At 35.4% G+C, this 57,671-nt stretch carries 45 protein-coding genes, 1 tRNA gene and 1 pseudogene (1 of these 47 running past the window's edge); 25 read left to right on the top strand and 22 right to left on the bottom strand.

The window, feature by feature from the left end:
* Both AC3HD6_RS00235 and AC3HD6_RS00230 read right to left on the bottom strand, forming a co-directional pair.
* Positions 1-61: the 5' portion of a hypothetical protein gene (locus AC3HD6_RS00235; RefSeq protein ID WP_488894537.1), read on the bottom strand. 710 nt of this gene lie to the left of the window's left edge; the window shows 61 of its 771 coding nt (coding positions 1-61); its start codon is at positions 59-61; its stop codon lies off the left edge, out of view.
* Between the two features lie 63 nt (positions 62-124).
* On the bottom strand, positions 125-745 hold the full coding sequence (locus AC3HD6_RS00230) for a DUF5715 family protein (RefSeq protein ID WP_488894536.1): 621 nt from the start codon (positions 743-745) through the stop codon (positions 125-127).
* Positions 746-965: 220 nt separating this feature from the next.
* Between AC3HD6_RS00230 and aqpZ the strand changes: the two genes are divergently transcribed.
* The gene (gene aqpZ / locus AC3HD6_RS00225) at positions 966-1,682 is read left to right on the top strand and encodes an aquaporin Z (protein WP_488895332.1); all 717 of its coding nucleotides are present in this window, start codon (positions 966-968) and stop codon (positions 1,680-1,682) included.
* A gap of 85 nt (positions 1,683-1,767) precedes the next feature.
* Here aqpZ and AC3HD6_RS00220 read toward each other — a convergent pair whose 3' ends face one another.
* From AC3HD6_RS00220 to aceB, 11 genes are all read right to left on the bottom strand, one after another.
* Positions 1,768-2,313, bottom strand: a complete 546-nt coding sequence (locus AC3HD6_RS00220) for a hypothetical protein (RefSeq protein ID WP_488894535.1) — start codon at positions 2,311-2,313, stop codon at positions 1,768-1,770.
* An 86-nt stretch (positions 2,314-2,399) separates the two neighbouring features.
* Positions 2,400-3,392, bottom strand: coding sequence for a LuxE/PaaK family acyltransferase (locus AC3HD6_RS00215; RefSeq protein WP_488894534.1), 993 nt, complete (start codon positions 3,390-3,392; stop codon positions 2,400-2,402).
* 193 nt (positions 3,393-3,585) lie between these two features.
* Positions 3,586-4,356, bottom strand: a complete 771-nt coding sequence (locus AC3HD6_RS00210; protein WP_488894533.1) for a UDP-2,3-diacylglucosamine diphosphatase — start codon at positions 4,354-4,356, stop codon at positions 3,586-3,588.
* A gap of 24 nt (positions 4,357-4,380) precedes the next feature.
* The gene (locus AC3HD6_RS00205) at positions 4,381-4,827 is read right to left on the bottom strand and encodes a 6-pyruvoyl trahydropterin synthase family protein (RefSeq protein WP_068944501.1); all 447 of its coding nucleotides are present in this window, start codon (positions 4,825-4,827) and stop codon (positions 4,381-4,383) included.
* Between the two features lie 92 nt (positions 4,828-4,919).
* Entirely contained in the window at positions 4,920-6,179 is a 1,260-nt protein-coding gene (locus tag AC3HD6_RS00200; RefSeq protein WP_488894532.1) for an erythromycin esterase family protein, read from the bottom strand.
* 33 nt (positions 6,180-6,212) lie between these two features.
* Positions 6,213-6,599 (bottom strand): serine hydrolase domain-containing protein, encoded by a 387-nt coding sequence (locus tag AC3HD6_RS00195; RefSeq protein ID WP_488894531.1) that lies wholly within the window; start codon positions 6,597-6,599, stop codon positions 6,213-6,215.
* Between the two features lie 89 nt (positions 6,600-6,688).
* Positions 6,689-7,072, bottom strand: a complete 384-nt coding sequence (locus AC3HD6_RS00190; RefSeq protein ID WP_488894530.1) for a hypothetical protein — start codon at positions 7,070-7,072, stop codon at positions 6,689-6,691.
* 23 nt (positions 7,073-7,095) lie between these two features.
* Positions 7,096-7,482: an acyl-CoA thioesterase gene (locus AC3HD6_RS00185; RefSeq protein ID WP_488894529.1), complete on the bottom strand. Its 387-nt coding sequence runs from the start codon at positions 7,480-7,482 to the stop codon at positions 7,096-7,098.
* A gap of 138 nt (positions 7,483-7,620) precedes the next feature.
* Complete coding sequence (locus AC3HD6_RS00180) at positions 7,621-8,196, bottom strand: OmpH/Skp family outer membrane protein (RefSeq protein ID WP_488894528.1); 576 nt, start codon at positions 8,194-8,196, stop codon at positions 7,621-7,623.
* Positions 8,197-8,425: 229 nt separating this feature from the next.
* Complete coding sequence (aceA, locus tag AC3HD6_RS00175; protein ID WP_488894527.1) at positions 8,426-9,706, bottom strand: isocitrate lyase; 1,281 nt, start codon at positions 9,704-9,706, stop codon at positions 8,426-8,428.
* A gap of 76 nt (positions 9,707-9,782) precedes the next feature.
* The gene (aceB, locus tag AC3HD6_RS00170) at positions 9,783-11,357 is read right to left on the bottom strand and encodes a malate synthase A (RefSeq protein WP_488894526.1); all 1,575 of its coding nucleotides are present in this window, start codon (positions 11,355-11,357) and stop codon (positions 9,783-9,785) included.
* Positions 11,358-11,483: 126 nt separating this feature from the next.
* Here aceB and AC3HD6_RS00165 point away from each other — a divergent pair, with 126 nt between their 5' ends.
* The 3 genes from AC3HD6_RS00165 to AC3HD6_RS00155 all read left to right on the top strand — a co-directional run bounded on the left by AC3HD6_RS00165 (position 11,484) and on the right by AC3HD6_RS00155 (position 14,497).
* Complete coding sequence (locus AC3HD6_RS00165) at positions 11,484-12,956, top strand: helix-turn-helix domain-containing protein (protein ID WP_488894525.1); 1,473 nt, start codon at positions 11,484-11,486, stop codon at positions 12,954-12,956.
* A gap of 73 nt (positions 12,957-13,029) precedes the next feature.
* Positions 13,030-13,686 carry a ComF family protein gene (locus AC3HD6_RS00160; RefSeq protein ID WP_488894524.1) on the top strand — a complete coding sequence of 219 codons (657 nt, stop codon included), beginning with the start codon at positions 13,030-13,032 and terminating at the stop codon, positions 13,684-13,686.
* Between the two features lie 124 nt (positions 13,687-13,810).
* Positions 13,811-14,497, top strand: a complete 687-nt coding sequence (locus AC3HD6_RS00155) for an alpha/beta fold hydrolase (protein WP_488894523.1) — start codon at positions 13,811-13,813, stop codon at positions 14,495-14,497.
* A gap of 4 nt (positions 14,498-14,501) precedes the next feature.
* Here AC3HD6_RS00155 and upp read toward each other — a convergent pair whose 3' ends face one another.
* A complete protein-coding gene (gene upp / locus AC3HD6_RS00150) occupies positions 14,502-15,152 on the bottom strand; it encodes a uracil phosphoribosyltransferase (protein ID WP_488894522.1) in 651 nt (216 codons plus the stop codon).
* 139 nt (positions 15,153-15,291) lie between these two features.
* On the opposite strand from upp, the gene AC3HD6_RS00145 reads away from it, so the two are divergent.
* Positions 15,292-19,209, top strand: a complete 3,918-nt coding sequence (locus tag AC3HD6_RS00145; RefSeq protein ID WP_488894521.1) for a Pls/PosA family non-ribosomal peptide synthetase — start codon at positions 15,292-15,294, stop codon at positions 19,207-19,209.
* 136 nt (positions 19,210-19,345) lie between these two features.
* Positions 19,346-19,828, top strand: coding sequence for a GNAT family N-acetyltransferase (locus AC3HD6_RS00140; protein ID WP_488894520.1), 483 nt, complete (start codon positions 19,346-19,348; stop codon positions 19,826-19,828).
* A 136-nt stretch (positions 19,829-19,964) separates the two neighbouring features.
* Here the strand turns inward: AC3HD6_RS00140 and der are convergent, their stop codons facing one another.
* Positions 19,965-21,275: a ribosome biogenesis GTPase Der gene (gene der / locus AC3HD6_RS00135; RefSeq protein ID WP_488894519.1), complete on the bottom strand. Its 1,311-nt coding sequence runs from the start codon at positions 21,273-21,275 to the stop codon at positions 19,965-19,967.
* A 258-nt stretch (positions 21,276-21,533) separates the two neighbouring features.
* Between der and AC3HD6_RS00130 the strand changes: the two genes are divergently transcribed.
* The 9 genes and pseudogenes from AC3HD6_RS00130 (at position 21,534) to AC3HD6_RS00090 (ending at position 33,290) form a co-directional block, all read left to right on the top strand.
* A tRNA-Gln gene (locus tag AC3HD6_RS00130) sits at positions 21,534-21,604 on the top strand.
* Positions 21,605-21,931: 327 nt separating this feature from the next.
* Entirely contained in the window at positions 21,932-23,575 is a 1,644-nt protein-coding gene (locus AC3HD6_RS00125; RefSeq protein WP_488894518.1) for a T9SS type A sorting domain-containing protein, read from the top strand.
* Complete coding sequence (locus tag AC3HD6_RS00120) at positions 23,575-26,673, top strand: hypothetical protein (RefSeq protein ID WP_488894517.1); 3,099 nt, start codon at positions 23,575-23,577, stop codon at positions 26,671-26,673. Before AC3HD6_RS00125 ends, AC3HD6_RS00120 begins: the two co-directional genes overlap by 1 nt.
* An 11-nt stretch (positions 26,674-26,684) precedes the next feature.
* Positions 26,685-26,813, top strand: coding sequence for a hypothetical protein (locus AC3HD6_RS00115; RefSeq protein ID WP_488894516.1), 129 nt, complete (start codon positions 26,685-26,687; stop codon positions 26,811-26,813).
* Between the two features lie 18 nt (positions 26,814-26,831).
* A complete protein-coding gene (locus AC3HD6_RS00110; RefSeq protein WP_488894515.1) occupies positions 26,832-30,248 on the top strand; it encodes a DUF6443 domain-containing protein in 3,417 nt (1,138 codons plus the stop codon).
* A gap of 5 nt (positions 30,249-30,253) precedes the next feature.
* Positions 30,254-30,814, top strand: coding sequence for a hypothetical protein (locus AC3HD6_RS00105; RefSeq protein ID WP_488894514.1), 561 nt, complete (start codon positions 30,254-30,256; stop codon positions 30,812-30,814).
* A 117-nt stretch (positions 30,815-30,931) separates the two neighbouring features.
* Positions 30,932-31,471 (top strand): annotated as a pseudogene (locus AC3HD6_RS00100) (RHS repeat-associated core domain-containing protein); the annotation flags it as partial.
* 757 nt (positions 31,472-32,228) lie between these two features.
* Entirely contained in the window at positions 32,229-32,783 is a 555-nt protein-coding gene (locus tag AC3HD6_RS00095; RefSeq protein ID WP_488894513.1) for a hypothetical protein, read from the top strand.
* Positions 32,784-33,038: 255 nt separating this feature from the next.
* Positions 33,039-33,290 carry a hypothetical protein gene (locus AC3HD6_RS00090; RefSeq protein WP_488894512.1) on the top strand — a complete coding sequence of 84 codons (252 nt, stop codon included), beginning with the start codon at positions 33,039-33,041 and terminating at the stop codon, positions 33,288-33,290.
* A 101-nt stretch (positions 33,291-33,391) separates the two neighbouring features.
* Here the strand turns inward: AC3HD6_RS00090 and AC3HD6_RS00085 are convergent, their stop codons facing one another.
* The 3 genes from AC3HD6_RS00085 to katG form a co-directional block, all read right to left on the bottom strand.
* Positions 33,392-36,163, bottom strand: a complete 2,772-nt coding sequence (locus AC3HD6_RS00085; RefSeq protein WP_488894511.1) for a T9SS type A sorting domain-containing protein — start codon at positions 36,161-36,163, stop codon at positions 33,392-33,394.
* 294 nt (positions 36,164-36,457) lie between these two features.
* Positions 36,458-37,450 carry a hypothetical protein gene (locus AC3HD6_RS00080; RefSeq protein WP_488894510.1) on the bottom strand — a complete coding sequence of 331 codons (993 nt, stop codon included), beginning with the start codon at positions 37,448-37,450 and terminating at the stop codon, positions 36,458-36,460.
* 222 nt (positions 37,451-37,672) lie between these two features.
* Positions 37,673-39,949 carry a catalase/peroxidase HPI gene (katG, locus tag AC3HD6_RS00075; RefSeq protein ID WP_488894509.1) on the bottom strand — a complete coding sequence of 759 codons (2,277 nt, stop codon included), beginning with the start codon at positions 39,947-39,949 and terminating at the stop codon, positions 37,673-37,675.
* Between the two features lie 552 nt (positions 39,950-40,501).
* Between katG and AC3HD6_RS00070 the strand changes: the two genes are divergently transcribed.
* Positions 40,502-40,969 carry a heme-binding domain-containing protein gene (locus AC3HD6_RS00070; protein ID WP_488894508.1) on the top strand — a complete coding sequence of 156 codons (468 nt, stop codon included), beginning with the start codon at positions 40,502-40,504 and terminating at the stop codon, positions 40,967-40,969.
* A gap of 4 nt (positions 40,970-40,973) precedes the next feature.
* A complete protein-coding gene (locus tag AC3HD6_RS00065; protein WP_488894507.1) occupies positions 40,974-41,384 on the top strand; it encodes a thiol-disulfide oxidoreductase DCC family protein in 411 nt (136 codons plus the stop codon).
* Between the two features lie 119 nt (positions 41,385-41,503).
* Here the strand turns inward: AC3HD6_RS00065 and AC3HD6_RS00060 are convergent, their stop codons facing one another.
* Positions 41,504-42,943 (bottom strand): alpha-amylase, encoded by a 1,440-nt coding sequence (locus AC3HD6_RS00060; protein ID WP_488894506.1) that lies wholly within the window; start codon positions 42,941-42,943, stop codon positions 41,504-41,506.
* Positions 42,944-43,130: 187 nt separating this feature from the next.
* Here AC3HD6_RS00060 and AC3HD6_RS00055 point away from each other — a divergent pair, with 187 nt between their 5' ends.
* Positions 43,131-43,805, top strand: a complete 675-nt coding sequence (locus tag AC3HD6_RS00055) for a DUF4290 domain-containing protein (RefSeq protein ID WP_068944530.1) — start codon at positions 43,131-43,133, stop codon at positions 43,803-43,805.
* Positions 43,805-45,112 carry a UDP-N-acetylglucosamine 1-carboxyvinyltransferase gene (murA, locus tag AC3HD6_RS00050; RefSeq protein ID WP_488894505.1) on the top strand — a complete coding sequence of 436 codons (1,308 nt, stop codon included), beginning with the start codon at positions 43,805-43,807 and terminating at the stop codon, positions 45,110-45,112. Before AC3HD6_RS00055 ends, murA begins: the two co-directional genes overlap by 1 nt.
* 334 nt (positions 45,113-45,446) lie before the next feature.
* On the opposite strand, the gene AC3HD6_RS00045 is transcribed toward murA, so the two are convergent.
* Positions 45,447-45,758, bottom strand: a complete 312-nt coding sequence (locus AC3HD6_RS00045) for a cysteine methyltransferase (RefSeq protein WP_488894504.1) — start codon at positions 45,756-45,758, stop codon at positions 45,447-45,449.
* 347 nt (positions 45,759-46,105) lie between these two features.
* Positions 46,106-46,768 carry a YiiX/YebB-like N1pC/P60 family cysteine hydrolase gene (locus tag AC3HD6_RS00040; protein WP_488894503.1) on the bottom strand — a complete coding sequence of 221 codons (663 nt, stop codon included), beginning with the start codon at positions 46,766-46,768 and terminating at the stop codon, positions 46,106-46,108.
* Between the two features lie 100 nt (positions 46,769-46,868).
* Here AC3HD6_RS00040 and AC3HD6_RS00035 point away from each other — a divergent pair, with 100 nt between their 5' ends.
* Together AC3HD6_RS00035 and AC3HD6_RS00030 are read left to right on the top strand one after the other, a co-directional pair.
* Positions 46,869-47,570: a response regulator transcription factor gene (locus AC3HD6_RS00035; RefSeq protein ID WP_488894502.1), complete on the top strand. Its 702-nt coding sequence runs from the start codon at positions 46,869-46,871 to the stop codon at positions 47,568-47,570.
* 27 nt (positions 47,571-47,597) lie between these two features.
* Positions 47,598-48,965 (top strand): HAMP domain-containing sensor histidine kinase, encoded by a 1,368-nt coding sequence (locus tag AC3HD6_RS00030; protein WP_488894501.1) that lies wholly within the window; start codon positions 47,598-47,600, stop codon positions 48,963-48,965.
* A 127-nt stretch (positions 48,966-49,092) separates the two neighbouring features.
* On the opposite strand, the gene AC3HD6_RS00025 is transcribed toward AC3HD6_RS00030, so the two are convergent.
* The gene (locus tag AC3HD6_RS00025; RefSeq protein ID WP_488894500.1) at positions 49,093-49,944 is read right to left on the bottom strand and encodes an EamA family transporter; all 852 of its coding nucleotides are present in this window, start codon (positions 49,942-49,944) and stop codon (positions 49,093-49,095) included.
* Positions 49,945-50,459: 515 nt separating this feature from the next.
* Between AC3HD6_RS00025 and AC3HD6_RS00020 the strand changes: the two genes are divergently transcribed.
* The 4 genes from AC3HD6_RS00020 (at position 50,460) to AC3HD6_RS00005 (ending at position 56,478) form a co-directional block, all read left to right on the top strand.
* The gene (locus tag AC3HD6_RS00020) at positions 50,460-50,942 is read left to right on the top strand and encodes an MgtC/SapB family protein (protein WP_488894499.1); all 483 of its coding nucleotides are present in this window, start codon (positions 50,460-50,462) and stop codon (positions 50,940-50,942) included.
* A 4-nt stretch (positions 50,943-50,946) separates the two neighbouring features.
* A complete protein-coding gene (locus tag AC3HD6_RS00015; RefSeq protein WP_488894498.1) occupies positions 50,947-52,044 on the top strand; it encodes an efflux RND transporter periplasmic adaptor subunit in 1,098 nt (365 codons plus the stop codon).
* A gap of 65 nt (positions 52,045-52,109) precedes the next feature.
* Positions 52,110-55,220 carry an efflux RND transporter permease subunit gene (locus AC3HD6_RS00010; protein ID WP_488894497.1) on the top strand — a complete coding sequence of 1,037 codons (3,111 nt, stop codon included), beginning with the start codon at positions 52,110-52,112 and terminating at the stop codon, positions 55,218-55,220.
* On the top strand, positions 55,210-56,478 hold the full coding sequence (locus AC3HD6_RS00005; protein ID WP_488894496.1) for a TolC family protein: 1,269 nt from the start codon (positions 55,210-55,212) through the stop codon (positions 56,476-56,478). Before AC3HD6_RS00010 ends, AC3HD6_RS00005 begins: the two co-directional genes overlap by 11 nt.
* The last annotated feature ends 1,193 nt before the right edge of the window (positions 56,479-57,671 follow it).

Here is a 57,671-nt window from a genome sequence, read left to right as displayed (position 1 = left end):
CAGCAGCAGCTTTACATTTTTCTACAGAGAGCAAATAATTTACGGAGTTTAATGTTGTCATAAGCATGGTTTTTAGCTGTATAAAATTATACAAACTAAACATGCTGTGCAAGTAGGAATTTAATTAATAATTTCTCACTGTAATATGATAACAGCTTTGTTGCTTTTCTTTTATGTAATAAATTCTACCTGCATCCGCATAATGCTTTAAAACTTTCTCTAGAGCCGCTTCCATTTTTGGATTATATTTCAGGACATTATTAAATCTTATATAGGAAATATCAAAAGAATTACCATAGTTATGAGAGCTTATTCCCAATGACGCATTAGAATTCACTCTTCTCAATCGGCATTGGTCTTCCAATGTTCTGGTAATGGATGAAACCGTAAAAGTGCCGCCTTTTGTTGCTTTGCTGAATTTGGACCCCATATTTTCCAGTGTAGTCTTTCCTTTAGAAACCATATAAGCCCTGCTGTAATCTAGTCTCTGAACCTGATATCCTTTTCCTGACTTCTTTATTTTATGAAACTTCCCTTTGCTGATATATTTCTGTACAGTTTTGGAATCTTTCAGTAAATGTACTCCAAAACTTTTAGAGGCATCCAGATGTGGTTTGTAAAGCGCTGTAGGTTCTACCTTTAAAACAGTTGTAAGATCATAACAGGGAAGCGCTTTTTTTGCTGCCTGCGAATAATGTAAACTATACATAAAAGGTACAAAGACCACACAAAAAAACTTTCTCATTAACCACCACTTTAAATTAGTACCGAACAATAAAACGATTATGTTAGCTCTTCTAATAGCAACTATAATCGTATCCCGACAAATCCCAAACAAACATCAAACCAATTTGTTTAATTTATAATTTTTATTCCTTCAATTTTGAAATATTTTTTCAGTTTTAACTTTTTACTTTAAGATATAAATTCTACATTTGAGTTACATTTTAAAAATAAACAACATGATAAAAAAACTTTTTGCTGAATTTTTCGGCACATTTTGGCTTGTTTTCGGAGGTTGCGGGAGCGCTGTTTTTGCAGCGGGTGTTCCTGATATCGGGATTGGACTTTTAGGAGTTGCGTTAGCCTTCGGTCTTACTGTTCTTACAATGGCGTATGCCGTAGGTCATATTTCTGGCGGCCACTTCAACCCTGCTGTTTCTTTCGGACTTCTAGCTGGGGGAAGATTCTCTGCTAAAGACCTTATCCCTTATATTGCAGCTCAATGTCTTGGCGCTATTGTAGCAGCCGGATGTTTATACACCATCCTTAACGGAGCCGGGGTTGTCGATTTCTCAGCACCGGGAGCTTTTGCTACCAATTTCTACGGGGAAGCAGTCTACAACGGAAAAGCATTCAGTATGGGTGCTGCATTTCTGGCAGAGTTTTTATTAACAGCTTTTTTCCTTATCGTGATTATGGGTGCTACGGATAAATGGGCTAATGGTAAGTTTGCCGGTATCGCCATTGGACTTGCCCTTACTTTGATCCACTTAATCTCCATCCCTATTACAAATACTTCTGTAAACCCTGCAAGATCCCTATCGCAGGCAGTTTTCACAGGCGGATTGGCTATGTCACAACTTTGGTTGTTCTGGGTAGCTCCTATTCTTGGTGGAATTGTAGGTGGACTGATCTACAAATTCTTACTTCAGAGAGATTCTGATGAAGTAGTAGATTAATTAATTTAGAACTAGAAATAATTACAAATTCCTGTCATCAGACAGGATTTTTTTATGCAATGTTTTTATAATATTTATTTCTCAGTTACTTTTTATTTTTAAGATCAAAAGGATTTTTGAAGATAAGTTCTTCATGCTTACCTTTGATTTCCATTTTTCGCTGAAGTAAATTCAAGGCTATTTTTCTGATGAAAAGATCTTTATCATTCAGTTTCCAATAAGAATCTTCGTGAAGTCTTTTGGGTGGCCGGATAAGATAGAATTCTGTATTCCAGGTATCCTCATTATGATAAAACTCAATGATTCCGCAATGTTCCGGGATACTATCTGCATCTACCATTCCCATTGGCAATAAGAAGCTAAATGCGTTACAAATATAATCTCCACAAGAAATTTTATCATGTTTCAGAAACTGCTCTCCGGTATCCTTATTAATGTATGATTTTTTGAAATCATTTTTAAAATCACTTTTTGAAAGCTTGATTTCAATTTCATGGCTTATTCCGCCAGCGTCAATAATAAGTAGATCAGCTTCCCAATCAGCCTGGAAATAGTTGGTCAGGACGAGTTCTTTTTCAAAATCGCAATGGGTATGAATATATGCATGAACAAGTTCCTCTATTTTAAGCATACTTTAGCATTTAAAGATGAGATGTTTAGGATGAGATAAGAAACATTCTTCAAAATTTCAAAATCTCATATTATTATTCTAAGCCATTAACTCACTAGCAAACTACAGCCCCTGATATCAGAATGATCTATTCTTCCCAGCACCTGAAATTTACCACCTGCTATTTTACCCAAATCCTGAGTTGCAATAAAGGAGCAGGAATGTGTGTTGGCTAGATCGATGATATTAATTGCTCCGGTTCTTCCTTCTTTTTCATAGGAAAAAGGATCTTCTGCATTTCTGATCTTGATTCGCATCCAATTAGGGCACTGATACTCATTGTTTCCTAGGGAATAAGCCTGAGAAAGCAACTCTGTCATTGAATATTCTGAATAAATTTTATCTGTTTTAAAGCCTTCCTGCAGAATTTTCAAAAGTTCATCTTTGGTCATTTCTTCTTTTCTTCCCTTCATTCCTCCTGTTTCGATAACAATTAGGTTTTCAAGAATACCCAAAGATTCCCCATCCCGTTCGGAATGACAGTAATCTAAGAAATCTAGCAAAGCAAAAGAAACTCCGAAAAGAATAACTTTTTTATCTTGTAACTGGTTTAAAAGATTGAAAAGATCGGCATGATTGTAAAGAAAATATCCGTTTTCAGCTTTTGAGGATTTTTTCATCAGATAATCTACCATATAGATCAGCGATGAATTCTGCTTTTCAAGATAACTTGGAAGCAGCCCAAGAAAAATGAAATCTTCAGGTTTGCCGATAAATTGTTCAAAACTTTTATAAATACTTTCTTCATACAATTCCGTATCAGCAATGAAGTGTTTTGAAAGGTTCATCTGTGTAGTTCCGGAGCTCTGAAAAAATAGATCTGTAGTTACATTTTTATCCAGAATCTGATGGTTTTTAAACATTTCAATCGGAAGAAAAGGGATTTTTGACAGGTCGTCAACCGCATCCGGATTAATGTTTAAGAAATCGACAAATTTCCTATATATCTCAACATTTTCATACTGATAACGAAATGTTTTCAATGATGCATTCAGGAAATCCTGTTCAGTTTGTATGTTGAATATATTTTTCGGTTCCATAATTTTTCAATCTTCTTATTGCTTTTATGTAAAGCAATTATCTGGATAAAATATTTTTATTTAACTTTTTTTTAATATCTGAAATTGACTTTGGTAAACTTCTTGCAAGTATTTAACCGGAATATGGATTAAAAACAGAATGAGTCCCCCACTCATTCTCAAATTACCTCTTTTTAGGGGTAATTTTTTTGTTTTATTTTTCGAAAGTCTTTAGTTCAAAGTCTTGATCAAAAACGCCATAGGTAAAGTAAGAAATCCAGTCTCCCAGATTGATATATTTTGAATTTTGTCCTAAATCCAATACCATAGGAAGGTGGCGGTGCCCATATATGAAATAATCAATCTTCTGGGTCTTCAGTTTCTCCTTGGAATAGATAATCAGAAACTCTTTATCTTCCCCTAAGAATGCTTTGTCTTCTTCTCCTGAGATCATTTTATTTTTCTGGGAAAGATATAAGGCTACTTTCATGGCAATATCAGGGTGAAGCCATTTGAAAAACCATTGTGCTACAGGATTGGTAAAGAGTTTTTTCATTCTTTTGTACCCTTTATCACCAGGACCTAATCCGTCTCCATGAGCCAGCAAAAACTGTTTTCCACCCATCTCAAAATATTGTTTCTGGTAAAAAACCGTACACCCAATTTCTTCTTCAAGATAATCTTTCATCCACAGGTCGTGGTTTCCCACAAAAAAATAAATATGGATTCCTCTGTCTTTCAGTTCTGCAATTTTCCCTAAAACACGAATATATCCTTTGGGAACTACATGTTTCCATTCATGCCAGAAGTCAAAAAGATCACCCATTAAAAATAAAACCTGTGCATCTTCTTTGATCTGATCCATCCATCGTATAAATCTTTCTTCACGTACCTTACTTTCTTTAGGAGTAGGTGCACCGAAATGCTGATCAGAAGCAAAGTATACTTTTTTTCCAGGTTCTAAATTAATTGTTGTTTTTAACACCGTCTGAGCTTTATGGGATAATAATTATTGATTGTCTTCTGCAAACCATTCTCCATAAGAGTTTTCTGTCTCATGAAGTTTAAGGTAAGCCAAAGAAATTCCTTCCGGAAGTCTTGATTTTATTTTAGCGGCAATAGCATACAGCATATTTTCACAGGTTGGCTGGAAAGTGCAATAGATTACTTTATGCCCTTTTTGTTCAAGATCATCACCCAATTCTTTATGGGGAGTCAAGGCATTTAAAAGTACTGCATGATCCCAAACGTCTACGATTTCAGATTTTACGATACTTTTGATATCTCCGAAATCAACTACCATCCCGTTTTTAGGGTTATCAATATCATTAATCGGCTTTCCTTTCACTGTAACAAACAGCTTATAGGAATGTCCATGCATATTTTTACATTTCCCATCGTAGTTATACAGTACGTGGGCTGTTTCGAATGTAAAAATTTTTGTAATACGTATCATATTGCAAAGATATGACAAAACAGTCTAACTTTAAAAGTCAGACTGCTATTAATAGAATCGAAGAAATTCATTGAAAATCAATAAAAATCCAATCAATTTGTTAAATGTTCTGAGGCATTGGTTTGTTTTATAAAAATAATTCCGTCAAAGCATTCATTAAGCTTTAAAGGTTCTGTAATAGTAAATTTTTCTGTTGCAGGTGTAATTGGACCATATCCTACAAATCTCATCTTAAAAGGTTGGTTATATTTATTTTCTGAGTTGTTATTAAAATTCACAAAATAATTTTCATAGGTATTATGTTCTAACTTTTCTTCCCAACTGTTTTCCAGTTTTCCAGGAAGTTGATAAGATGTATAAGTATTACTTTTCACAGCGCGTGGATCGGTTGTAGCACTATAGTTTCCAGAAGAGGTAGATGTTGCCAATGCATAATAGTCTTTTCCATATTTTTCTTTAATATATCCTCCCATTCCATCTACAAGAATAGGTTTGAGTGCAATATGGGCATTATGAGCCAAAAGAATCATCTTTTTATGATATCCAGATTGAATTTTCCCAATCATTTCAGACATAATAAGGTCTCTGGAAACATCATAATTTTTTTTACCTGCTTCGTAAGGAATCTTAAACCCTTGTTCAAGGTTGTATAGAGCCAGTTTGGAACTCAGATTCATTTTTTGACCATATAAACTGTCTGCTTTCTTAACTAATAGAAACCCTTCTGTTCCATTTTTTATTACAGTTTTCATATCCAGTTTGAAAGCGGGGTCATTTTGTTTTTCCCACATCTCGTCCTGTAATGCTGCTTTCGTTCTAATCTCACTTGTTATTTCTGTAAATTCTTTTCCTAAACCTACAGATTTTTTCAAAATTTCTGCACTATTTGTAAGAACGTCTGTATCAAACCCGGAAATAATTACTTTGTCTGTATGATTTTTATTATACTCTCTAATCCATGTTAGCAGAGCATAGATCTCTTTTGTCTGCCAGATAGACGTTATATATTTCTTTAAAGCAATATGTAAATCCACCTCTGAGTTAACAGCCTCATTTAAAAATGAAGCATCACCATAGGCGCTTTCAAATGCTATAATTCTAAAATCATTTTTAGTGATTAATTGTTTAGAAATTTCCCCTCTGATTTCATTAAACTCTTTGGTTCCGTGCGTTCCTTCTCCCAGTCCTACTATGGTATAATCTTTCAATTGTTCGCCGATATCTTTTATCGCTTTACCCATATTCTTTTGGTCAGCAAACTGCTTTGGAATTTGAATTTCATTTTTGGTATTTTGTGAAAAACCAATTAAAAAACAGGATAAAAAAGCAAAAGTCAAGTATCTATTTAACATGATATATTTATATTCTTTAGTTGATTTTAAGGATTAAATTATTACCCTGAGTTTCGTCTGTATTGGCTGTATTAGGAGATTGTCTATATATTTTGAAATTTTAATTTTATCATCAACTGAAAGTTTTCCTTCTTCTACAAGTTTAAAAAGACCTATATTAGCGACCAGCTTTGTATTGGAGTATATCCTGAACATGGACTTGGAATCCACTTTTTTATTACTTTCAAGATTTTCACATCCGTAATATTGCTGGATTTTTACCTTATCATTTTTTACAATTCCCACTGCCATTCCGGGAATTTCATTGATTTGAATAACATTCTTTATATAGCTGTCGATTGCTTTTGACTGTTCTGATGTCTGACTGAATCCTACAATGGAAACATTTAAAAATATAGCTGTCAAAACGGATTGTTTCATTATTTGTTGATCTATTATTCATAAGACAACAAAAAATTATATTATGTTACAAAATTTCTGAGTTTTATAAAAAAATAGCCACATCTATTCTAATTAGGCTTTAACGGGTCAATATCATACCCCAATTCGGATAAATAATCAAGTCCATTTTGTTTTTCCATCTTATTTTTCCCATCCCAGCCTTTTTCTCTTCCTTGTAAAATAAGTTTCTGTATATATTTAGGTTCATTGATATTGACATCTTCCTTGGAATTTGTTATTATATTCATCAACCAGATTCCTGATTTTAAAGGCTGTCCCATGATATAATGATTAAGGGTTAGAAAATCAATGATTAGCGGAGTCTGCTTTTCATCTTTTAGAAATATCTTTACAGTAAGTGTATTGGTATATGTTCCGGGATGATACTTATCTGTAACCAAGTACAAATATTCTGTTTGCTCAACTGTTATTTTTCTTAATTTACTCTTCATCCTCTTCTATGATTTCTAACAATCTACCTCAGTTTCTCCAACCAGTTATTTTCCAGACGCTTTATTTTCTTTGCTTCCGTATCGAACAAAACCCACAGCGTACTTGAATCCACCACCAGTTCATTATTGCAATAAAATTCTACTTTTCTTGGCTGTTTAGCGCCTTCAGGAGCCTTTGGATAAGTTTTTACTGTAATTATATCACCCAGATAAACCTGTTTTTTGTATCGGATATGATGATCCAGAAGCATCCAGACATCATTCTCATACTCAGTTTTATTTTTTAAAAGATCCCAGTGTTCTGCTGCTATTTCTTCTACCCAATGTACATACTGAACATTATTGACATGGTTATTTTGGTCAATATGCTCTTCTGTTACCTTAATCTGTTTTTCATACACTAAATTCATCTTGCTGAAATATTTACTCAAATTTATGATTTAAAATAAAAAATTTCTAATGCTTTTTACCCAAAAAGCTGTATTACTTTAAAGAAAAACGGAACCAGATGAGTCTGATTCCGTTTTACAATATTCAATAGATTGAAATTATTTTTTAGCTTTTCCTGCTGCAGGTTTAGCAGTTGTGGTAGAAGCTCCCAATTTTGTTTTTACCTGATCGGTAATATCTTCGCTTCCATCTGTATAAATAAGATTACTTCCTTGTGTAGCCACATCAAATACAAAGTTCAGGTTTCTTTCTTTAGACACTGCAAAAATAGCAGTCTTTATTTTCTGTTGTATTGGTGTAAACAATTCGCCTTGTTTAGCAGAAATCTCCTTAGCAGCCTGTGCTCTTGCCTCTTCAATTTTTTTACCCAAACTATCAAGTTCTGTTTGTGCAGCTATTAATTCTTTAGTTAAAGCTTCTTTATTAGTATCGTTGAATGTTTTTTCTTTATCCTGTGCTACTTTCAACTTTGTTTGATATTCACTGATCATTTTATCAATTTCAGCCTGCTTTGTTTTCGTCAGGTTATCAAGAGTTGTTCCAGCTGTTTTTACTTCAGCCAGATTTTCAAAAATATCTTCAGTATTTACGCTTCCGATCTTTTGTTGAGCATTTACAGCATTAGCAGTTAAAGTTAATCCTGCTGCAATAAAAAATAATTTAATTAGTTTCATTATAATATATACTTTTTTCGAAAATTCTTTTTTTTCCGTGTCCAAATATAGTATAATTTTTCGTTTAAGATGATCCTTATTTTTTAGTCTTATTTAAAGTATAAAACCCATCAAAAAAAGCCATGAGCAGTATGGGATATTCCATGATCAAAAATCTTCTTCAACATAAAGCCCTCCCCAAAAAATTGAGGAGAGCTTCGAAAATATGTATAATGCAAAAAACTGATTTTTAATGAAACTGTGCTGTTTCTGTAGAATCTTTCATCGCTACGGTAGCTGAAGATCCGTTGGTAACAATATTCTGAACCTCATCGAAATATCCTGTCCCTACAAAAGACTGATGTTTTACTGCTCTGAATCCTTTTTGCTGCAATGCAAACTCACGTTCCTGAAGTTCTGAATAGCCCGCCATTCCTTTCTCTTTATAAGCTAAAGCCAATTCAAACATGGCCGTGTTCAAAGCATGGAATCCTGCTAATGTAATAAACTGGAATTTATATCCCATTTTTGCCAACTCCTCACGGAAGGTAGACATTTCTTCAACACTTAGCTTTGCAGCCCAGTTAAATGAAGGTGAGCAGTTGTAAGCAAGCATTTTTCCCGGAAATTGTGCATGAATACCATCAGCAAATCTTTTTGCCTGTTCCAGATCCGGATTTGAAGTTTCCATCCAGATCAGGTCTGCATAAGGAGCATATGACAACCCTCTGTCTATTCCTTGTTCTACTCCATTTCTTACCACATAAAATCCTTCAGAAGTTCTCTCTCCTGTTACGAATTTTTTATCTCTGTCATCAATATCTGATGTCAATAAGTCTGCAGCGTCAGCATCTGTTCTTGCAATAATAAGGCTTGGAACTCCCAATACATCTGCGGCCAAACGTGCTGCAATTAGTTTATTAACAGCTTCCTGAGTAGGAACCAATACTTTACCTCCCAAATGTCCACATTTTTTTGCTGAAGAAAGCTGATCTTCAAAATGTACACCGGCAGCTCCTGCCTCAATCATCTGCTTCATCAGTTCAAAAGCATTTAAGTTTCCTCCAAAACCGGCCTCTGCATCCGCAATAATTGGAACCAGATATTCTTTATCTCCTGCTCCACTCACGGATTGAACCTGATCTGCTCTTAATAAAGCATTGTTTATTTTTTTCACTACAGAAGGTACAGAATTCGCGGGATACAAAGACTGATCCGGATACATTTCTCCAGATAAGTTAGCATCTGCTGCTACCTGCCAGCCTGAAAGATAAATTGCTTCTAAACCAGCATCCACCTCCTGCACAGCCTGATTACCTGTTAAAGCTCCAAGACCTGCTACATAATCCTGAGTATTGAGTTTTTCCCAGAATTTCTTAGACATTTCTGTGGCAATGGTATATTCTATTTTGTAAGAACCACGAAGTTTTAATACTTCTTCCGCAGTATAAGGTCTTTTTACACCATTCCAACGTGGGTTTGTCAGCCAATCTTGCTCTATAGCCTGGATTTGTTCTTGTCTTGTTTTCATAATATTTGGATTTTGTTTGTTGAGTTTGTGGTTTTTGAGGTTTAGAAACCGAGATTCAGAGCCTCCGATTCTCAAACTAAATAAAAGGGTATGCTTTCAGGGTTAAAAATTCTTCAAAGTTTTCAGAGAATATCAATTCATTGAATAATTCTTTGGCAAGGTTGAATTTCCCATTTTTAAAACGGGCTTCACCTACATATTTTTCAATATTGTCCATTTCTTCAGATTCCCATTGGAGAACCATACTTCTGGTTAATGTTCTGTCATCACTTAATACTGCCTCATTTTTCAGCCATTGCCAGATTTGTGTTCTGGAAATTTCTGCCGTAGCGGCATCTTCCATTAGATTATAAATAGCTGCTGCACCTGTTCCCATCAACCAGCTTTCGAGATAAAGAATCCCTACATTGATATTTTTTCGTACTCCTTTTTCTGTAATGGCTCCTTTCGGAATTTCAAGCAGATCATTTTCCTGTATGTTGTATTCAAGTTTTTTATCGATCTGATTTTTAGAAGGCATGTATTGATCAAAAATACCCTTAGCCACAGAAACCAATGCCGGATGTGCTACCCAGGTTCCGTCATGACCATTTTTCACTTCTCTTTCCTTATCACTTCTTACTTTTTCAAAAGCTGTATTATTGGCCTCATCATCATTTTTTACAGGAATTTGTGCTGCCATTCCGCCCATCGCATGAACATTTCTTTTGTGGCAGCCTTCAATCACCCTTTTTGAATAGGCACTCATAAAAGGAGAGGTCATGGTTACCTGGTCCCTGTCCGGAACAATAAACTCCGGAAGGTTTCTGAATTTTTTAATGTATGAAAAAATGTAATCCCATCTTCCGCAGTTCAATCCAGAACTGTGTTCTTTTAATTCGTATAAAATTTCATCAATCTGGAATGAGGCTGTAATGGTTTCAATTAAAACAGTTGCTTTAATCGTACCCTGTGGAATTTCCAGATATTCCTGAGCAAAGACAAATACTTCATTCCACCATCTGGCTTCTTTATAATGTTCTAATTTTGGCAGATAAAAGTAGGGGCCACTTCCTTTTTCCAATAATTTTTTTGCATTTCTGAAAAAGTAAATCCCAAAATCTGTCAATGATCCCGATGCCTCCTCATCATTAATCTTAATATGTTTTTCAGGAAGATGCAATCCTCTTGGCCTTACCAATAAAACAGCTGTTTTTTCATTAAGCTTATATGCCTTCCCTACTTCGTTGACAAAATCAATAGTTCTGTTAATCGCATCGGAAAGATTAATTTGTCCTTCCATACAATTATCCCATGTCGGCGAGCTGCTGTCCTCAAAATCCGCCATGAAGGTCAAGGCTCCTGAGTTTAGAGCATTGATAATCATTTTACGGTCAACTGGTCCTGTAATTTCCACTCTTCTGTCAAGTAAATCTTGCGGCAGTGGAGCACATACCCAATTTCCATTTCTGATTTCTTCCGTCTCTTTCGGAAATTTCGGAAGATTCCCCTGATCGAATTCTTTCTGAGTTTTTTTCCTTTCTTCTAAAAGCTCTACTCTTTTCTGGTTAAAATTCTGATGAAGTGTTATCAGAAAATCAATCAAATCCGGAGTAAAAATTTCTTCAAACTGCTTCTGAGCCGTAATTTTTAATTGAGTCTTGGTTTCCATAACATGTTGATTTTGTGACTTGATGTTACAAACATAAACAAAAATTTTCACAAATAGCGAACGTTCGCTAAATTTATTTAAAAATTATTATGCGAATAATCGCATCTAATTATTTATATTTGAGTAATGAATTCAGAAAGCGACTATATTAAAACAGTTTTTGGCTTAAAACTGAAACAACTGAGACAAAAGAAAAATTGGTCTCTACAGGATCTTGCAGTAAAAACCGGATTGTCAAAATCTTACCTTAATGAGATTGAAAACGGAAAAAAATACCCAAAGCACGATAAAATCATCCAGCTTTCGGAAGCTTTGAACTGCACTTTCGATGATCTGGTTTCCACAAAACTGGATAAAAGCCTTGCTCCTTTTAATGAAATTCTACAGTCTGATTTCTTCAAAGAGGTTCCCTTGGAATTATTCGGGATCAATAAAAATAACCTTATCAGTATCATCAGTGATGCTCCTAAGAAAGTAACAGCTTTTATTAATGCATTGATAGAAATTTCCCAGAATTATAATCTTGGAAAGGAAAGGTTTTACTTTGCTGTTTTAAGGTCATTTCAGGAATTATATGACAATTATTTCCCGGAAATTGAGGATAAGGTCAGCTTATTCACTGAAGAAAACCATTTTCAGATTGATAAAAATTTAAAGTCAGATATTCTGGAGAACATTCTTACAGAAAATTTCAATTATACAATCCAATCTGAAGATTTTGAAAGCTACGGAACTCTGGACAACCTACGATCTTTGTTTATTCCGGAAAAAAGATTATTGTTATTGAATAAAAAGCTTGAAAAAGATCAGAAAACATTTATCCTGGCCAAGGAAATAGGATTCAATGTTTTGGAATTAAAGGTTCGTCCTACTACTTATTCATGGCTTGATTTCGGAAGTTTTGAGGAAATCCTGAACAACTTTTATGCTTCGTATTTTGCCGGAGCTCTATTAATCTCCAAAGAGCCAGCCATTGAAAAATCTTCTGAATTTTTCCAACAAAACACTTGGGTACCTGAGAACTTTGCCGCCCTTATCAACAGTTTCACCAATTCTCCGGAAACTTTTTATTATCGCCTGACCAATATTCTTTCTGCAGAAATGGGAATTAAAGATCTTTTTTATTTATGCTTAGTAAAAAAGAAAGGATCAGAAAAAATTCAAATCCTAAAGGAACTTCACCTTAACCACCAGCAGGCTCCTCACGCTAATGCTATGAATGAACACTATTGCAGAAGATGGATTGCCGTAAAAAACCTTCATCATTTAAAAGAAAATGAAACACTTACAGATGCCCAGATCTCTCATTACAAAGACCAGGGAATAAGCTATCTGGTTATTTCTACTTCTCAAAAGAATCCTTTTTCTGATGGCAGCAACAGAAGCTATTGTCTGGGAATTTTACTGAATTCACAAACCATCAAAAAAATTGGCTTTATAAAATCACCATCCTTAAAAACCATTAACGTAGGAGTAACCTGCGAATCTTGCAGCATCCCGGATTGCGAAGTAAGACAAGCTCCTCCGGTTCGATTAGAGAAAGAACATTTTAATCTTAGCATGAAAAATGCAATTGAAAAGATAAAAAAAGAATTCTAAGTTTAAAGAAATCAAAGCATTAATACTGGACTGAAGACTCAAAACTATTTCATATCTTAGTAAAAACACACTTATGATATTGGACTTATTCTTTCCTAACCGATGCCTCCATTGTAATAGAATTATTGAGAGTGATCTTCTGATTTGTGATCTATGTTTTAATCAAATTCATTTTACACATTATAATTATTTCGAAAATAACCCCGTAAAAGAAAAGTGCAAACTCCTTTTTCCTGTTGAGAACACTTTTGCTCTCATACAATTTGAAGAAGAAAGTCTAAGCCGGAAAATCATTCATGAACTTAAATACAGAAGCCGGGAAATTACCGGAAAAATCCTGGCCAATTGGACTACCGAGCGATTGGATTTTAAAGATCAAAAACCGGATCTCCTGATAAGTGTTCCTTTGCACCCTAAAAAGCTTAGAGAAAGAGGCTATAATCAGCTTCATCTTTTTACAGAAACGCTTTCAAAATATTACGAAGTCCCATTTGATCATCAATTAATCAAAAGAAATTATTATTCTAAAGCACAAGCGTTAAAGGATAAGCAGCATAGGCTGGAATCCAGGAATACTTTTTCAGTAACCCGGGCTATAACAGGAAAACATATTCTACTCATTGACGATGTTTTCACCACAGGAACTACCGTTTCTTCAATTGCATGGGAGATTTTAAATGCCGGTGATCATAATAAAGTCAGCATATTGGTTATCGCAATGGATGTATAGAAGTGTTCAAGGTTTAATTTTAAACTAATACTTATACCTACCAGTTCTTTACTACTAAAATTTTAGTTTTTTTCCTCGTTTTTGTGTTTTGATTCTTTTGCTTAATTTTCCAAAAAAAACAATCATGCAGAATTTGGTTTTATTACATGGTGCTTTAGGTCATTCTGAAATATTTAATCCTTATTTAGATAGTCTTTCATCTTATTTCACCATTCATACTCCTTTATTTTCTGGTCATGGAGGTAAAGACCTTCCCTCAGACGGAATCAGTATAGAAAAATATGCTCAAGAGTTAACGGAATACTGTGTAGAAAACAATTTAAAAGATGTATTTATTCTGGGGCACAGCATGGGTGGTTATGTTGCTCTTTGCTATGCTATGAAACATCCTGAAAGTGTCAATTCTATTATGACGCTGGGCACCAAATTCGATTGGATTGAAGAACAGGCTATAAAGGAAAGTAAAATGCTTAATCCGGATGTCATTCTTGAGAAAGTTCCACAATATGCTCAACTTCTGGAGAAGCAGCACGGCCCAAAATGGAAACAATTACTTCCGGCTATTGCTGACTTAATGATTGATCTGGGGAAAAATCCTCCATTGAAAAACAATCTTGCCACGATTAATATTCCGGTTCAGATTATGGTAGGAGATAAAGACAATATGGTAACTATTGAGGAAAGCACAGCTGTATACAGGGAACTTCCAAATGCAAAATTGGCCGTACTCCCCGATACAAAGCATCCTGTGGATAAAGTACGACCTAATTTATTATTGAATGTAATAAAAGATTTCTGGAATCTTTCTTAAATCATTATCGTTGAAGCTTTTCTCCGTAGCTTAAATCTCCGGCATCTCCTAATCCTGGTGTGATATAGCCTTTGGATGTTAATTCTTCATCAATAGCTCCTACCCAAATGTGAGCATCAGGATAGGCATTTTGAACAGTTTCCACACCTTGTCTTGAGGCAATAGCTGCTACAATGTGAAGCTGGGTTGGATTCCCATTAGTCAATAAATCTTTGATCGCTTCAATCAGGGAAGCTCCGGTTGCCAACATTGGATCTGCTACAATTAAAGGTCTCCCTTCAATACTTGGGCACGTCAGATAATCCTGTTTGATGGAGAAATAGTCATTGGCATCGTGTTTTCTATACGCTGCTACAAAACCACAATCCGCTCTGTCAAGATAGCTAAGAATTCCTTCAAATAATGGAACACCTGCTCTTAAAATAGTTGTAATCACAGGCTGTACTGCAATTTCTCTGGTTTTAATGGTATCTAAAGGAGTTTGGATTTCAACCTCTCTTACTTCCAGTCCTTTACTGATTTCAAAGGCCGCAATTTCTCCGATTCTTTCCATATTTCTTCGGAATCTCATTCGGTCATGCTGAACCTGAACGTTTCGAAGTTCATTAATCCATTCATTAACAAGGGAAAAATTGTGTGATAAAATAGTAAGCATGAAGATTTAGGTTTTAATTACAGTTAGTAAACATTAATTGCTGCAAAATTACAACTAAAAAACGAATTTGCAGATTGGATATAAATAGAAATGAACTACATTTATATCATTTTCCCAACACATATATATTATTTTTTACATGATGAAAAGTTTGATTTTAGGTAAAATCAATGGAGCATTTATAAAAGATGAAACTCTGCCTGAATTACTGGTTCCCACCTTTGAAAAGTATAAAGATGCCACAGCCTTTATATTTAAAGATAAAAAAATTTCCTACGCTGAATTAGACAGCTGGAGTAATGCAATTGCCATACAGTTGCAAAATCAGGGTGTACAGCCTGGTGACCATGTAGGAGTCTGGTATCCGAGAAGCCTTGAACTTCCTATTGCCATACTTGGCATTTTAAAAGCGGGAGCTTCCTATATTCCTCTGGACAGAGAAATGCCGGAAGACAGAATTAAGAAAGTTTTTACTGATATTAATGTTAAAACTTATTTTTCAGATACAGATGCTCATATCCACTGTCAGCCATTGGCAATTGCTCCTCAGCCACAAGAGATCGTTCCTGAACCTTCTATCCATATTAATCCGGATAACTGGGCATATGTATTATTTACTTCTGGAAGTACAGGAAATCCTAAAGGAATCCCTATTTCCCACCGAAATATATGTCACCTGATCCGTTCTGAGCAGGACTTTATAGAAATAAAAGAAACAGATACTGTTTATCAGGGCTTCTCTGTTTCTTTCGACATGTGGTGCGAAGAGGTATGGATCAGCCTGTTTGCCGGAGCAACCATCTGGATTGCAGATGCTACTACTGTAAAAGCAATTGATGAACTAAGCTATGTTTTAACAGAAAATAAAATCACTGTACTTCATGCAGTTCCTAGTATTTTAGCCATTATTGACGAAGTTCCCACCATCAGATTTATCAACACCGGAGGTGAGGCCTGCACCAAACAGGTTCAGGAAAAATGGGCAAAACCTTACAGAATATTTATCAACAGCTATGGCCCAACAGAAACTACGGTTTCTTCCAATATGGTTAAACTGAACAGCCAGGAAGACCTTACTATTGGTCCTCCCCTTCCCAATTATCATATTGCTGTGGTTGATGAAAATATGAATATTGTTCCCAGAGGAGAACGGGGCGAAATGATTATTTCCGGACCGGGAGTAAGCAATGGGTACTTTAACCTTCCGGAACTTACTGAACAAAAATTTCTTTCCAATCCTTTTCCGGGGCTTCCCGGAGATAAAATCTATAAAACTGGAGATGCAGTCGTCATAAGGGAAGATGGATTTATTGATTTTCAAGGAAGAATAGATGACCAAATTAAACTTCGAGGGTACAGAATTGAACTTGGCGAAATAGAAACCCGCCTGAACCAACTTCAGGATGTTTCTTCTGCTGCTGTAGCGGTAAAAGAAGATTCTAATGGACAAGGGCAACTTGTGGGATATGCTGTAATGAGCAATGATACTTCATTTGATGAAAATGAAATGAGAAAGGAACTGGCCAAATTTCTGGCTCCTTATATGATTCCTATTTCTATTGTTCAACTGAAGGAAATGCCACGGATGCCAAGTGGTAAAATTGATAGAAAAAGACTTCCTTTACCAGAAAGTTTTACCATTCATGAAGATGATGATATTAAGATTGATATTACAGCATCTGTAGAGGAAAGATTATTACAAACACTGAAATGGGTATTTCCAGGAAAAGAAATCAATCTGAATCAGGATTTTTTCACTGATTTAGGGGGGCACTCTTTGCTTGCGGCTACTTTAGTATCACATTTGCGTCAGAAAGCAGGAATTCCGACTGCTTCATTAAAGGAGATTTATGAAAACCGTCCTTTATCGGCTTATTCGGAATGCCTTAAAAATAAACAGTTTCAAAAAACTGCAGATCATGAACCTTTTCACAGGGTTTCAACATTACAGTACATTGCCTGTAATATTGCACAGACTATAAGTTTACTGGTCGTATTTGCACTATTAAGCATTCAGATATTCTTTCCTTATTTAAGCTATTATTATTTTCAGCTTAACGGATATGGATTGCATTATGCTTTATTAAGTGCGTTCTTATTGTATACTTTAATTCCGCCTGTATATTCTCTTATTATTATTTTAACCAAATGGCTGGTGATTGGGAAAATCAAAGAAGGAGATTATCCGCTTTGGGGCTGGTATTATTTCAGATGGTGGTTATGGAAAACCATCAAAAGATTAATGCCGTCCGAATTTATTGTAGAAACACCTTTATATCCAAAATATCTGAAATTACTCGGTGTAAAAGTACATCCGAGTGCTCAGCTGAGTTTATTACCTATTGCTGCTGAAGATCTTGTAACCATTGATGAAAATGTAAACACCAGTTCAGGATGCAGTATTGACAATGCTTCTGTTGAAAATGGGATTTTAAGAATAAGAAAAGTACATATTAAAGCTCATTCCTATCTGGGCTCTTCTGTCATTGTATGTGGAGACACAGTGATTGAAGAGTTTGGAGAACTTCAGGATCTAAGCTACCTGAATGAAGGGAGTAAAATTGGATTTGGTGAAGTATGGAATGGCAGCCCTGCTGAAAAGATAAGGGTAAAAACAGGAGAGGAAACTGAGGTTCCAAAGCTTTCATCAGCTGCCAAAAGGAACAGGTATGCATTATTATATTCGGTTTCATTATTCTTCTTTCCCCTTCTGATCGTTTTACCCTTAGCTCCTACCCTTTATACATTGTATTATCTGGATGATCGCTCCTCTGACTATAGTTTTTACTATCTATGGCAAGCTCCAATACTTTCCACTGTATATATTTTATTGTTTATCGCTGTAATAAGTATTCTCACAAGGATCTTACAATACAAAATGAAACCTGGAATTTACCCAGTATATAGTTTCACTTATTACAGAAAATGGATCAAGGATCAGATTTTTAATCTATCACTTATCATTGTACATCCTCTTTTTGCTTCGATCTATATCAGTAAATTTTACAAAATGATGGGTGCAAAAGTGGGCAAAAATTCAGAAATATCGACAGCCAGTGATGTATCTCATCATCTTTTGGAGATTGGTGAAGGCTCGTTTATTGCGGATGCGGTTATTTTGGGAGAACATGATGTAAGAAATGAAAAATTAATTTTATCCAAAACAAAGATTGGAAATAACAGTTTTGTAGGAAATAGCGGACTTATTCCGCAAGGATATGAATTGGGAGATAATATGCTCATTGGTGTATTAAGCAAAGCACCTTCCGAAGAACAACTCAAAAATTCTTCTGAAAGAGATTGGTTTGGATCACCACCCATAGGTCTTCCTTCAAGGCAGAAATCGGATGTTTTTCAGGATAACCTTACCTACAATCCGCCTTTCCGTCTAAAACTGGCAAGGGCAATTGTAGAAGGAATCAGAATTATTCTTCCACAAACTATAGTCATTATTTGCAGTGTATTGTTTATTGCCTATACAAGTACTTATCTGGAAGGAAGAATTCACTATCTTTTATTGTTTGCTCCATTTTATTATCTGGGAATTGTTGCCTTACCCTCCTTTTTCTTTACTGTATTATTAAAATGGATATTCATAGGGAAATACAAAAAAACCGAAATGCCTATGTACAGTCTGAAAGTATGGCTGAGCGAGGGAATTACCACAATCTACGAAGCTCTTCCGGTACTGTTCTTCCTGGATTTTCTTCGTGGCACATGGTGGCTTCCTTTCTTCATGCGTTTTTTGGGAGTGAAAATCGGGAAAAAAGTATGGCTTAATACAACTGATATTACAGAGTTTGATATGGTATCCATAGGCGATGAATCTATGCTGAATGAAGACTGTGGACCTCAAACCCACCTTTTTGAAGACCGGATCATGAAAGTAGGAGGTGTAAAAATTGGAAGCCAGACAACCATCAATTCTAGAACCATAATTTTATATGATACTGAAATTGGAAATAATGTTAGTATTGATCCTCTTTCCCTGGTGATGAAAGGAGAAATTCTTTCTGATAACACTTCATGGTGTGGAAGCCCATTGAGAGGAAAATAATTAAGCAGGAAGCCAGAGGATGGAAGATGAAAGTTATCTTAGACCTTAGAATTTATATTTATCATTTTATTGACCTTTAAAGACAACAACTTTATTCTTCCTGTTTCCAATCTCTATAAAAAAACAAAACACCATTATGAATTATTCTATCAAAAAAATTAAAATCAAGGACAACTTATCTATTGTAGATGAACTGGTAGGTGAGCTTCATATTTCTGAAAAAGAGATGAATAATAATACTGCCGACTGGAACCAGATCCGGGACAATTACCTCAGGTTTATGACCGAATGTGAGGAAGAGAATGATGGCACTTTTCTCATTGCAGAAACTAACGGAAAGGCTATAGGATTTCTATTCGGATATATTGATGAAAAAGATAACAGTAATTTTGAACTGGGAAATGGTGATGACCTTTATGTTTCCGAGGGATATGTAAAAAAAGAATACAGAAACCAAGGGGTTTATTCTTCTCTGAATAAAACATTTGAAGAAACATATTCTGACTATAAAATCCGGAAAATTTACCGTTTTACTCTTTGCAACAATGATACTATGCAACGCTGGCTGACATCGCAAGGCTATCGGCCAGTAAGACTGGTTTATGAAAAATGGCTATAAAAGTGGGAAGCCTGAAGAGGGAGACTTAATATTCTCCTCTCTGACAAGGATATTCTGGTTATTTACACATAAGAATCTGTTTAAAATAAAAAATCTGGTAAGTTTCCTTACCAGATTTTTTAAAAACATTATTCTTTTATTTTTGTCTGAAATACACTTCAATTGGAACTCCGGTAAACCCGAATTGTTTTCTCAACTGGTTTTCAGTAAATCTTTTATAGGGTTCCTTCACATACTGCGGCAGGTTACAGAAGAACACAAACTGTGGTGATGGTGTAGGAAGCTGAACGCAATATTTGATCTTAATATATTTTCCTTTCAATGCCGGTGGTGGTGTATTTTCGAAAATAGGAAGCATTACTTCGTTCAGTTTTGAAGTTTTGATCTTCTTTTTACGATCATCATACACCTGCATTGCTACTTCTACTGCTTTTAAGATTCTCTGCTTCGTTAATGCAGAAACAAATAGAATCGGAATATCCTGGAACTGACCAATTTTATCTTTGATTGATTTTTCGAAATCACGCATCGTATTGGTTTCTTTGTCTTCGATCAAGTCCCATTTATTGACAAGGATGACGATTCCTTTTCTGTTTTTCTGTGCCAATCCAAAGATATTCATATCCTGAGATTCCCAACCCTGAGTAGCATCTACCATGATGATAACCACATCAGAATATTCAATAGAACGGATAGATCTCATTACGGAATAGAATTCCAAGTCTTCATTTACTTTAGACTTTCTTCTCATCCCGGCTGTATCTACCAATACAAATTCATGTCCGAATTTATTGTATAAGGTTTGGATACTGTCTCTTGTAGTTCCTGCAATATCTGTTACGATGTTTCTTTCAACATCCAATAAAGCATTGGTCATTGTAGACTTTCCTACGTTCGGACGACCAGCGATCGTGATTTTAGGCAATCCTTCAAAAGGATCTTTATATTCTGTTGTTGGGAAATCTTTAACGATATCATCCAATAGATCTCCAGTTCCTGAACCTGTAGCAGAAGAAAGCGTATAGTATTTATCAATTCCTAATTGATAAAATTCTGTTGCAGGAAGTTCTTCTTTTGATGAATCTACTTTGTTGATTACAATATAAATTGGCTTATTCGATCTTCTAAGCAATCTATAAATTTCGTGGTCAGTATCAGTAAGTCCTTCTTCCACATTCATCATAAAGATAATAGAAGTTGCTTCATCTACTGCCAATTGTACCTGCTTACGGATTTCTTCTTCAAAGATATCATCCGTACCTACATCATACCCTCCGGTATCAATTACTGTAAAGTCTACTCCATTCCAATCAGATTTCCCGTAGTGACGGTCTCTGGTTACACCGGCTGTAGAATCTACAATAGCCTCTCTTCTCTCTAATAAACGGTTAAAAAGCGTGGATTTTCCTACGTTGGGACGTCCAACGATTGCGACAATATTTGACATAAAAAATGTTTAATACTCCTTTTGCTGCGCTAAGGATAAGTTATTAATGGGTTACTCCAACTTTTGGAGCCCAATTTTTTTGCAAAGATAAGATTTTATTATTTAGTATTAAAAGTCCTCCTTATTTCGAAAAAATTTCGTGAAAAATAATTATTTGGATATCAATGGATAAGCCCTTTATCACGTTATTATGTTAATAAATTTTTAATTTGAAGTTTTGTAATCCAAATAATTTTTCTAATTTTGCCACATCAAAACAGACCCATGGTGTAGCGGTAACACTACTGATTTTGGTTCAGTCATCTGGGGTTCGAATCCCTGTGGGTCTACATTGAGCACAAGCAATCTTCTGATGATCGGAAGATTGCTTTTTTTATTTTACTACTGTTACTCAAAATCATTTGATTATATTCTTAATCCTACTCATTCATACTCTATCTTTTTGCATATTCTCATTTCTACCGGATAGTTTTTAGGCATATATTCTCTAATCTACATCATAACGATTTAAGAGATTTTCTTAGTAATCAAATTTAAGTTTAACTCCACTCAATGTGATAAAACTCATATTAATTCACCTGACAATGAGCGTTAAAAAATGTTAATAAACATTAATTTCGTGCAATTTTAAAACTACTATTAATAAACAACAGGGAATGAAAAAACTTTATCTCAGTATATGGACTTTATCTGCAATTTCAGGGGTAGCAGCCCAGGAAGTTCTCTGGCAAAAAGATATCCAATCCTCTACCCAGGATTTTCTAAGTCAGGTGACGACAACAATCGATCAGCAATATCTTATTACAGGAAGCTCTATACAGTCAAGAAACGGGAAGCTGGAGGCTGGAAGTAAGCAGAATAATGGCTATGATTTCCATTTGGTGAAACTAAATCAACAGGGAGAACAGGCCTGGGAAAAGTATTTCTCAGGAAATAATCATGATTATCTTTCTGCCACGGTATCTACCCAGGATGGCGGGTTTCTGGTAGCCGGAACTTCATATTCTGGGAAAGGTCTGGATAAAAAAGATGACTCCAAAGGCGGCTCAGACATCTGGCTGATCAGGATCAATGAATTCGGAGATGAATTATGGCAGAAAACGTTGGGAACCTCTTCTGATGAAGAAGCCAGGGTAGTTATTCAAAGTACAGACCTAGGCTTTTTTATAGCTGGAAATGTACAAAACTCATCCAAAGGCTATGGTTCTAAAGATGTCTGGATCACAAGACTCGACAAAGACGGAAAAGAACTCTCTCAATTGATTTTAGGCGGAAAAGGTCTGGATGAAGTGGAAAAGATGATTCCAACAAAAGATGGCGGAGCTTTACTAGGAATTTATTCAAGAAGTTCCGAGGTGCGCGATACGGGTTCAGGGGTTAGAACCCGTGAAGAGAAGTCTTTAGGTGAAAGATCTGTTCGTTCAACAGCCATTAGCCAAATGCCAAAAGCCAGCATCAATTTTGGTGAAGGCGACTACTGGATCGTTAAACTGGACAAAAACGGAAAAGTAGAATGGGAAAAGAACTTTGGAGGGAAAGGAGATGATCATGTCAGAACCCTGGCTCTAACGTCAAACGGCTATATCATTGGTGGTGAATCTCGATCCGAAAGATCAGGAAACAAAACCGTCGGGATTGAAGAAGGAACAGACCTTTGGCTGATTGCATTGAACGAAAGAGGTGATGAGCAGTGGCAGAAATCCTACAATTTCAAAAACCGTGATATTCTGATGGGAATGAGTGTGATCCAGAGTCAAGAGCCGAGAGCCAAGAATCAAGACATCACCAAAGGAATTTTATTAGGGGGCTATACCCAAGCTGAGGGAAGAATAGAAAAAGATGATGAGACCTTCTGGATGTTATATCTGGATGCAAATGGCAATGAGCAGTGGAGAAAACATGTAACAGGAGAATCCAGACAGAAAGAAGAGCGGCTTTCAGACCTGAAATTAAACAGAGACGGTTCTATTATTTTAGCTGGAACCAGTGCCAAAGAACTGGGGAAAGAAAACTGGAAAATTGTAAAGCTGGGTTACAAGCAGGTGAATGATTTGATTGAAAAATATGATATCAAGATCTACCCGAATCCGGTATCAGACTATGCCTATGTAGAAATCGGCTTTGATTTTACAGAAGCTGATATTATGCTGTATGATATGAGCGGACGACAGCTTCAGAGTTTAAAAACCAAGAACAGAGTGACTAAGATTGATACCCAGGCTTTGATACAGGGAGCATATTTAGTGACTATAAAAACAGATAATAACAAAACAGCGAATGCAAAGCTGATTAAGAAATAATGAAAAGACTATTAATTTTAATTATATTTTTGATTTTCACAAAAAATTTTTGTCAATCAAGCTCAACCCCTTCATACACTCCTACATTTCCTAAAACTCCAGCAGCAACTGAAATGGAAAGATTCGGAAATATTCCAGTGAATTTATTTACAGGGGGCATAGATTTACAAATTCCGATATTTTCTAGTGAGAAAAACAATGTTAGTTTAAGTTACAACTCATCTGGTTTTATTCCAAGTAAAAAAAGTAATTATGTTGGATATAATTGGAGCTTAAATTATGGAGGAGCTATTACCCGGGAAGTCCGAGGGATAGCTGATGATTTTATTTCAGATGGTAATTTTAATGGTTTTTTATACACAGTAAAGAATAATCCAATCAGCAATTCAAGTGCTTACAATAACGGATATAATTATCACCTTAATAATAATTATATTAATATTAACGGAAGGTTTAGCGAGTTAAGAGCCGATAAGTTTAATTTTAATTTTTTTGGAATAAGTGGTTATTTCTACATAGGTAATAACGGAAAACCCGTTGTATCTTCCAGTACACCTAATCTCATTGTAAATATAGATAATTTTTCATATCAGGATAATTTCTACTGTGACCCTAACCCATCAGGATTCAGTATTGTAGATGGACAAGGTAATGAATATTATTTTGGTGATAATACAAATAATGTAGAGATCTCTTATTCTTTGGGACATCATTTAAGCCCTACACAACCATCAGGAGTTCTTCCAGAAGCACGTGCTAATTATATGATTTCAGGATGGTATCTGTATAAGGTGAAATTTGCAAATGGAGAATTCTTGAATATCAATTATAAATCCCGACCATTATATTTTGATGCCAGTAATTTTTGTACAACTAATAATAATTATCTTCCAATAAAAAACAATTTTGGACTTTCTGGATCTGCGAGCAATACTCAGCCATATTATGAGTTATATTTGAACGCTAATCAAAAAAACAGTACTGAAACAACTATTTATAATGGTGGATCAGGATTTCCATTTTATCAAGAAGCTCCTCATTATAGTATTGAAGTAGTAAAAAAAGTATTTCCAGAAAGTATAGAGGTACCTGATAAATTTTTCATAAAATTCACATACAAAACCCAACAGGCAAATGTTACTGAGAATTTCGATGCTTATCTCTTAGAGACCATTGAGATTAAAAATAAATCTCTGAGTACTTTTAATGTTGATAAATTTGAGTTTAAATATAACACATCAAATAAAGATTATTATTTTTTAACTGAAATAATCAAAAATACAGATCAAAAACATTTCTTTAATTATAATTTAGAAACAGTATTACCAAAATTCAATACTTTTGGAACTGATTACTGGGGATTCTGGAATGGAGCCAATGCAACTCAAAATGCTTTAATCCCTAATTATCAATTGAATTTTTCTACTGGTGATATATCAATTACAGGAACAAGCCGTACTTCTAATAGTTCTTTGTTTGATGTAGCTTTATTAAACAAGGTGACTTATCCTACTGGTGGATATAGTTCATTTGAGTATGAGCCTAACAATTATTCTCAAAAAGTTACAAAAAGTAGTTCCACGAATTTCATAAAGCAACTTGTACCCCATAATGATATTACCGGTGGAGCAAGAATAAAGAAAATTTCTTCATCTGATGGTAATAACACTATAACTAAAGAGTATAAATATATCAAAGATTTTTCATCAAGTAATATTAATGGACCATCAACAGGCATACTTTATAATGATTATAGAATGGTAAATTTTTTAGATTTAAATGCTGGAAGTTCGAACTCAAGAACAATATCTGAAGAGGCTACTAATATTAATACTACTTCAATGAGTTCATATCATATAGGCTATTCTGAAGTTTCTGAGCTTGAGAATAATGAACTCAAGAAAAAATATTTTTTTAGTGATTATGCATCCAATCCTGACTCTCTTGTTTATAGCCAAGGACAACAGGTTCGTTATCAGGATGTAAATGTTAGTCCCACCAATTATCAGCAAAGGTATTTTTTAAGATATCTTGACAATAAAGATAATGAAAGAGGAAAACTGATCCGAGAAGTATTTTATAAAGACGGAAACAATATTGTACAGGAAAATCTCAATATTTATTCATCTCTTAAATCACATAAATTACTAATTAACAATTATGTAACCCTTATAGAAACCGCTGTTGCATGGAGAATGTTCTATAAGTTTTATGGATTGCCATATGTCTTAAAAAAATCTATTACAAAGAAATATCTAGGAAACTCTATTTTAGAAGAAAAATCAACAAATTATTTTGAAGGCAATTTACATCTCAATCTTACAAAAGTAGTTAAAGAATATCCGGATAACACAGAGTTTAAAACAACATACCTATATCCTGAAGATTTGAGACACGGCAATCAGCCACAACAAAATTATCCACCTTATTTTTCTCTACCTTATATGATAGGAAAAAATATGGTAGGAGTCCCTATGGTTACTAGTAACTATAAAAATAATATTTTCCACAACAGAACGCAAACAGTTTATGAACACAACCCAAATAACAATCTGGACTTACCTAAAAGGAGCTTGTATTATACTGAAGATGCTATGGTAGCAGCACCACTCAACAATGGATTTGGTGTTACAATGGTTCCTTCTGCATCTGAGCGTTTTAACGAGGTTGTTTATGATCAATACGATTCTAAAGGAAATCTTTTGCAATATACCACAAAAGATGGTGTTTCAACGGTTATCATCTGGGGCTACAATAAGACACAGCCGATCGCTAAAATTGAAAATGCAAAACTGGAAAATATTAGCCAGTCTTTAATAGATGGGATCATTAATGCCTCTAATCTGGATACTACCGCTGAAAGAAATAATGATGAAACCAATTTGTTAAACGCTCTTAACAATTTCAGAAGTAATCTTTCTAATTACCAAATTACAACCTATACATACGATCCTTTAGTTGGAGTACGAAGCGTTACTCCACCATCCGGAATCAGGGAAGTTTATATGTATGATACTGCAGGCAGACTTAAAGAAGTCAGAGAGCAAAGTAATACAGGAAAACTATTAAAAGAATTTAAATATAACTATAAACAATGATAACTCAAATTATGAAAAAAATAATATTCACTACAGAAACTTTAACCATTCCACTATATATATCAGTAGATGTTGTTCATACAGTATCTGAATCCCTATTAGTAGATGCTTATGATTCTCATTTCAATACAAAGAACTAATCTGCTAATTATAGAATAATGCATAAGAAAATATATATAAGCATTGGGTTGCTATGGAGTCTTCATCATTTTGGACAGATTGTTTTAACAACCCCTCCTGCTCCTAATACAGAAGTGGCAGATCCTATAAGTATCCGCATGCTTCCGGGCTTCAAATTCAGTTCTGTTAATGGAACTTTTCGAGCATACATTGGAGGTTCTCCGTCGGAGAATAGTGATACCTATACTCCCATCATAGTAGATTATTCATCCAATAATATTCCAGGTACCGAAAATTATATTTATACCAGACAGTATTTAGTGCCTACTACTGTTTCAGACGGATCTCTTCAACAAATACAAAATATTCAGTTTTTTGATGGGTTGGGAAGACCTAAACAGGCTGTCAGTATAAAATCTACCTCTAGCGGAAAAGATTTGGTAACTCATATTCCTTATGACGGATTTGGAAGACAGGTCGATAGCTGGCTTCCTGTTCCTATGGCCTCGTTAAATGGAAATATCCAGACCGGAGTAGAAAATAGTGCCAATAGTTATTATCAATCTAATGATATTAATGATTCCTATCCTTTTGCTCATAAAACCCTGGAAAACTCTCTGCTTGATAGAGTTTTAAATCAGAATAGCCCTGGTAATGACTGGAAAAACAAGCCTGTTACTTTTGGATATGAAGCCAATGCACAAGGTGAAGTTAAAAAATATACAACTGTCACTACATGGCCAGACGGAGCTACTTCCTCCGAACTAAGCTTATCTGGCACCTATGGAGAAGCACAGTTGTATAAAAATACAGTAACCGATGAAGACCATAATAAAACCATAGAATTTAAAAATGGTAAAGGACAGACTCTGTTGGTAAGAAAAGTAATCAGCTCCTCAGAAAATGCAGATACTTATTATGTCTATAATGAATACGATCAACTGGCATTTGTTATTCCGCCTTTAGCCTCTGTGGCATCAGCCATTTCTGCTACAGTGAAAGAAGATCTTTGCTACCAGTACAGATATGATGGGAAAAGCAGACTTGTAGAAAAGAAACTTCCTGGCAAAGGTTGGGAAAAAATGGTATATGATAAATCAGATAGGCTGATTCTAACTCAGGATGCTAATCTCAAAGATCAGAACAAATGGATCATTACCAAGTATGATAAGTTGGGAAGAGTGGCCTATACGGGATTTTTAACAGGTGGTGACAGAGCAGGCAGGCAGAATCAGATTAAAGATCTGGTGATCACTGAAGATAGAAGTACAACAGGATTTGCCCGAAATGGCATCACTGTGTACTATACTGATAGTGCCTTTGTTGGAGAAGTACCAACCATTTTGAGTGTTAATTATTATGATACTTATCCACAGGAAGCACCAGTAGTAACTACGGTTTTAAATCAGGAAGTATTACCACAGACACAGAGCTCAGATCTAAGTACTAAAAGCCTTCCAACAGCCAGCTATACTAAAAATATTGAAAATGACAGCTGGACGAAATTATACACCTATTATGATAAGAGAGGACGGGTAATTGCTACCCATTCTTTGAATCATTTGGGCGGATACACCAAGACTGAAAGTTTTCTGAAATTCTCAGGAGTACCGGATTACACCCTTATTGAGCATAAAAGAACAGCCAATGATCCGAATATCAACATTAAAGAAACCTTTGAATATGATCATCAGGAAAGATTGGTAAGACATTGGAATCAGGTGAATGGCGGAGCTCAGGAGCTTCTTGCCGAAAACCTTTATAATGACCTTGGGCAATTGCGAGTTAAAAATGTAGGAAATACTACAGGTAGTCCGCTGCAGAGTGTCAAGTATGCCTACAATATAAGAGGTTGGATGACTAAACTTAATGATCCTTCTAATTTGCAGAATAAACTTTTTGCTTACGAACTTCGTTATAGTAACCCCAACAATCAGTATTCAGGTTCTGCAAGATATAATGGAAACATTTCCCAGATGTCCTGGATAACTCAAAATGATGCTGTATTGAGAAATTATTCTTATGAATACGATGCCCTTAACCGCCTTAAAGAAGGTCATTTCTGGGATGCCATGAATCTGGATAGAGGAGAATACAACGAACAGCTTACCTATGATTTTAATGGAAATATTAAAACACTTTTAAGAAGAGGAAAGCAACTTCCTGGCTATACAGCACCAGAAGTAATGGATCATTTGGAATACCATTATGAGAATGGGGAACAAAGCAATAAGCTATACTACCTTAAAGAAATCGGAACCGGAAATGCCCTAAGCGGCTATCCATTAGCGTCAGGAAGTACCGGAAGTACGATTACCTATGATGCAAATGGAAATATGACTACTCAATTGGATAAGGGAATTTCTTCCATTCAGTATAATTATCTAAATTTACCTGGAAAGATTATCCAAAATTCCAAAGTAACCGATTATATTTACAGAGCCGATGGAGTGAAGGTAAGAAAGGTTTTTGGAACGGAAACAACTGATTATCTGGATGGCTTCCAGTATACTAATTCGGTATTAAAGTTCTTCCCAACAGCAGAAGGCTATTTTAATGTTGAAACCGGAAAATATGTTTACAATTATACTGATCATCTCGGGAATACCAGATTAAGTTATTCTAAAAATGGCTTAGGAGCAGAGATCATTGAGGAAAATAATTACTATCCATTTGGATTAAAACATGAGGGATATAATACGTTGTTGGGAAATTCTTCATATCAGTATAAGTTCCAAGGTCAAGAGTTACAAGATACAGGTTTTTATTCATTTAAGTGGAGGAATTACATGCCTGATGTGGGAAGGTTCTTTAATATTGATCCTCTTTCTGAAAAATATTCTTATCAATCACATTACAATTTCTCAGAAAATGCCGTAGTTGCACACAGAGAACTAGAAGGTCTTGAAAAAGTATTTTTCCAAAATGTTTTATTTAAAGATGAAAGATTTCAAAAAGCTTATCAGGCAGAAAGACAGACTACCGGCGGAAAAGAATTTTCAAAGGCAGTAAGTTCACAAAATAAAATCAACGTTCTCTATACTAATTTTTCTAGTACGAATGCGACAGGTATTGCACCATTAATAGATAATAAGAAAAATTTTTCTGAAATTTCTAAAACCTTTAAGATTGGCGTAAGTGTAAAAGAATATGACAAAATCTCAGAAAATGGCACAAAAAAAATACAACTTATAGGTATTAGTTTTGGAAATAAAAGTGCACCTGCTTTTGATGTTGCAGCAACTATAAATCATGAAGAAGTAGCCCATGGTACAGACGCAATTAAAAAAAATGAAGAACAATCTAATGCTTCAGGACATAAAAGTTATTATGGTGAGTACAGAGAAACATCTCCAGAGGACAAAGATGTTTTAACAGATAAAAAATATGAAGGAACAAAAGCAAATACCAATCTAAAAGAATTAGAACAGATTCTTGAAAAACCTAAAAATTGAAAACTATGAAAGTGAATATAATAATTTTATGTAATTTTTGGTTATTTTTCTTAAGTTGTAAAGAAAAACAAGATATAATAGATAATTCTTTTTCTAAAAAATTTAACGTTGACAAGACAAATCTTGTAATTAATTCCAATAATGAGGAAAACCAGACCTTTATTACTGGAGAATTCAAATATTTTTCCAATAATTATTCTATTAAAAATCCAATTTACATTAAGGATAGTATTTATTATTATGATAAAAATAAAATCTTATTTGATTTTAGTTCTAAAAAAGAATCAGGTTTCTTTACTATAAATGATTCCTTGCATTTAAAAGTTTCATTTTTTAACGATATAATTTCAGATCAAAATAAATTTCGACTGTTTAAAATTGACAACGTGGAAAATTATCACACATTAAACTTAACAAAAGTTTATATTGCAAATTATAAGTACGGCATAGTGGGTGAATTTATAGTTACAAAAGAAAATAATGAGTGGTTGATAACCAATATTATTGGTTATTTTCCTAATAATAATTTGTTTCTTTCAAAATTTAAAAAAGTTAAATTAGAATGATATGATTAAATTTATTATAAGAATTAGGAGACTATAATAAGTTCCCCCGCTTCGCAAAGTTTATAACTTTGCGGTAATAATAAAACCCTCACATTTTGCGAGGGTTTTTGCTACCCTTCTATCCAATATAATTTTCTAAATTTACCTGGAAAGGTTACCCAAAACTCCAAAGTAACGGATTATCTTTACAGAGCAGATGGAGTGAAGGTAAGAAAGGTTTTTGGAACGGAAACAACCGATTATCTGGATGGCTTCCAGTATACCAATTCAATATTAAAGTTCTTCCCAACAGCAGAAGGCTATTTTAATGTTGAGACAGGAAAATATGTTTATAACTATACCGACCATCTTGGAAATACCAGATTAAGTTATTCTAAAAATGGATTAGGAATAGAGATCATTGAGGAAAATAATTACTATCCGTTTGGATTAAAGCATGAAGGGTACAATACGCTGTTGGGAAATTCTGCTTATCAGTATAAGTACAACGGAAAGGAACTGCAAGAGACAGGTATGTATGATTACGGGGCGAGATTCTATATGCCGGATATTGGAAGATGGGGTGTTGTGGATCCGTTAGCTGAAACCTCCAGAAGATGGTCGCCTTACACTTATGCTTTTAATAATCCTATACGCTTCATTGATCCTGATGGGAGATCTGGAAAAGATTGGTATCAAAATAATTTAACTCAAAACATTGAATGGCATGATGGTAGCACTGAATTAGATGGCTATACTAACTTAACAGCTATAAATAATACAAGAGTGCTTGGTGTTGAAAATGGACAAACAGTTCAGGAATTTAATTTAAACTCTGATGGTTCTTTTACGGCAGATGGGCAATTGTTTAATAATGGCGAGTCTGCTAGCACATTAATAGGTACTACAATTACAAGTAAACCAGGTTTTGATCTTGCAAAATGGTTATCATATTTAGGTAATGAAGGCGGAGATTTTTATGCAAATCTTGGAGGGGCAGCTCCTCAGGAATATAGCAATCCTTTCTTTAGAGGCGATATAGATAAAATAGTTGATGCAGGAGGCTATTTTGGAGGAATGGTTAACAGTTTAAGTAGAGGAAATGACTGGAAAGATCTTATGGCTTACAGAGTGGATCTCATGGCATTAGGAGATTTGGCATTTTCGGCTGCGGGATCAACAAAAAGTACTTCAAATGCTGTAGCAGCAAATTCCGATACACTTAGTTTTTATGGCTCTCAAGCGGTTGGTCTTAATATCTATAGAGGATCTGGAGACAGAATAACCGGTGTTGGTGTCAAAACTCAGGATGTTTATAAAACTAATATGTCAAGAAGTCAAAAAGATTCAATGATAAATCGAGTTAATGCTTATGGAGCTATATATGATAAAAAATCGGATTCTGTATTAAGAAGAATAATGAAATCAAGATAATATGAGAACTAAAATAATTTGCATACTCACCTTATTCATTATTTTTTCTTGTAAAAAAGATGAAACCAAGAGTTTTAAAGAAGAATTAACTCAATCTATTCAGAAAAAAATCACACAAGAACTTAAACAAGATGATTCTACTTTAGAATCCATTCAGCTTATAAAATTTGATACTTTAAAAGAATGGCAAGAAGCTGACTTTGTATCTAACTATTCTACTCAAAGATTGATAATATTAAATAAACAACAACAACAATTAATAAAAGAACTTGAAAATGTTAAAACGATAAAGGATTTTGAGTCAAATGAATTAAAATATAAAAAAGTAAAAGATAGTATAAACCACGAAATAAAAATTATAAAAAGTGTGGAGTATTTGAAATCCAAAAATATTAAAACAGGTAATTATCAGGCAATTTTTCTTTTGAAGGTTCATGATAAGAAATCCAATACAGTTAAAAATGATTCGTTATTTATGTTTGCAAATGAAAAAAAAGTAATCTTCACATCAACACAATTTATTGAACAGTGTATTAAGAAATTCAAAAAAGACTGATGCCTCTACTCAGGATAAATAATAAAAACCACTGCATTCACAGTGGTTTTTATTTTGCATTTATTTTCTTCTATTCAAATTTCATATCAATATACAGCCTGTTTAGTCTGTCTTAAAAATTGAACATAATCAATTATTATATGATTTGTTGAAGAATACTGAAATAAATGTAATTTTTAAATTATTATTGTTAAGCGTAGGTAAGATGACTGCATAAAACTATTTAACCAAAAAATTAAAATTCAACTGAATAAAATGACAGAATCAGAATTAAAAAACATCATCGAAATATGTAATAAAGCCACCTCATCTCCATGGACTTCATATATTGAAGGAAGAGATTTTGATTCCGGATCGAACTTTATTATGACCGGAGAAAAAGACAATAGAAATTACGATATAGAATTTATTTCAATAAAACCTGAAGATCAGGACTTCATTGCGATGGCAAGAAATGCAATTCCACTATTAATAGATGAAATTATTAAGTTAAAAAGAGACAAGTAAATAACAAAATATCTCCACTCACTTTTAAAGTCATTACCTAAAAAAACAAAAAACCCCTGAAATAAGATATTTCAAGGGTTTCTCTTTATCTAAAATTAAAATTATTTTTTAATAATTTTAAATGTTTTTACCGTATCACTGTTTGAAACTCTTACCAAATAATTTCCAGGAACTAAATTCACTAAATCAATTTGAGCTGAATTTGTATTGACTGTCTGGTTTAAAACCTTCTGCCCTACCAGATTAAATACTTCTACTTTACCTATTGGAGCATCATTTTCTATATTTAATATTGATGTTACTGGATTAGGATAAATACGGAGTTTTGCAGATGCTCTAACATCGTCCGTTCCTAAATAGTCTACAATAATCTCATCAGCACCAATAGTTGGATTTACAGTTTTCCTTATCTCACCATCAATATCTGTTGTTACTGTAGGAATTGGAGTTCCGGCAGCTGCTATTAATGGATTATTATTGATATCTAAATGTAAATCTGTAGCAGATACAAATACAGGTGCTACTCCCACAGAGTTTACATCTTTTGTTGTTGCACTGCGCCATGCTGCTAATGTTGCATAACTTGTTCCTGCGTTTAACTTAAGACTTCCTGATCTAAAACCACCAGCCTGAGGACCTCCGCTATAGAAAACATTATAATCTGAAACCAAATTGTCAAAAGTTGTACTTGCCGTTCCAAAAGCATACGTTTTAACTAACCCTCCACCTGTAGCAATCTGGGTTGTAGACATAATATTATTTTTCATTTCTAATGACGGATCAAGACCTGATAGTGCTATACAGTAACTTGGATATTGAAGTGACTGAGATCCACGGTCGCCCGATAAGGAAATAGTATTGTTATATATTTTTGTAGTAGACCCAACAGCACCCGCAACAAATATCCCCGCAACAATAGCAGGATTTTTTGCCTGACTTCTCACATTGCTGACCATATTGTTCTGCAGAATATTAGGAAGACCTGTATAAGCCCCTGAAACGGCAATTCCTACTGCTGAATTTCCAACATCAATTGCATTAACAACACCAGTTACAATGTTATTATTAACCATTGCCCCTGTTACCCCTCCACTATTAATGAGAGTTGAAGTAATACCTCTGCTTCCAATACCCAGCCCTGCTACATCTTCAAAAGTAGTATTTTCAACATACACTTTATTGTAGCTTACAACAGGGTTCATCTCATTATAAACAAATATACCTGTTTGTCTTATTCTATCCGCTACTGTTGTTGATGATAAATCATTTTGGGTAATAACTGTTCCGATATTTTGGTTTGCCAGGTTTTCTCCTGCTGAAATGATGCCCACTTTTGCATTCTTCACAGAGCAGTTTTCAACCCTGTTTCCATCATTGTCAATTCCACCACCCACAGCATTGATGTTACCGCTAAAAGAAACACCATAATTAGAATAATAGCCTATAATATTTACATTTTTTACCGTATTATTTTTTGCACCATTGGCCCCTGATTGAAAATTAATGACGGCATAGCTTTCAGTAGTCTTCCCCTGAATTGACAACTCACGCAGAGCAGAGTTTCCTCCAATCAGATAACTTCCGACTGTTGCTCCTGTTGTGGAGCCGTTAATAGTAACATTATCAGCTCCCGAAAACTTTAATAAAGAACCATAAGCTGCATCACCACCAGTTACTGTTCTTGGCCCTCCAAATGGCTGAATTAATACAGCATGATTTCCTATAATTTCATTTAAAGCATATTTACCTGTTTCTCCGGTTAAATCAGATATAATATTAATGGTGATAGGTCCTGATACCCCATCAACGCTCTGGTTAAGTGCTTGGAATATTCCACCGTCATTTGTTAATGAAGGATAATTTCCCCCTACTCCAACAGTGTAAGGTCCTGCCATAGGCGGCAAAACATTTTTTATCGTTACTGTACTTGTACTGTTACCATCAATAGTTGTACCTGTAGGATTCGATAGTGTGATAGAAAATGTTTCATTATCATCAGCTATGAGATCCGGTAAAGTAGTTACTGTAAAAGATTTGGGCTGCATATCCCCATCTGCCCAAGATAAAGTCCCGGATGTGGCATTGTAATCAGCACCGGCAATCGCAGTACCGTCACTGGTTGCATAGTCTACAGAAACAGCCCCTGTAGATCCGCCATTACGATTTACAGTAATTACCTGATTTCTGTTTTCCAGCATAGTAGTAGCAGAATAATCTAATGATAAGGTCCCCGTAGCTCCCGGTGTATCATATAAAATCTGAATATTAGGTTTTGTATTCATAATAGTTCCATTACCAATAAAAATAGGATCATTATTACTCTTCCAAACCTGTGTTTGAGCTGTAGCATTATGCCATCTAAGAATCTTGTCTGCAGTACCTTTACCAGGGGCGTCACCTAAACTGGTTCCCACCAATACATGTAAATGATTTCCAGTATATATAAAAGGAGCAGAAAAAGGCAGTGTAATCCATTTACCTGCTGCTACACTGGTACCAACAATAGTTCCGTTATAGACAGAGGTTAAACTTGAAGGTAATAGATTATAAATATCTGCAGTTAAAGTTGAACTAACACTATTTTTTATCCCGATAAATACAGGAACATTTACGGGAGTATATGCAGTCTGAACAAAATACCGCAGCCCTGTTATCTTTGAGCCTGTAGGGATGTTCATTTCATTTTTTTGATAAACAGAAAGTACACGGTCATGCCCATACATTGCACTCAAAGGCCTGTTTTCAGTTGTTGTAAAAGTATTTCCTGATGGAATCGTTAATTGAGCGGAGCTATTTGCACTGCAAAACAGAAGCGCAATAATAGCATACAAGGCTTTACGGGAGTAATCCTTTTTGATTTCTGATGTTTCCAAAGTTATTAGTTTGTTTGTTAGAATAGTTGCAAAAATACATAAAATCTGCCTACTATCAAAAAGCACGATTAAACCCATTCTACACAATATCCTGGTTTTGAGCTGATCAAAACAACCCATACCATGATTCTGAATTTATTATCCATTTTACACTCCATCTGAAATCTTCACTCCTGTAAGAAGTATTGTCTTTACCAGTATTTTTAAACTACAAAGCAATTGCTTATAAAATAAAAAACCACTGTGATATATTCACAATGTTTTTTTATATTTCCTAAAGACATTTAAATTCCCTTAGTAATACACAATCTTCCTATCTGTTACTGAAATTTTATTACCATTCAATGTAAAGCGTTTCATCTGAATCCAGTTATGTTGTGAATCATATACATATTCATATTTAACAGATACTTTATCATTTATTTTTCCATTATCAATGACTATTAATTCTGTAATATTTCCGTATTCATCGAATGTTTTCTTTAACTCAGTAAAAATATTTTCTTTAGCGTTTACAACCTGCTCGTAGATATCATTTCCTTTCTTATCATACTTCCATTTCCGAACTATTGGATAAAGTCCGGTTTCTTCCTGCATAATCAGGTTATTGTTATTGTCATAGCTATAAGTAGTTCCAGTTTCCCATTCTGGCAGATTATCAAATGTCTTTTCACTTATCAGGTTTCCATTCTTATATTTTCTGATCCATTTGGTAATCTGTTTAGGTTTTGACTTTTCATAAGACGAATAACGCAAAACAGCATCATTCATTTCTTTAATATCGTTAATATATTCCCGCCTTCTAATGGTATCCTCGTTGTTTTTAGTCTTTGAAAATTCAATTTTTTTATCACTCACAATGATTCCTTTTTCATTAAGGATCAAACTATTTACTGACTTTTTCTTATCACGTTCTTCAAACCCTACTGTTTTAACGACATTTCCCATTCCATCATAATAATATTGATATCTTCTTCCAAATTCATTGTTCTGAAGATAAGCCGTTTCTTCCGTCAGATTTCCATTATTATCGAATTTATAAATCGTTTTTGTCACTGAATGTTCCATATCAGCATGGAGAATAGACTGTTGGTATCCAGTAACCTCAATCGATTTCACCTTGCCCTGTAGCTGAAGTGTTTTATAGTTTTTCTGAAGCATCGGAACCTTTACTTTAGAAGCAGATACCATTGGAAGATCCTCTTGTTCCTTAGTCTGATTTTGATTCTTTTTTTGACAGGAAATCAGAGTGAGCACAGATAATGATAAGAGTACAATTGGTTTCATTGAATTTTTAGTTTTTTCAGGAACGAAGCATTATTGCCAGCTTCTACAAACTTCGGCATTTAATCTGTAAAAAAGAAATAGCAGTTTTACATTAATGAAGAAAACCTTAAGCTTTCTTTGAATCATCAAGCATTATTTTGCCCAGCTTTTCAGAATTAATTTCATAATAATAAAAAAGACAGCATTGCTGCTGCCTTTTCCTATTTTAATTTAAATACCTAGTTAAACAAGATCAAATCTATCCAGATTCATCACCTTCGTCCAAGCCTTAACAAAATCATTGATAAATTTACCCTGTGCATCAGCACTTCCATAAACTTCAGCAATCGCTCTCAGCTCAGAATTGGATCCGAAAACCAGATCTGTGCGGGTAGCCGTCCATTTTGGCTGGCCAGTTTTACGGTCTGTACCTATATATACCTCTTTATTGTCTGACATGGCTTTCCATTGCGTTCCCATATCCAGAAGATTCACAAAGAAATCATTGGTAAGAACTCCCGGACGGCTGGTAAACACACCATGTTTAGAACCATCAAAATTAGTATCCAAAGCACGCATACCTCCTATCAATACTGTTAATTCTGGAGCGGTAAGTGTTAATAGCTGTGCTTTATCAATTAATAAGGATTCTGTAGAAACCGTAAATTTTGTTTTCAGATAATTACGGAATCCATCCGCTGCAGGCTCTAAGTACCCCATAGATTCTACATCAGTTTGCTCCTGAGAAGCATCCATTCTTCCCGGTGCAAAAGGGACTTTCATCTCATGACCAGCATTTTTTGCAGCCGCTTCTACACCTGCATTTCCTGCTAAGACAATTAGATCCGCTAAAGATATTTTCTTACCTCCGTTCTGAGCATTGAATTCATTTTGAATTCCTTCCAACACACCTAAAACTTTCTGTAATTGTACTGGATTATTCACAGCCCAGTTTCTTTGAGGTTCTAATCTTACTCTTGAACCATTAGCTCCTCCTCTTTTATCACTCCCTCTGAAAGTGGAGGCAGAAGCCCAAGCTGTTGAAACTAGTTCAGAAATAGTCAGTCCAGAGTTCAAAACTTTCGCTTTAAGTACTTCAACATCAGAATCATTTACCAATTCATGATTTACTGCTGGAATAGGGTCCTGCCAGATAAGCTCTTCCTGTGGTACATCCGGTCCCAGGTAACGGGCACGAGGTCCCATATCTCTGTGGGTTAATTTAAACCATGCTCTTGCAAACGCATCTGCAAACGCGTCTGGGTTTTCATAAAAATGTCTTGAAATTTTTTCGTAAACAGAATCTAATCTTAAAGAAAGATCTGTTGTCAGCATAGTCGGTCTATGCTTTTTAGTAGAATCAAATGCATCAGGAATGATTTCAGCTCCGTCTTTTGCTACCCATTGGTGAGCTCCGGCAGGGCTTTTTGTCAGTTCCCATTCATTTTCAAATAAGTTTTTAAAGAAGTAATTACTCCATTGAGTAGGAGTTTCAGTCCAGGTCACTTCTAATCCGCTGGAAATAGCATCTCTTCCACTTCCGGATTTATAGCTGCTCGCCCATCCTAGCCCCTGTTGTTCAATTCCGGCTGCTTCCGGTTCTTTACCAACATGATCTGCAGGACCAGCACCGTGGGTTTTTCCAAAAGTATGTCCACCAGCGATCAAAGCAACAGTTTCCTCATCATTCATCGCCATACGTCCGAAAGTATCCCTGATGTCTTTAGCCGCTGCAATCGGATCCGGATTTCCATCCGGTCCTTCAGGGTTTACATAAATTAATCCCATTTGTACCGCTGCCAGTGGATTCTCAAGGTTTCTGGAATGAATATCTCCATCTGCATTATCATCTGTAGGAAGAACCGCCGAATGACCTTCTACTACTCCTTCAGAACCATGAGCATAACGCAAATCTCCTCCTAGCCATGTTTTCTCAGATCCCCAATATACATCTGCATCCGGCTCCCATACATCTGCACGTCCCCCTGCAAATCCAAAAGTTTTGAATCCCATAGATTCCAGAGCTACATTTCCTGTAAGAATTAAAAGGTCAGCCCATGATATATTTCTACCGTATTTCTGTTTGATCGGCCACAATAATCTTCTTGCTTTATCAAGACTTACATTATCCGGCCAGCTGTTTAATGGTGCAAAACGCTGCTGCCCAGCTCCTGCTCCACCTCTACCATCACCTACACGGTAAGTTCCGGCGCTGTGCCATGCCATACGGATAAACAGGGGTCCATAATGGCCAAAATCTGCCGGCCACCAATCCTGTGAATCTGTCATTAAAGCATGAAGATCTTTTTTTACCGCCTCAAGATCAAGGCTTTTAAATGCTTCTGCGTAATCAAAGTCCTGATCCATAGGATTAGACAGTGATGAATGCTGGCGAAGAAGATCTACTCTTAACTGATCCGGCCACCAATCTTTGTTTTGAGTACCTTCACCTGCTACACTCTTCTTCATTGTTCCGTTGTGAAACGGGCATTTACTGATGTCATTCAAATCTTTTTCCATTGTCGTTTATTTATTTTTTATATTGATTAATACAGTTTAAGTACCTCCCTTGTTGTAAGGACATGACAAACTTACAACGTTCACCCAATAAATACAATCTATTAATAATTATTTCAATGATAGTTAAAAACTATAAAGAAATAATTTCGACAGCATCAAAACTAAAGACACAATTGTGGTATTAAGTTAGTCATTTTTTAAATCCATTTATTAACTTTTACTCTATTTAGAATAACTCAAGGTAAGAAAGATGAGTTGGAAGAGGGAAGCTGGAGAATGGAAGATTATATTGTGTTTAAAAACCACTTTAAGTCATTTATTTGATCAATAAAAAAAGCAAAACTGAAAGAACTTTTAGCCTTTAGAATATTTAAACCTCATCTTCAAGTTCCTCTGTTCGTTCTCATCAAAAATCAATTCATACCAAACCTCTGCATTCATTATAACACATTGTATCCATCCTTTGTCATCCAAATACTTCCAGCTTCCCACTTCCGGCTTCCATCCAAAAAAAAATAACTACCTTTAATTTACCAACATAAATATCCTCTCATGAAAAAAATACTTATCATCCTTCTTGTAGTTTTCATTATCATTCAGTTTTTTCCTATTGATAAAACCAATCCACGTCCTACACCGGGAATGGATTTTTTGAAAATAAAAAACACTCCTGAAAAAATAGCTAAGATCATCAGGACATCCTGCTATGACTGCCATTCCAATGAAACCCAATATCCATGGTATACCAGTATTTCACCTGTTTCATGGTATGTAAAAAATCATATCAATGAAGGCCGGAAACATCTTAATTTTTCTACCTTTGCAGTATATGAACCTCAAAGACAGCTTCATAAAATAGAAGAATGTATAGAAATGATTGAGAAGAAAGAAATGCCTCTTGAATCTTACTATGTAGGACATCAAAATGCCAAACTGACTGATGAACAGCGTGCAGATCTTGTTCAATATTTCAAACAAGCTAAAGAAGATATGGAAAGAAGAATCATGTTTAATAAATAAAGTCGTGAAAAACTGGGAAGACAAACATATTGTATTTTTTGACGGAGATTGTGGCGTCTGTAATTTCTGGGTACAATGGATTCTGGAAAGAGATAAAAACGACAAGTTCATGTTCGCTTCACTTCAATCTGAATTTGGGCAGCAATTTTTATCAGAAAGAGGCTTAGATACCAAAGTGTTCAATACTTTATATCTTTGGAAGCCCAAACATTATTACTATATAAAATCGAGAGCTGTACTGCAAATTGCCGGTATTTTAGGTGGAATTTATAAACTTTCAGCTGTTGGCAAGATTATACCAGGTTTTCTGAGTGATAAAGCTTATAATCTTATTTCAAGAAACAGGATGAAACTGGCTAATCAAAAATGTTTTCTTCCGGATCAACATCAGAAGAAAAAATTTATTCAAGTATAATTTCCCACAGATTTCACAGATTTATACAGATGTTTATACTATAATGAAGAATCTGCGTTATCAGCAAAATCTGCGAGAGATTATATTATTTATTGAATTTTGAGCTATGAACTCATCACTCATAAATTAAGCGACCAAACAGAATAGCTATTCGGAGGACACTGAATTTTCACACGCTTATCTCCCTGCGTTGTCGGATACCAGCTTGAGTGTCCTGTAAAATCTTTAATCTGCTGATTACTCCAATTCGTATCAATCCATCTTTCCTGCCAGTTTGAGGAAGTGTTGATATACACTATAAGTCCCGGATTTCCGTTGTAACCATTACGTCTCGCAATATATTCGTCATTATCGGTATATAAAATAGAAGTAGTTCCTGTAGCTTTGTTGTTGTGAATCCAGATCAGATTGTTAAGTCTTTCTTTATTCAACCATTCTTCATAGTCTCTGTAAAAAATAGTTGGATATCCTTCATGAGTTAGAATATAAGCATACGCCGGCATTTTATTATAGATAATATCAGTATCATGATTAGCAACAAAGGTTACCGCTTTGTATGGATTTCTTTTCCACATCATGTCATCATTCAAAACGTTCAGATTGCCATTATCGAATGCTTCATCCATTTTATAATAGGCTGCAAAATCAAAAACGGAACTATTGGCATTATTAGCCCACCATTCTAAAGTATTTACATTGGAGTCCCATAGTTCTCCCACAGAAAAGCCTCCTACTTTAGAATTCCAGGTGTTGACTACCCAAGGGCCAAAACCTTTTACATAATCAAATCTCCAGCCATCAAATTTCATTACATTTTTATAATACTTGGCAACAGAATCATCTCTTCCCCACAGCCAGTCCTGTACATGAGGGTTGGCATGACACAAATCCGGGAATCCTCCAAAGGCTCCTTCATCATTGTTTCCGTAGGAGTTTTTATAAAAGTCATTATAGTTTCTTTGAAATTTTCCTGAAGCAACTCCTGAGAAATCCGTCCATGTATTCGTCCCGGTAAACGGATTGGCTTCCGATTGCCCGCCACTATTATGATTGATCACAATATCAGCGTATACCTGCATATTTTCAGCATGAGCTTTGGTAATCAAAGCTTCTAATTCTGTTCTTGATCCAAATCGGGTTTCTGTACTTCCATTTTGGTTAAAATTTCCAAAATCATAATAATCGGTAGGGTCATATCCCATGGAATAGGCACCGTTTTGAGCTTTTGAAGCCGGAGGAAGCCATACAGCACCCACTCCTGCATTAGACCATGCCGTTAGTTTATCTTTAACGGTGTTCCACCAATTGCCTCCATCAGGAACGTCCCAGTAAAATCCTTGCATCAGGACACTTCCACCAGGGCCTGCCACGAACTTTGCCTGTGCTGATCCTGATTCAGCTCCTGTGCTGAAAGGTCTGCCATCATGATGGGTTACATTTACAATTTTATCATGTACTTCTTCCTTCTTCGAGGATTCCGTACTCAATTCATCGTTATTCTGACAGGAGCTAAGAAGTGCTAAAGCCAGTAGGGAAGGAATAAAATGTGTTTTTTTCATTGGAATATTTAATTATCAAACTATTAAACAAGTTACATTTTTATTAAAAACAAACTCAAAATAAGGAGAAATATTTTTATTTTAAATAATAATTCAATGAGAATGATCTCTAAAATTTTCATTAAAAAATCATAATTTTTTAAGATTCTCGAAACAATTTTTCTTTTAATCCATATATTTGCATACTATGGAATACAATACCCAAAAAACTCAGCTTCATATGCCGGAATATGGCAGAATTATACAACAGTTGGTTGAGCGCTGCAAAGAACTTCCTACCAAAGAGGAAAGGAACGAAATGGCTATGGCAATCATCGATTTTATGGGTCAGAGAAACCCACAACTTCGCGACGAAGAAAATTATAAACATAAACTTTGGGATCATCTTTTTATTCTTGCTAATCATGATTTGGATGTAGACTCTCCTTATCCGTTCCCTACGATGGAACAATTGGCTGAAAAACCTAAAAGAATGGAATACCCAAAACTTCAGGGAGACTTTAAGTTTTACGGAAAAAGTATTCTTCAATTGATAGAAAAAGCAATAGAGCTGGAAACGGGTGATGAAAAAGAAGCCCTTATTGAAGTGATTGCCAACAATATGAAGAAATCTTATAATGTCTATAATAAAGAACATGTGACGGATGATGTTATTTTCCGCCACCTGAAAGAATTGTCTGAAAATAGGTTGGATCTTACTGGAATAGATTCTCTTGAAAAAAGCAAAATCTACTACACCAGCAATAACAACAACCGAAATAATAACAATAACAACAGAAACAGCAACAACAGCAATAATAAGAACAATAATAATCAGCCCAACAAAAGAAGGCATAATAACAATCATAAAAACAGAAAATAATGAGTGGAACATTTCAGATAAGAGGAGGGAAAAGACTGCAGGGTGAAATAACTCCACAAGGAGCCAAAAATGAGGCTCTTCAAATTTTATGCGCAGTACTGTTGACTGATGAGGAAGTAAGAATTAAAAATATTCCGGACATCCATGATGTAAACAGGCTGATTGAAATTCTTGGAGACTTTGGCGTAAAGGTTACTAAAAACGGTCATGGAGATTATACTTTCAAGGCTGACAAGGTTAATTTTGACTATATAAAATCCAACGAGTTTAAGAAAGACGGAGCCAAACTTCGTGGATCAATCATGTTGATGGGGCCTATGCTGGCACGTTATGGAGAAGCTTATATGCCAACTCCGGGAGGCGACAAGATCGGAAGAAGAAGACTGGATACTCATTTCCAGGGATTGGTTGAACTTGGTGCCGAATTCCATTATGATGAAGAAGAATATTTCTATTCTTTAAAAGCGAAAGAACTTACAGGAAAATTCATCTTATTGGAAGAAGCTTCTGTAACCGGAACGGCTAATATTGTAATGGCTGCTGCCCTAGCAAAAGGAAAAACAAGAATTTATAACGCTGCCTGCGAACCTTATCTTCAGCAATTATGTAAAATGCTGAACAGAATGGGAGCTAATATTTCAGGGATCGGATCTAACCTTCTTACCATTGAAGGGGTAGATTATTTAAGAGGGACGGAACACACTATGCTTCCTGATATGGTAGAAATCGGATCATGGATTGGTCTTGCTGCCATGACGAAATCTGAAATCACCATCAAAAACGTAAACTGGAATCAATTAGGAGTTATTCCTAACACCTTCAGAAAATTAGGAATTGAGCTTGAGCAAAGCGGTGATGATATTTACATCCCTGCTCAGGAACATTATAAAATTCAGAAATTTATTGACGGATCTATCCTTACAATTTCTGATGCTCCATGGCCTGGATTCACTCCGGATCTATTATCTATTATCTTAGTTGTAGCAACTCAGGCAAAAGGAAGTATCCTGGTTCACCAGAAAATGTTTGAGTCCAGATTATTCTTTGTAGATAAATTAATTGATATGGGTGCTCAGATCATTCTATGTGATCCACACAGAGCAACTGTAATCGGATTAAACCAGGAAGCACCTTTAAGAGGAACTACTATGGTTTCACCGGATATCAGAGCCGGAAATGCCCTTCTTATTGCAGCCCTTTCTGCAGAAGGAAAATCTATTATCCACAATATCGAGCAAATCGACAGAGGATATGAAAACATCGATGGAAGACTAAAAGCACTTGGTGCTGATATCGAAAGAATCTAAACTTATTTTTATTACCATAGAGCGCTCAGAGAGATCTGGGCGCTTTTTTTAACCCCCTATCTAATGTAAGATTTTTCACATTGCAGCCTTAGAGTATGCTAAGTTTGGGATTAGAACTTTGTATAAAGGATATAATATAACCGCCCCGCCAAAAATTCTCTGAATTTTTGACACCCTTCCAGAGGAGAGGAATTTTCACTTCTTCAATTGTAGTTGTATCTTGTTTTCGTTAAAATATCTGCATTAATCAGTTTAATCTGCGAGAGAATAAAAAGAAAAAGTGCCCGATAAAAGAACCGGACACTTTGAGTAATTAAAACTATATGAATCTCCCCTAAGAATACTTCCGGCAGAGATACTCTACCGTTGTATTCAAAAGTTTATTTTTATTCAGATAGACTTCCAGTTTCTGGTAGTCTTCTGAATTAACATTAATGTATAGTTGTACTGAACCAAAACTATATCCGTTCACATATTCAACGTTCGCAGACAACACTCTATGACAGATCCCCATTTGATTATAGATGGTATTCATTAAATGCTCAAATTTCATTTTGCCATTCAACTCTATTTCCAATAATAATTCTTTTTTAGGCAGGCTCAGTTTATTTTGAAAAACCTGCAGACTAGGGTTAGGTGTAATCATTGCTAAACATTTTTTGGTTAAACATATTCAGATCATTGCGTTCTGCATTTAAATCTGTGACAAAAATATAAAAAAATATTAGTCCACCAAATTAGTAGACTAATATTTTTTAAAATTTAACATAAAAAAAAGAAGCCATTACAGCTTCTCTGATTATTTTAGATCGAATTAGGAATAAATAAATGAGGTCAGGAAGCTGGAAGAGAAATGTTGAAAATTATTATTGTACGTAAAATTTTTATAAAGGTCGGAACTCATTAATTAGATTATATCAGGTGTGATAGAAAAGAGTGTTATTGATACTTGCAATTTCAGGTCTCCCATCTTCCACCTTCCATCTTCCATCCTCAAAGCCCTCCTACCCTTTCCAGTTTTTCTGAGCCAGCCAGCCCATTGGGATTGCATCCAGGTTCTCCTTCAGGAACTTTCAAATTTTTCTTTCCATAGAATTCTTCCCAGAAAGCATTGACTTTGCCAGTTTTGGGATCAATAAATGTCATAGGTTCTAATTTAAAAATATGATCCTCACGAAAAGCCCGCTCTATAAAATCTGAACAGTAATATGAGCTTTCATCCAGAATATAATTGAAATTATAAGGTTTTCCCAGCATGGAATGAGCCTTTTCAATAGCAATAGGAATTGATTTCTGATATTCAGCTTTCAAACGGTAGACAACAACGTTTTGCTGATCTTTTTTCTGATCTTCGACAAATTCCTTTAAACTTTGTTTTTGTGAACCCCCTTTTGGCGCTGCATGCAAAACAAATAATTTGTTTCCTTCTTTTTCAACAATACCGATGTGATCAAAAGATGCTGTTTTCTGTTTTTGGGTAACATTATTAATAGCACCGGAGAGTCCTGTTTCTTTAGCAGTAACGAAAAGCAAGTCTCCGTTTTGAAGCTGAAGGATATTTTGCTGAGTAGTACATTGGGTCAAAAGCAATGGTATTAAACATAAAAACCCAGCAACTATACTCTTGAAAATCATTTGTTTCTTAAATTTCGGCATTTAATTAATCTCTAATCTGCCAAAATTACAAAATAGAATTCATTACATTTGTGAAGAATATTACCTCATATTTTCACTTACAAACACTTCACCTATTCTTATGCCTCATATTTTATTAGTAGAAGACGATGACAGACTTTCCAAGCTTATCACAAAAGGGCTTCAGGAAGCTGAATTTGAAGTAAGCACAGCGTATGATGGATCAACAGGATTGAAACTGGCGTTGCAGAAAAATTATGACCTCATAGTCACTGATATTGTGTTGCCTAAAAAAAATGGTCTCGAATTTTGCAATGAAATAAAAGCTCTGAAACCTAATCTTCCGATGATAATGCTTACGGCTTTGGGCACTACGGATGACAAACTGGAAGGATTTGATGCCGGAGCAGACGATTATATGACCAAACCTTTTGAAATGCGTGAATTGGTAGCTAGAATCAATGTTCTTCTCAAACGTTTTTCACAACAGAGGCTGCAAAAAATTTTCGTCCTTAAATATGAAGGTATTGAAATGAATCTGGAACAAAAAACTGTAAGCAGAGACCATGTTCCCATCAAACTGACTCCCAAAGAATTCAACCTTCTCAAATTGATGATGGAAAATTCAGAAAAAGTACTTTCCAGAAGTGAAATTGCAGAAAAGGTATGGGAAACTCACTTTGATACCGGAACCAATTTTATTGATGTTTATATTAATTATCTGCGAAAAAAAATAGACAGAGATTTTGAAAATAAACTCATCCACACCAAAGCCGGAATGGGTTTTATTCTAAAAAAAGACTACGAAACGAGAAATATTTAATTCGGTACGAGTGTAATTTTCACCAGAATGAAAATAAGGACAAGACTTACCCTGCTTTTTACTTTAATTACTGCAATGCTTTTAAGTGTTTACAGTATCACCATCTATTATTCCTCAAAAGAAGCCAGAGAAAAGTCTTTTTACAGCGAGTTACAGAATGAAGCCATTGCTAAAGCGGATTTGTTTTTTCAGAGTTCATTACCGGAACAGGAAATGCACAAATTGTATAAAAACAACAACAGAACTCTTAATGAAGTTCAGGTTGCCATTTATGACTCAAAAAAAGAACTTGTGTACCACGATGATGCAAAAGTGGATTATGTAAAAGAAACCCCGGAAATGCTTTCTCAGATATTTGAGAAAAAAAAAATAAGTTTCTTCCTGAATGACTTGCAGGTGATCGGAATGGTATATCATTATAATGGAAAAACCTATGCCGTCACAGCTGCTTCTTATGACAAATATGGGTATGAATATCTTACGCATCTCCTTACCATCAGTATTGCTTCTTTCATCAGTATCTTAGTATTCATTTATCTGGCTGGAATATTTCTTTCCAAAAAAACATTAAGCCCTCTGAGTGAAATGGTCAATCAGATCAAAAAAATTACTGCCGGAAAATTGCAGTTACGCCTAAAGACCACAGAAGAAAAAGATGAACTTAATGAACTGGCTCAGAATTTTAATGGAATGCTGGAACGTCTTGAAAATTCGTTTGATGCGCAAAAGTATTTTGTGTCCAATATTTCACACGAACTTCGTACACCACTTTCGGCAATTATCACAGAACTGGAGCTGGCTTCTGAAAAAGAACTGTCAAAGGAAGAATACAGATCAACCATTCAATATGCATTAGAAGATGCACGCAATATGGTTAAGTTATCCAATAGCTTAATGGATCTCGCTAAAGCAAGCTATGATCCTAATGAAATCAGTTTCTCAGAAATACGAATTGATGAAGTACTTCTGGAATCTTATGCAAAGATTCTAAAAGAAAACTCAACTTATAAAGTTTCCTTAAATATTGATGATCTTATCGAAGAACATCAACTAATTATGCAGGGAAATGAATACCTGCTGCAGGTTGCTTTCAATAATTTAATTGATAATGCCTGTAAATATTCGCCTGAGCACTTATGCTCTATAGATGTGAAAGCACATACAGAAAAACTTTATATCAGTTTCATCAATACCGGAATCACTATTTCTCAAGTGGATTTAGTTCACATTTTTGAACCTTTTTACAGAAGCGAAACTTCTAGAAAAGAAAAAGGTCATGGAATCGGGCTTTTCCTTACTGAGAAAATTATTCATCTTCATCAGGCGTCTATTAAAGTCACCTCAGAAAATAATACAACTGTTTTTATGGTAGTTTTTGATATTGAAACAGGTTAATTTTTTTTACGTGCAAATCTTTTAGCTATAAAGACACATAAGTTTAGAAAATATCTGTTTTTCTTATCCACAAAGATCTGTGAAAATCCGTGTATTCTGTGGGAAATAAAATTAATCTTCTTACATCTTAATTATGAGCATTAACCGTCTTATTAAAAACAGTGGTTCCTATACTTGCGGCAATTACACAACTAATAGAAATCCATTGTAGAAAACTAAGCTCTTCAGCAAGAAACACCAATCCAGACAAAGCAGCAAATGCTGGTTCAAGGCTCATCAAAATACTGAAAGTCTTTGCAGGAAGCTTTTTTAGAGCCATCATTTCCAATGAAAATGGCAAAGCGCTCGATAGGATAGCAACGCCCAGCCCTTTTACAAAAATAGTAGGAGTCATATTAAACACAGTCCCATCCCATATCGTAAAAGGAATAATCACTAAGCTTGCAAATAGCATCCCTGTAGTGACAGCATCTTTTCCATCCATTATTTTAGAAACTTTACCACCCATTACAATATAAAGAGCCCAGAATATTCCTGCCAGAAAAGCTAATCCAAGTCCTAATAAATCGATATGGTCGCTCTTCCACGGAACGATAAGTAATATCCCTGCACAGGCTAATAACGCCCATACCACATCCAATACCTTACGAGATAATGCTAATGCAAGAAATAAAGGTCCCGCGAATTCAACAGTTACAGCCAATCCCAAAGGAATTCTTTGAATCGCCATATAGAAAATAAGGTTCATTGCAGCTAATCCTACTCCATACATGGCACAATACTTCCATTTTTGTGGGGTAAACTGTAAAAATTTGGGCCGATTGATAATGGTAAGTAAAATAGCAGAAAGTAAAATTCTCAAAGTAACGGTTCCAATGGCTCCAATTGCCGGAAAAAGCTGCTTGGCAATGGATGCTCCACCCTGTACACAGATAATGGCTAACAAAGTGGCGGGAATCGCTAAGTTTGAATTTTTCATTTCTAAAATATATAATTTATAAAGACTACTTTGGGTTTGAAACCAGGAGATAATCAACCTTTATTCTATAGAAATCTACATAGTATAAGCTGAATTTTGTCAAATGTATTAAAATTTTATCTTAAAAAACGGTTACAGATTAGATATAAAGCTTCTCATCTGTAACCACTGGTAAATCTTTGTACAGCAGTAATTTACAACATTGAACTGAAATACAACTGATTAAAAGTAATTCTACTCACAATCTGATCAAGAAACTTCATCATTAATAATATCATATGATACTATCAATAATATAATTTTTATTTCAAAAACGTCATTCCACTTTCTCTAATAGTTTTCTAATAACATTCTAAAGCTTTTCTAACGGCTGAAAAAAGCCAGTCTTACTACTTTTGCCCTGTAAAAAATAAAGCATATGGACGCAGATCCTTACAGTAGTTATCAATCTTAAAAGCTTTAGTTGTACTCACTTTTCCCGTACAGCTTATAAGCTTTATAAAAAAGGAAAAGTTATGAATACATTTGAATTTACACTTCGTTTATTAACTGCATTCTGTTTAGGCGCCGGCATAGGCTTCGAGAGACAGTGGCGTAAAAAAAATGCAGGACTCCGCACCAATACTCTAGTTTGCATAGGTTCCGCAGCATTTGTACTCATTGCCATCAGAATTGGTGGTGATGCAGCCGGAAGAATCACTTCTTATATTGTCAGCGGAATCGGATTCCTCGGTGGCGGTGTTATCATGAAAGATGGCCTCACCGTCCGGGGATTGAATACTGCTGCTACTTTATGGTGCTCTGCTGCTATAGGAGCATTATGTGCACTCGGATATCCCAAAGAAGCACTCATTACCGTCTTTTTTATTGTTTCTACGAATATATTTCTGCGACCTACTTTATCTACTCAAAAGGAAGCACGAAGTAAAAAACTGGTCATTAACAAGAAAAAGAATAATCCAAAACCAAAAATCAGCAACAGTACCCAATTTTATTAAGATTATGAAAAGAATTATCTTAAGCATTATCATTCTTTTTGCAATGTCCTGCAAAGAAAATGTCCCACAAGATCCAGAACAGGAAATTATCCTGAAAAACAATCAGGTTACCATTTCCGAAAACAATCCTGTATTCAAAAAAATAAAAACGGAAATCGTCTCTGAGCAAGAGCATAGTGACGGAATCGTTTCCGCTGGAACAATCCAGGCTATTCCCAACCATTATGCAGAAATTGCCAGTCCATTTTCCGGCAGAATTACAAAATCCTTCATTCAGCTTGGGCAAAATGTTTCAGCCAACAGCCCTCTCTTCGAAATCCTTTCCTCTGATTATTTTTCAGTTCAGAAAGACTACACAGATGCGCTGAATGATGTACAACTTGCAGAGAAAAATTACAAACGCCAGCAGGATCTGGTAAAACACGGAGTCGGTATTCAGAAAGAACTTGACGAAGCAGAAACGGATTTCAAAAATAAAAAAACATCACTTTCCAATGCATCTTCTGCCTTGAAAGTTTATAACAGCAAAGGTGGCGGTATCGGAAGCCCTCTTATTGTAAGATCTCCAATTAATGGAGAAGTTATTTCCAACAAAATTGTCAATGGCCAGTTTCTTAAAAGTGATGCCGAGCCTGTCATCATCATTGCCGAATTATCCAAAGTCTGGATTTCCGGGGATGTCAAGGAAAAAGATATTCGTTTTGTCAGTATCGGAGATCATGTTTCTGTAAAAGTAAGTGCTTATCCAGACAGAAATATTACCGGAAAAGTATATCACATCAATGAAATCGTAGATGAAAACACCCGCAGTATCAAAGTCCTTATCGAATGTGATAACCCGGATAGGAAATTAAAACCCGGCATGTATGCGACCGTCAATTTCGCGACTACTCCTGAGAAAACAGTTATGATTCCTATCGGTGCCCTCATGCAGCAAGACAGTTCTCAGTATGTATGGCTCAAAACAGGTAAAAATCAATTTACCAAACGCTCGGTAACCACCGGAGAAACCGATCAGAAAATGATAAGAATCACTTCCGGATTAAAGACAGGTGACACCATTATGACCGAAGGTGGAATTTATATGCTGGATGCAAAATAATGTAAAATGAACTGATGCAAAAAGTACAGGACATATCTGTGCCGTACATAATATCTATTAAGAACATGAAAAAACTTTTGACAATCTCTATACAGAAGAGATGGCTGATGCTCGCACTCTTCCTTTTACTGGGGTTCTTTGGCTATTATTCCTGGACCAAATTATCCGTAGAAGCTTATCCTGACATCGCAGATGTAACTTCACAGGTAGTTACACAGGTTCCGGGACTGGCTGCTGAAGAAGTAGAACAGCAAATTACGATTCCTTTGGAAAGGGCGCTTAATGGCCTCCCGGGAATGCATGTCATGCGAAGCAAAAGCACCTTCGGACTTTCCATGATTACTATGGTTTTTGATGATGGTATTGATGACTATTGGGCAAGACAGCGTATTCAGGAAAGGCTTACGGATGTTACCCTGCCTTATGGTGCACAGCCGGGTCTTGATCCTCTTACCTCTCCTATCGGCGAAGTGTACCGCTATATTATTGAAAGTAATAATCATAGTTTGCGGGAACTTACAGATTTGCAGAAATTTGTTATCATTCCACGTATCAAACAGGTTTCAGGAATTGCAGATGTGACCAATTTTGGTGGGATTACCACTCAGTTTCAAGTGGAGTTAGATCCTCATAAACTTGAACAGTATGGTCTTTCATTATCTGAAGTTACCGAAACTATTTCAAAAAATAATGTAAGCGCCGGAGGAAGTATGCTTCCCCGTGGAAATTTAGCGTATGTTATTCGGGGAATAGGTCTTGTAAAAGATTTAAATGACCTTGGAAAAATTGTAGTAAAAACTGAAAACGGTGTTCCGGTATTCCTGAATGATGTAGGAACATTGAAATACGGAAACCTGGAACGAAAAGGTATTCTGGGATATACAGACAGAAAACGAAACTATCCGGAAAGTATAGAAGGAATTGTACTGTTATTAAGAGGACAAAACCCATCACAGGTACTGGAAGGAGTTCATGAAGCTATTGATGAACTAAACAATGAAACTCTACCTCCTGGCGTAAAAATTCATCCTTTCCTTGACAGAACAGACCTGGTAAGTACTACCCTTCACACAGTTTCCCATACACTTACCGAAGGAATTGTACTTGTAATTATTGTACTGATTGTATTCTTAGGAAGCTGGCGTGGAGCTTTATTGGTAGCCATTACCATCCCGCTTTCTTTATTATTTGCGTTTATTTTAATGCATTTTACCAGTATTCCGGCTAACCTTCTTTCCCTGGGAGCTATTGACTTCGGGATTATTGTAGACGGAGCTATTGTAATGCTGGAAACCATTCTTAAGAAAAGGGAAGAGAATCCTGAAGAATCTTTGGAAGAAAAAACCATTACCCAAAGAGTGATTGAAGTAGCAAAACCTATCTTCTTCTCTACGATTATCATTATTACAGCCTATCTTCCATTGTTTGCCTTTGAAAGAGTAGAGAAAAAGCTGTTTACTCCTATGGCATTTACAGTAGGGTATGCTTTACTGGGTGCTCTTGCTGTAGCATTGCTCCTTATTCCTGGTCTGGCTTATGTAATCTATCGAAAACCACAAAAAATATATCATAACAAATGGCTGGAAAAAATAAGTACCCTTTATGGCAAAAGGATTGAAAAAATAATACGGGCACCTAAAAAGGTAATCATACCAATAAGCATTGTTTTATTATCAGCAGGCATCCTGTCTTACACTGTAGGAAAAGACTTCCTGCCTGAGCTGGATGAAGGTTCTATATGGCTTCAGGTACAGCTTCCGCCAGGTATTTCTCTGGCTAAAGCAAAAGAAATGAGTGATACTTTACGAGCCAGAACACTGAAACATTCGGAAATTACTTATATGATGGTTCAGGCTGGCCGTAACGACGACGGGACCGATCCGTGGACAGCTTCTCACTTTGAAGTTTCTATTGGGATAAAGCCTTACAATGAATGGCCTTCCGGAAAAACCAAAGCAGACCTTATTAAAGAATTAGCTGCTGATTACAAAGAAATGCCAGGATTTACGGTAGGTTTTTCACAACCGATGATCGATGGAGTAATGGATAAAATTTCCGGCGCACACAGTGAACTCGTTGTAAAGGTATATGGAGAAGATTTCAAGGAAACCAGAAGAATTGCCGAAAATGTGTTGTCCACTTTAAACAAAATTCCAGGTTCTGCCGACCTTGCCATTGATCAGGAACCTCCCCTTCCTCAGCTGCAGATTATTGCTGACAGAGATAAGATTGCTCAATATGGATTAAATGTATCAGATGTTGCCGATCTTATTGAAGTCGCCCTTGGAGGAAAAGCAATTTCGCAGATCTTTATTGGCAATAAAGTCTATGATATTTCCAGTCGTTACACAGAAGACAGCCGAGACACTCCTGATAAAATAGGAAATCTGATGCTCACCTCAGCTTCAGGAGCTAAAATCCCATTATCCCAGGTTGCAGAAGTAAAATTAAGTACCGGAGAAAGTACTATCACCAGAGAAATGAATAAAAGACACCTTACCGTAAAACTGAATTTAAGAGGAACAGACCTTTCTTCTTTCCTGAAAAAAGCCCAGGACAAGATTGAACAAGAGATCAAATATGACCATGAAAAGTATCAGATCAAATGGGGTGGGCAGTTTGAAAACCAGCACAGAGCCTATTCCCGATTGGCATTTATTGTTCCTATGGCATTAGCTATTATGTTCCTGTTATTGTATGGCGCATTTGGAGATTTTAAACAAGCATTGGTATTAATGTCTATCGTTCCGCTGGCTTTATTTGGAGGAATGCTTGCTCTTAACCTCCGTGAAATGTCTTTGAACGTATCTTCTGCCGTAGGATTCATTGCCCTTTTCGGAGTTGCCATTCAGAATGGTGTGATTATGATTTCCCATATCAATGACCTCCGTAAAAAAGGATATGATCTGAAGCTTGCCGTCATCAAAGGGGCGCAAGATCGTTTCAGACCGGTATTGATGACAGCAACAGTGGCAGTAATAGGATTGTTTCCAGCGTCATTGGCTACAGGAATCGGATCTGATGTACAACGGCCTCTGGCAACTGTAATTGTGTACGGATTAATGTTCTCGACTATTTTAACACTATTCGTTCTTCCTGCTATCTATTTTATGGCAGAGCGTCACAACGAAAAACAAAATTTAGAATCAGATGAAGCCCTTACATATGAAAATTAGAGTATACTTTATCATAGGAATAACCTTGTTATTCATCGTAACCAATAAAGTACAGGCACAGGAAAAAGAAGTTCTGAATTTTGAAGAATACCTGAGCCTTGTCGGAAAAAAAAATCTGGGATATGCCGCTCAGAAATACAATGTAGAGATGTCGGAAGCCTCTATCCAGACAGCAAGTATGTTTCCGGATCCACAACTGGATCTAGAAAGGACCAATAATGGAATTAAAGAAAATATGGGGTATGTATATGGTGCTTCCGTTGGCTGGACCCTTGAAATGGGAGGAAAAAGAAAAGCAAGAATAAACCTGGCCAAAGATCAGGCTGAATTAAGTAAAATTCAATTACAGGATTTTTTCAGAAATCTTCGTGCTGATGCGAGTCTCGGTTATGTAGAAGCTTTAAAATCCAAGGCAATTCTCGAAGTACAGCAGGATTCTTATAAAAACATCCTGCAGCTTGCAAAATCAGACAGCATCAGATATCATCTAGGAACCATATCTTTGGTCACCTCAAAACAGAGTAAACTGGAAGCTGCATCTCTTCTGAATGAAGTATACCAGGCTGAAAGTGCAGAACAACAGTCAATGACCGGATTGGCTGTATTTCTCAGTGATGGCAAAATAACAGATAGAAATGTTGCCGGGGATTTTAATGCGTTCAATAGGGATTTTAATATTGACGATCTGATCATTCAGGCATTAAATACAAGAGCAGACCTGCTGGCCGCCAAACAGAATACACAAGTAGCCAAAAGCCAGATCAGCCTTGAAAAAGCCAACCGAAAAATAGATTTGGGCATCAATGCCGGAGCAGAGCGTCACACTGAAGCGACAAACGAAATTGCCCCCTCTCCCACTGTAAATGCAGTAAAACTAGGAATCAGTATTCCTTTGAAATTTTCCAATAGAAGAAATGCAGATTTAAAAATAGCAGAAATGGCTCACTCCCAGGCTGAACTGGAATACCATCAGGCTGAACAGGCAATACAAGCAGAAGTCATGCAGGCCTATCAACAATATAGAGCCACTCAAAAGCAGGTAAAACAGTTTCATAACGGAATGCTTACTGAAGCAAAAAGCATATTGGACGGCATCACCTACAGTTATAAAAGAGGAGAAAGTTCCATTCTCGAAGTACTGAATGCCCAAAGAACCTACAATGGAGTAAGAAAAGATTATTACCAGGCCCTTGCTGATAATGCAGCCGCTTTGATCGAACTTGAACGCAGATCGGGAATCTGGGATATTAATTTTTAAGAGAAAGGAAGTTGGAAGCGGGAAGGCGGAAGTTGATCCAACCGAAAATAACTCGAACACCTTTTAATTAACCTTTCAAAACAGAGGATATTTTCCATCAAAAGAATGAAAGAAGTCAGTACCACAAAAAGTACTTCTAACTTCCCTCCTCCAGCTTCTAACCTTCAACAATCTAAACAAAATAACACAAATCTTACTCATTCAAAAAGCCCTGAATCATACAGATCTCAGGGCTTTTGAAAATAAAAATTTGGGAATTATATATCACATTTTATACGTTTTGTCATTCTGACGAAGGAAGAATCTAATTATTTATGAGATTCTTCATTTCACTTTGTTACATTCAGAATGACACTGCCAAATAACAAATTTTAAAATTAGTATTGAGTTTTATCCAATTAACAAACAACTGAAATCTCAATTTCGATGTTTCAAAATTGGGGGTATTTTCCATCAAAAGAATGAAAGAAGTCAGTAACATAAAAAGCACTTCTAACTTCTCTCTTCCAGCTTCCAACCTTCAACAATCTAAACAAAATAACACAAATCTTCCTCATCCAAAAAGCCCTGAGATCTGTATGATTCAGGGCTTTTGAAAATAAAAATTTGGGAATTATATATCACATTTTATACGTTTTGTCATTCTGACGAAGGAAGAATCTAATTATTTATGAGATTCTTCATTTTACTTTGTTACATTCAGAATGACACTGCCAAATAACAAATTTTAAAATTAGTATTGAGTTTTATCCAATTAACAAACAACTGAAATCTCAATTTCGATGTTTCAAAATTGGGGGGTATTTTCCATCAAAAGAATGAAAGAAGTCAGTAACACAAAAAGTACTTCTAACTTCTCTCTTCCAGCTTCTAACCTTCAACAATCTAAACAAAATAACACAAATCTTCCTCATTCAAAAAGCCCTGAGATATGTATGATTCAGGGCTTTTGAAAATAAAAATTTGGGAATTATATATCACATTTTATACGTTTTGTCATTCTGACGAAGGAAGAATCTAATTATTTATGAGATTCTTCATTTCACTTTGTTACATTCAGAATGACACTGCCAAATAACAAATTTTAAAATTAGTATTGAGTTTTATCCAATTAACAAACAACTGAAATCTCAATTTCGATGTTTCAAAATTGGGGGTATTTTCCATCAAAAGAATGAAAGAAGTCAGTAACA

This window comes from Chryseobacterium sp. II3a (assembly GCF_057815135.1).
Note: the sequence above shows the minus strand (reverse complement) of the source record. Positions and strands in the feature narration are given on the sequence as shown.

Excerpts from the sequence above, each read along its gene's own strand:
- AC3HD6_RS00205 (WP_068944501.1), bottom strand. The coding sequence starts at position 4,827 with ATGATACGTATTACAAAAATTTTTACATTCGAAACAGCCCACGTACTG.
- upp (WP_488894522.1), bottom strand. The coding sequence starts at position 15,152 with ATGCTTACTATTTTATCACACAATTTTTCCCTTGTTAATGAATGGATT.
- AC3HD6_RS00040 (WP_488894503.1), bottom strand. The coding sequence starts at position 46,768 with ATGCCGAAATTTAAGAAACAAATGATTTTCAAGAGTATAGTTGCTGGG.
- AC3HD6_RS00190 (WP_488894530.1), bottom strand. The coding sequence starts at position 7,072 with ATGAAGAGTAAATTAAGAAAAATAACAGTTGAGCAAACAGAATATTTG.
- AC3HD6_RS00030 (WP_488894501.1), top strand. The coding sequence starts at position 47,598 with ATGAAAATAAGGACAAGACTTACCCTGCTTTTTACTTTAATTACTGCA.
- AC3HD6_RS00195 (WP_488894531.1), bottom strand. The coding sequence starts at position 6,599 with ATGAAACAATCCGTTTTGACAGCTATATTTTTAAATGTTTCCATTGTA.
- AC3HD6_RS00005 (WP_488894496.1), top strand. The coding sequence starts at position 55,210 with ATGAAAATTAGAGTATACTTTATCATAGGAATAACCTTGTTATTCATC.
- AC3HD6_RS00025 (WP_488894500.1), bottom strand. The coding sequence starts at position 49,944 with ATGAAAAATTCAAACTTAGCGATTCCCGCCACTTTGTTAGCCATTATC.
- AC3HD6_RS00215 (WP_488894534.1), bottom strand. The coding sequence starts at position 3,392 with ATGGAACCGAAAAATATATTCAACATACAAACTGAACAGGATTTCCTG.
- AC3HD6_RS00080 (WP_488894510.1), bottom strand. The coding sequence starts at position 37,450 with ATGAAACCAATTGTACTCTTATCATTATCTGTGCTCACTCTGATTTCC.
- AC3HD6_RS00105 (WP_488894514.1), top strand. The coding sequence starts at position 30,254 with ATGAAAGTGAATATAATAATTTTATGTAATTTTTGGTTATTTTTCTTA.
- AC3HD6_RS00110 (WP_488894515.1), top strand. The coding sequence starts at position 26,832 with ATGCATAAGAAAATATATATAAGCATTGGGTTGCTATGGAGTCTTCAT.
- AC3HD6_RS00120 (WP_488894517.1), top strand. The coding sequence starts at position 23,575 with ATGAAAAGACTATTAATTTTAATTATATTTTTGATTTTCACAAAAAAT.
- aceA (WP_488894527.1), bottom strand. The coding sequence starts at position 9,706 with ATGAAAACAAGACAAGAACAAATCCAGGCTATAGAGCAAGATTGGCTG.
- AC3HD6_RS00180 (WP_488894528.1), bottom strand. The coding sequence starts at position 8,196 with ATGAAACTAATTAAATTATTTTTTATTGCAGCAGGATTAACTTTAACT.
- AC3HD6_RS00145 (WP_488894521.1), top strand. The coding sequence starts at position 15,292 with ATGATGAAAAGTTTGATTTTAGGTAAAATCAATGGAGCATTTATAAAA.
- AC3HD6_RS00055 (WP_068944530.1), top strand. The coding sequence starts at position 43,131 with ATGGAATACAATACCCAAAAAACTCAGCTTCATATGCCGGAATATGGC.
- AC3HD6_RS00165 (WP_488894525.1), top strand. The coding sequence starts at position 11,484 with ATGAATTCAGAAAGCGACTATATTAAAACAGTTTTTGGCTTAAAACTG.
- aceB (WP_488894526.1), bottom strand. The coding sequence starts at position 11,357 with ATGGAAACCAAGACTCAATTAAAAATTACGGCTCAGAAGCAGTTTGAA.
- murA (WP_488894505.1), top strand. The coding sequence starts at position 43,805 with ATGAGTGGAACATTTCAGATAAGAGGAGGGAAAAGACTGCAGGGTGAA.
- AC3HD6_RS00220 (WP_488894535.1), bottom strand. The coding sequence starts at position 2,313 with ATGCTTAAAATAGAGGAACTTGTTCATGCATATATTCATACCCATTGC.
- AC3HD6_RS00140 (WP_488894520.1), top strand. The coding sequence starts at position 19,346 with ATGAATTATTCTATCAAAAAAATTAAAATCAAGGACAACTTATCTATT.
- der (WP_488894519.1), bottom strand. The coding sequence starts at position 21,275 with ATGTCAAATATTGTCGCAATCGTTGGACGTCCCAACGTAGGAAAATCC.
- AC3HD6_RS00160 (WP_488894524.1), top strand. The coding sequence starts at position 13,030 with ATGATATTGGACTTATTCTTTCCTAACCGATGCCTCCATTGTAATAGA.
- AC3HD6_RS00230 (WP_488894536.1), bottom strand. The coding sequence starts at position 745 with ATGAGAAAGTTTTTTTGTGTGGTCTTTGTACCTTTTATGTATAGTTTA.
- AC3HD6_RS00090 (WP_488894512.1), top strand. The coding sequence starts at position 33,039 with ATGACAGAATCAGAATTAAAAAACATCATCGAAATATGTAATAAAGCC.
- AC3HD6_RS00115 (WP_488894516.1), top strand. The coding sequence starts at position 26,685 with ATGAAAAAAATAATATTCACTACAGAAACTTTAACCATTCCACTATAT.
- AC3HD6_RS00095 (WP_488894513.1), top strand. The coding sequence starts at position 32,229 with ATGAGAACTAAAATAATTTGCATACTCACCTTATTCATTATTTTTTCT.
- AC3HD6_RS00015 (WP_488894498.1), top strand. The coding sequence starts at position 50,947 with ATGAAAAGAATTATCTTAAGCATTATCATTCTTTTTGCAATGTCCTGC.
- AC3HD6_RS00125 (WP_488894518.1), top strand. The coding sequence starts at position 21,932 with ATGAAAAAACTTTATCTCAGTATATGGACTTTATCTGCAATTTCAGGG.
- AC3HD6_RS00010 (WP_488894497.1), top strand. The coding sequence starts at position 52,110 with ATGAAAAAACTTTTGACAATCTCTATACAGAAGAGATGGCTGATGCTC.
- AC3HD6_RS00020 (WP_488894499.1), top strand. The coding sequence starts at position 50,460 with ATGAATACATTTGAATTTACACTTCGTTTATTAACTGCATTCTGTTTA.
- AC3HD6_RS00035 (WP_488894502.1), top strand. The coding sequence starts at position 46,869 with ATGCCTCATATTTTATTAGTAGAAGACGATGACAGACTTTCCAAGCTT.
- AC3HD6_RS00070 (WP_488894508.1), top strand. The coding sequence starts at position 40,502 with ATGAAAAAAATACTTATCATCCTTCTTGTAGTTTTCATTATCATTCAG.
- AC3HD6_RS00185 (WP_488894529.1), bottom strand. The coding sequence starts at position 7,482 with ATGAATTTAGTGTATGAAAAACAGATTAAGGTAACAGAAGAGCATATT.
- AC3HD6_RS00155 (WP_488894523.1), top strand. The coding sequence starts at position 13,811 with ATGCAGAATTTGGTTTTATTACATGGTGCTTTAGGTCATTCTGAAATA.
- AC3HD6_RS00045 (WP_488894504.1), bottom strand. The coding sequence starts at position 45,758 with ATGATTACACCTAACCCTAGTCTGCAGGTTTTTCAAAATAAACTGAGC.
- AC3HD6_RS00060 (WP_488894506.1), bottom strand. The coding sequence starts at position 42,943 with ATGAAAAAAACACATTTTATTCCTTCCCTACTGGCTTTAGCACTTCTT.
- katG (WP_488894509.1), bottom strand. The coding sequence starts at position 39,949 with ATGGAAAAAGATTTGAATGACATCAGTAAATGCCCGTTTCACAACGGA.
- AC3HD6_RS00200 (WP_488894532.1), bottom strand. The coding sequence starts at position 6,179 with ATGTTAAATAGATACTTGACTTTTGCTTTTTTATCCTGTTTTTTAATT.